This is a genomic window from Corynebacterium sp. ACRPF (genome assembly GCF_022347395.1).
In the GTDB taxonomy this organism is placed as follows: domain Bacteria; phylum Actinomycetota; class Actinomycetes; order Mycobacteriales; family Mycobacteriaceae; genus Corynebacterium; species Corynebacterium tuberculostearicum_D.
The window spans coordinates 1-55,795 of sequence record NZ_JAKRNB010000013.1; the positions used below are offsets into that span (position 1 = coordinate 1).

A 55,795-nucleotide genomic window follows, 5' to 3' on the forward strand; every position below is an offset into this window, starting at 1 on the left:
GTCAATAGCTGCAGGGAAACGCCCGGTCCCATTCCGAACCCGGAAGCTAAGCCTGCACACGCTGATGGTACTGCAACCGGGAGGTTGTGGGAGAGTAAGTCACCGCCGACACCAAACAACACAACAAAATACAGAAACAATGAAGCCGTAGAAGACAACGCATACTATAAAGTGCCAAGGTCTTCTACGGCTTCATTCGTCGTTTTGCCGCGATTTCCTGTGAAGCCAGGTTGAGGGCTATTCCGAATGATGTCCTGAAGAGCAAACCTTCTCGTTGCATCTGCGATACACTTACTCCCTCGATGGTTTGGGAGGAAGCGCATGTGGTTCGATGGTTATCATCAGCAATTTGGTAAACGCCTGGAAGAGTTTCACGCGGTTGCGATTCCTGCGATGCTCGCGGAACTCTCGCCAGAGCAGGAAGAGCAAGTCACTCAGGGTGCCAAAGAATTTCCGTTCGACGCGGTGCTAGACGTTTTAAACTCCAAGCACAGCTACGAAGACAAGGAATCCCGAATACTGGCTATCAGCGGTACATGGATGAATGCTGCTTCCGGTAGCCAGTGGGCTCTAGGCCCATTGAGCAGCACAGCATACTCGGAACGGGTAGGCATTGGGGTTAGATGGGGTGAGATTGCATTCTCACCACTTTTGAATGTCGCAGAAAACCTTATTGATGCGTATCCGACTTGGCCAGGCGTGCTCAGGGAATTCGCTGAGAATCAAGAAGATGGCCGTGATTATTTCTCGCAACGGCTTAAGGAGATTTAGCGGTGTCTGACTTTTCTTCTGAAAGACCGCTAGATGTTTCTGGAACCAAGGTCTTATTCGGTATCGGCACCGCGCTGCCGGGCTCTGTGCTCTTGTCTATTTGGCGTGAAGGTGGCAGTGAGGGCTGGTGGGACGCTGCGACTGGTGCGGTCTTGATTCTGCTCGCAGTGATTCTTCTCGTTCGGGCTGCATTGAGGAAGGCGGTGCGTCGTCAAGCGCTGTGGGGCCTGCTATTTGTTGTCTACGGTATTCTAGGCGCGCTGCTTGTTCCGAGTGGTCTCAGCCGCTTCTTTACGGTGTGTGTCTGGGTTAATCTGATGAATTTCGTTTGGCTAACGCTGCGGCAGCGCGTCCGGATCTAAATTCCGGCTTTTTGTTTGCGGGTTGTAGAATAGGGCCGGTATTTCTGTGCTAGTTCCAACCAAGAAAGGGTAGGGCTGAATGTCGGAGCGCAATCACAATGGGCGAGGCGGACGTGACCGCAAGCCACGCAATAATAAGGGCCGGGACTTTAAGGGCGATTCCCGTAAGAAGAAGTCTTTTTCGCCGCAGCGCTCCGGTTACCGTGAGGAACGCATTAACCGTCGCATGAGTGACCCAGACATCCCGGCAGAGGTAGATGTCAACGACCTGGACCCGATGGTGCTGCAGGACCTGAAGTCGCTATCGAAAGAGAACTCCGAGGCCGTCGCTAAGCATATGATCATGGCTGCGACCTGGATGGAAGATGATCCTAAGCTCGCATTGCGGCATGCGCGTGCCGCTAAAGACCGCGCTGGTCGCGTCGCAATTGCCCGTGAAGTCAACGGAATCGCTGCGTATCGTGCGGGCGAGTGGAAGGAAGCGCTTGCTGAGCTGCGTGCCGCGCGCCGCATTTCCGGTGGCCCCGGAATGCTTGCAGTAATGGCGGATTGCGAGCGAGGCCTCGGTCGTCCGGAAAAAGCCCTGGAGCTAGGCCGTGCGGATGAAGCATCGGAACTTGATGAAGAGTCCAAGATTGAGCTGGCAATTGTTGTGGCCGGCGCTCGCCTAGACATGGGGCAAGCTGAGTCCGCGGTTGTCACTATTCAGCGCGCACATCCTGACCGCGATGCCCGGGGTGTAAGCGCGTGCCGTCTTGCTTATGCCTACGGTAATGCTTTGCTCGAAGCAGGCCGGAAGGAAGAGGCACGGGACTGGTTTGAGCACGCAGTTTCTATTGATGAAGGCGACTGGACCGATGCTGCCGAGCGCCTTGAGGAGTGCAAGTAGTGACGGTTCTCAGCAAGCACGACGCTCTGCTTCTTGATCTCGATGGCACCGTGTGGGAAGGCGGCCGCCCGCTTTCTAACGTGGTGGACGTCATCAACACCTGCGGAGTGCCGGCAGTGTATGTGACCAACAATGCTTCGCGCAGCCCACAGGCAGTGGCGGAGATGCTGGCGGACATCGGGCTTACCGCGGGTACGGAACAGATCGTTACCTCCGCGCAAGCGGTCCTCCAACTAGCGGCGGAGGAGGTCCCAGCTGGGGCGAAGCTCCTTATCATCGGTGCCGATTCCCTCCGTGACTTGGCCCGCGACATGGGCTTCAAGGTAGTCTCCAGCGCCGATGACAAGCCTGCTGCCGTAGTGCAAGGCTTTGACCGCTCGGTTGGCTGGGAACACTTGACTGAAGGTGCCTTGGCCATTCGCCAGGGGGCCAAGTTCTTTGCTTCGAATCTCGATACCTCCCTGCCAATTGAGAGAGGTCTTGCTGTGGGTAATGGTTCTCTGGTTGCCGCCATCCAGTCAGCCACTGGTGTAGAGCCGGTATCTGCTGGCAAGCCCGAGCCGGCCATGTTTACTTTTGCGGCAAAGCAAATCGGCGCGAAGAAGCCACTTGCTGTGGGCGACCGTCTGGATACCGATATTGCAGGTGGTAACTCTGCTGCAATGGATACCTTCCATGTGCTCACCGGCGTTTCTGGTGAGTTGGAGCTGATTGAAGCACCCGTGGAGGCACGCCCTAACTTCATTGGCGCAGGAATGCACGAGCTGGCCCTTCCTGTCTCCGTGGCTCGTCCCGGAGCACAGGGTGGATTTACGGCGCGGTGCGATGGGCATGACCTTCTGCTCGAGGGCGGCGACGAAAAGGCTACCTCCGTGCAGGCATTGCGCACCGTGTTGGAAGTTGCATGGGCCATGCCGTCCCCGCCGCGCTATATTCAGCCGCGGAGCGAGCGTGCGGAAAAGGTTGTTGCGCAATGGCGGTAAAGCCGCACGACTTTCGAGCCGTCAAGGAGCCGGCAGAGATCGATGCGGAAGTAGCAGAGATCCTTGGAGAAGACGCAGCGGATTTGTCCGCTGAAGTAGATCAGCTTGATCGCGCTCACAATGTGTTGCGCGATGCATTGCAGGAGAATTAATGCCCCCTCAACGTCGTAGGTTAGATGCGGAGCTGGTGCGCCGAAAGATTGCGCGGTCACGTGAGCAGGCACGGGAGATGATTAAGTCCGGCCGTGTCACGGTTGGTGGCTTCAAGGCGCACAAGCCGGCGTCGATTGTAGAGCCCGAGGTTTCCATCAAGGTAGAGGAAGCCGAAGAAGACAAGTGGGCTTCACGTGGCGCTCACAAGCTTTTGGGCGCCTTGGCGGCGTTCGACGTCGACATGAACGGCCGCATCCTCGATGCCGGCGCTTCTACCGGTGGCTTTACGGACGTGTGCCTTGTACACGGTGCGCAGGAAGTGCTGTCTGTCGACGTGGGCTATGGGCAGCTGCTATGGCGCCTGCAAAACGATGATCGCGTAACCGTTTTAGACCGTACGAATATCCGGAATTTAACGCTGGAGCTTACCGACGGCCCCTGCGACGGCATGGTAGGCGACTTGTCTTTCATTTCCCTCCGCTTAGTATTGCCGGCCATTGTGGATTGTCTGAAGGACGGCGCTTGGTTGTTGCCTATGGTGAAGCCGCAATTTGAAGTGGGCAAAGAGCGCCTTGGAAGCGGTGGAGTGGTTCGTTCGCCGGAGTTGCGTAAAGAAGTTACTAGGGAAGTAGCTGAATTTGCGCTGTCCCTGGGGCTTAGCATGCATGGGGCTGTTGCATCCCCGCTGCCTGGGCCAAGCGGCAATGTGGAGTACTTCCTGTGGCTGAAAAAGGACGGTCAGCCAACAGATCTGGCTAGAGTGGAAGAAATGATTGACCGCGCAGTCGAGGAAGGCCCACAATGACACGTGAGATCCTGTTGGTGCCTCATGCCAACCGGCAACAGAACTTGGAGGCCACGTCGCGTGCAGCAGAACTCCTACAAAGTGCAGGAATTACTGTTCGAGTGTGCGCGGACGAAAAGGTACTGCCGGGATTAAAGCACGTACCTCACACTGAAGATGCGGCCGCAGGGTGCGAATTGGTGTTGGTTTTAGGCGGCGATGGAACCTTCCTCCGTGCGGCCGACATGGCGCGTGCCGTAGATATTCCGGTACTGGGCATTAACCTAGGCCACGTGGGGTTTCTGGCCGAGTGGGAGGTCGAATCCCTCGATCAGGCCTTGGTGCGAGTCATTGAAAAGCGCTACCGTGTTGAAGACCGCCTCACCATTGATGTGTCCATCTTTGATGAGGAGGGAACCCTTCTTAACCGCAGCTGGGCTTTGAACGAGGCTTCGGTAGAAAACCAAAACCGATCTGGAGTGCTAGATGCGATCTTGGAAGTGGATCGCCGGCCGGTGTCGTCCTTTGGCTGCGATGGGGTGCTGATCTCCACCCCCACCGGATCCACCGCCTATGCGTTTTCCGCAGGTGGTCCGGTGTTGTGGCCCTCTCTGGATGCAATTTTGGTAGTGCCGAATAATGCGCATGCGCTGTTTACCAAGCCATTGGTTGTATCTCCCAATTCTTTAGTGGCCGTCGAATCGACGATGCGCACGACTCCAGCCACCGTGATATTAGATGGCTTCCGCGAATTTGCGATGCCTCCAGGGGCACGTGTGGAAGTAGTGCGAGGCGAGCGTCCGGTGCGGTGGGTACGCTTGGATGACCAACCTTTTACTGACCGTTTAGTCTCGAAGCTGCGCCTGCCCGTAGAAGGGTGGCGCGGGCCGAAGGAGAAGTAATGCTCGTCGATATTTCCATCAATGATCTGGGTGTTATTAGCCAGAGCTCTGCGGAACTATCCGCGGGCCTTACCGTGCTTACCGGTGAAACCGGTGCGGGTAAGACCATGGTGGTTACTGGTTTAAGGCTCTTAGCCGGTGGTCGCGCGGACGCCTCCCGGGTGCGCGATGGCGCGAAAAAGGCCGCAGTAGAGGGGCATTTTTCTTCCGCAAAGGACTCGATCCGTGAGTTGGTGGATTCGGTAGGCGGAGAGCCCGACGAAAATGGCGAGTATATCGTTTCACGCACGGTCTCTGCAGCGGGAAGATCGCGGGCCTATTTAGGCGGCCGTGCAGTACCGGCTGCAACCCTGGGCGAGTTCGCGCGCGAGCTTATAACGGTCCACGGACAAAATGACCAGCTGCGTTTACTTGCGCCCGAGGAACAACTGGGTGCGGTAGACCGTGCGGATCCGAAATTGGCGCGTGTGCGGGAGCGCTATACCGAAGCCTTCAAAGAGTGGCGCAGCCTTGCCAAGGACTATAAGCGGCGTACGGAGCAGCGCCGCGAGTTGGCGCAGGAGGTTGACCGCCTGCAATTCGCCGTCGATGAGATCGATGGTATTGCCCCAGAACCCGGCGAGGATGAGGAACTGGTGCAGCTGGTTCGCAAGCTGCAGGACGTCGATGGGCTGCGCGAGTCCGCGGAAATCGCATTGGCTTCCATCGATGGTACCGAGGAACTGGAAGAGGCCGCCTCGGCATTGCTAGGCCGAGCGGTTTCTGCCTTGGCGGGATCCACCGATAAGGAACTAGCGGCCTTGGGCGAACGGCTCAGCGAGATCTCGACGCAGTTGGGCGATATCTCCGGCGAGCTCGGTGGGTATCTAGCCGGACTTCCGGCGGATCCGCACCTGTTGGAAAAGTCCCTCCAGCGGCAGCAGGAATTGCGCACGTTGACTAGGAAGTACGCGGGGGATATTGATGGCGTGCTCGCCTGGCGCAATGAGGCAGCGGCAAAACTGGAGTCCATGGATACCTCCACAGAAGCCCTGGAGGAGCTGAAAAAGCAGGTCAAAGACGCCGAATCGGTGATGATTGAGCGGGCAGGGGAGCTGACAAGGGGGCGTCGGAAAGCGGCGAAGGCTCTGGGCGAGCAGGTAACGCAGGAGCTCCACGGCTTAGCCATGCCGAATTCGACTCTGACGGTCGAGCTCACGCAGGCGAAATATTCAAAGTCCGGCGCAGACGCGGCTGAGCTGCAATTGAATGGTAAGCCGATCGCCTCTGCTGCCTCGGGCGGCGAACTCTCCCGTGTCATGCTGGCCTTGGAGGTCGTGCTGGCAGACGAGGACGGTGCCACCTTAGTCTTCGATGAGGTCGATGCCGGCGTGGGCGGGCGCGCAGCGGTAGAGATCGGCCGCCGCCTGGCGCGCTTGGCGGTGCATAACCAAGTGATTGTGGTAACGCACCTGCCACAGGTCGCAGCGTACGCGGATGCGCACCTGCATGTATCGAAGGAGAAATTTACCTCTGGCGTGGCCGAGCTTTCGCAGGAGGAGCGCGTGGAGGAATTAGCCCGCATGCTGGCAGGGTTGGACGATACCGAGACCGGCCGCGCGCACGCGCAGGAGCTTTTTGAGCGCGCGCAGGAAGAAGCTTCCGCGCGCCTCACCCACTCGAAACCATAATCACGCCACAATAAGGCCCATGGCTCTGTTTTCCCGTAACCCCGAGCAGTCTGGTGCACTGCGCGATTGCACTCCAGGCGCTAAGGGGATGAAAAAATTTAGTGAAGGCGACGTCGCCGTAATTGATGCGGCTAATATCTCTCGCCACGAGGCTCAAACTCTCGTAGACCTTAAGCCCTCCGCCGTCATTAACGTGGCGGAATTTTCTACCGGCACGGTCCCTAATTATGGCCCGCACATGTTGCTTGACGCCGACATTACCCTCCTTGAACGCGTTGGCCAGTCCTTTGTCTCCGAGTTCAAAGAAGGCAAGAAGGCGCGTATCGGGGAGGACGGCACCGTCTTTAGCGGCGATAAGGCGCTCGGCACCGGCCGCGTGGTAACTCGTGAGCGAGCAGAAAAGAACTTCACCACGGCCCAGGGCGCGCTGATTGACCACATGGAATCCTTCTTTGGCAATTCCATTGACTTTATTAACTCGGAAGGCCCGCTGCTTATCGACGGCCTCGGCGTCCCCGCCTCCGGCTCCGAAATCGCCGGCCGCAAGGTTGTCCTCTTTTCGCCTACCGATAGGCACCGCGAACAGCTCAAGCAGCTACGCAACTTTATTCGCGAGTATGAGCCGCTGCTGATTGCTGTGGGAGCAGCGGCAGATTCGTTGCTGGCCCAAGGGTATAAGCCAGATTTCATTATTGGGGATCCCAATAGCGTGAGCGATGAAGCTCTGCGTTGCGGCGCCCGCGTAATCGTTCCTGCGGACCCAGAAGGGGAGGTAGAAGGCCTCGACCGCATCCAGGACCTTGGCATTGGTGCGATGACCTTCCCCGCGGCAACGCATTCAGGTACCGACCTGGGCCTGCTCTTTGCGGACTACCACGGCGCCGATCTTATTGTGCAGGCCGGCGGCGGGGTAGACCTCGATGATATCTTTGCGGACCGCACCAACCCCTCGGCCGTGCTGTCCCGCCTTAAGGCCGGTACCAAGGTGGTTGACGCCGATGCGGTAATCAATCTCTACAGTGCGCCTTCCTCCAACCTCGGCTGGCTGTGGGCAGTGCTGGGCATCTTGGTTGCCATTGCGGCGGTCATCCTCATCGTCGGCTTCGGCGGCAGCCAGGACTTTGCTAGCAACCTTAGCGAAACCTGGTCCAGCCTCTTTGGGGGCGCATAGGGCATGGCAAAGACTGAGCTTGTAGCAGGCTTGGGCTTCGGCGCCGCGGTTGGCGTAGCCTTAGGCGCTCTAGTGATTGCGCCGAACTTGACCACCAGCATGGCAGACGACGATCCGATCCGCGAGGAGCACCGCAAGGTGGTCCAAGACAATAAGATTCTGCAGACCCAAAATGACGCCAGCGACAAGATCGTGGCCGATTCTGGAGCGGAAATGGTTGATGGAGCCTTGTCGCAGCGCCCAGTGCTCATTGTGACCACCGATGACGCCAATGGCGGCGACGTGGACGCTATCCGGAAGCTCTTGAAGTCTTCCGATGCCACCGAGGCCGGCGAGATTAAGCTGACCAAAGATTTCTTGCGCCCCGAAACTAAGGACAAGCTGCTTCCCATCTTGAAAGATACTGCGCCCAAGAAGGCAGATATCAAGGACTTGGATTCGGCCGGAGCCCTTGGTGGTGAGGTGCTAGGCACTGCGCTGTCTATGGATCCTGAGAGCACGAAGCCTTTGGCTTCAGTGGAAGAGCGTGCAGACGTGCTCCATAAGCTGCGCGACGAGGGTTTCATTGATTACGAAGATGGGACCATCGTTCCTGCCCAGGCCATTATCGTGGTCTCTGGCAATGGCCTGCGTGGTTACCCGTCCAGCGCGCTGGCAGAATTTGCCACCGGGTTGGATGATGTCAATGGGTCCGTGGTGTTGAGCGGGCGCACCAAGCAGACCCAGGATGATAAGGCGCTAGCCCAGGTGCGGGATCAGGACGCGGAGCTGTCTACGGTCGATAGCACCGAACGGGCAGTGGAGCGCATTGCGGTCATTCTGGCCACCCAGGAACAACTTGATGGTGGCCAGGGCGACTATGGCGCCACCGAAACTGCTGACTCCGCCTTGCCGGGAAAGGAATAGCCCATGGCGCATGATTTCAAGGTGCTTGATTCGCAGCTGCTTGTCGAAGCTCCCATTCTTGCCCTCCGCCGCGACGAGGTAGTCATGCCCGGCGGCGTTTCTGCCTCCCGGGAAGTAGTCGAGCACTTAGGTGCTGTGGCCGTCGTGGCAGTGGACTCAGACGAGCGTATTGCGATGGTGTATCAGTACCGCCACAGCGTGGGAAAGCGCCTGTGGGAACTGCCGGCGGGATTGCTCGACGTACGCGGTGAGGATGAGCTGACCGGCGCCCAGCGTGAACTGCAGGAGGAGGCCGGCCTGAGCGCGCAGACGTGGTCCGTGCTGACGGACCTTGTCACCTCTCCGGGTTTCTGCGAAGAGGCGGTTCGCGTATTCCTTGCCTCGGAGCTTTCCGACGTCCCCCGGATGGAGGCTACCGGTGACGAAGAAGCCGATATGGAAGTCGCCTGGGTGGGCCTCGACGAGGCCGTCGACAAGGTGCTGCGCGGTGACATCGTCAATTCCATTGCCTGCAGCGGTATCTTGGCCGCCTACGCTGTGCTGCGCGGCGGCAAGCAGACCCGCAGCGTGGAGGAGCCGTTCGACCTTCGACCTACCTCAATGAGCTCCCGCCGCACGGGTGCGGACCTAAAGCAGCTGTGAGTGCGCTCGAAAACATAGCGCAGACGTGGCTTAATCATCTAGCAGTCGAGCGCGGCGTGTCCGCCAATACCTTGAGCAACTATCGCCGCGATGTCCGCCGCTACCTTGCGTGGCTGGGGGATAACGGGGTAGAGGATCTGCGGTCGGTGACGCGACCGATGGTGGAGGCTTATCTTAAAGACCTGCGCTCACACATGGCTGTGTCCTCAGCCAACCGAGCGCTCATCGTTGCTCGCGGGCTGCATAAATTTGCCGTGTCAGAAGGCGTAGTGGACGTCGATGTTGCGGTTGGGGTAACCCCTCCGCCAACCGGGCAGCATTTGCCGGAGACATTATCGGTAGACGAGGTCACCGCCCTCATTGAAGCGACTCCTACTGAGACCCCAGTAGATGTGCGCGACCGTGCCCTGCTGGAGATGCTCTATGGCACCGGTGCGCGAATCTCAGAAACTATCTCCCTAAACGTTGATGACGTGTCCTCCGCGCAGGAGGTAATACGCCTGCGGGGCAAGGGAGACAAAGAACGGATTGTGCCAGTGGGCTCGCATGCCCGCCAGGCTCTCGATGCCTACTTGGTGCGGGCGCGACCGGCGCTGAGCAAAGGTAAGACGCCGGCGCTGTTTCTCAATACCCGCGGTGGGGCTCTATCGCGTCAAAGTGCGTGGACTGTGTTGAAGACTGCAGCGCAGCGGGCCCAATTGGGAAAGTCCATTTCTCCGCACACCTTGCGGCATTCTTTTGCGACGCACCTGCTTGAAGGCGGCGCAGATGTGCGCACCGTGCAAGAATTACTGGGACATTCTTCGGTGACGACAACGCAAATATATACTCACGTCACTGCCGATTCCTTGCGCGAGGTCTGGCGCACTGCGCACCCCCGTGCCTAAGAAAGGACCTATATGTTTTCAACTCGTGTAGCTGGTGCGGTGCTATCTACCGCATTGATTTTCCCAGCGGTGGCACACGCCCAGCTGCCTCCGGAAGTAGAGGCTGCCATTGCCGCTCCCATTTCGGTTCCTGCCGGCCAGACCACGACTGTAAGCCTGCCCGTGCCGGCCGAAGCCAACTACTCCGGCGATGGGTGGAACGTGTCTGCCTCAGGTACCTCCGCTACCATCACCGCCCCGGCAGATGGCGGCCAAATCTCGGTTCCTGTCTCCGCCCAAGGCATGAATGCAACCCTGACGCTGGTAGCCGATGGGTCGGTCGCACAGGAGGACATTCAGGAAGAAATTGACGGCGCGGAAGGCGGCCCGAACCCAGCGCCAGCGCCGGATCCGGGCTCTGATAAGCCGGCTCAAGGCGACAAGGCGCCAGCCGGAAACGATGCCGAGGGCGGAGATGACAGGCCCGTGCCGGCGAAAGAAGATAGCAACTTGCCTGTTGTTCCAGGCAAAAAGCCGGAGCGCAAGCCTGCTGGGGAAGCCAACCTTGACGGTGCGGAATACGTAAACCTCGAATCCAAAATCGAAGGCAATACTATTACCGCAAAGATGGGCCTCAAGCAGGCCTATGACCTCTACCAGCAGTTCAAGGACACGCAAGAAAATGACGTCACGCTGCGCTACCTCGATGGCGAGGGCAATATTATCCAAGGCGTAGAGCGTGACGTGGACGCCTCTTCTCGAACCCTCACGCTGACCTATCCGGAGGGCGAGGCGCCTGATAATCCCTTTATTATGCAGTTGCTACGCAATGACGGTTCTGGGGCCGCACTCATCGTCACGCTGCAGGACCCTAACTATCAATCCGCCGCGGAAAACCTCGATGAGCGCCAGCAAAAGGACCCCGAAGAAGACGGCGGCTCACATTTGGGCTGGATTATTGGAGGGGCAGCCGCGGCGGTACTCATCGCACTCATAGCTTTGGTGGCAATTCTCAAACGCCGTTCTAGTCAACGCTAAACGCTTGATATAGGCTAAGTCTCGGTACTTTTAACCTGTAACGGGTACGCTTTAATGACAACGTTGTAATCAACCCTAAGCCAAGTGTCATGGTCCGGAACTTGGCGTCAAGGAAGCAGGTGTGACTGTGAGCGAAGAGGGTCTATTTTCTGCCTCTGACGTAGAGGTGGGGCTGACCGGTCGTCCTATCCGTGAGCTACCGGAACCCGCACCCTTGGAAAAGCATGGGCCGGCCACCATCATTTCGATGTGTAACCAAAAGGGTGGCGTAGGCAAAACCACCTCAACCATCAATATGGGCGCCTGCTTGGCCGAGTATGGCCGTAAAGTCCTCTTGGTTGACCTTGACCCCCAGGGCGCGCTTTCGGCGGGGCTTGGGCTCACGCATGACGATATCGAGGACACCATCTATGACGTGATGCTCGATAGCCACACCTCTATTCATTCGGCTATCCAGCACACCGGGGTATCGGGCTTGGATCTGGTGCCGGCGAATATCGACCTTTCCGCCGCGGAAATTCAGATGGTCAATGAGGTCGGTCGCGAGCACACCCTTGCCCGCGCCCTGCGTCCGGTGCGCCGCGATTATGATTTCATCATTATTGACTGCCAGCCCTCCTTGGGCCTGCTTACCGTCAATGCCCTTGCTTGCTCACAGGGTGTGATCATCCCTATGGAGTGCGAGTTCTTCTCCCTGCGCGGTTTGGCGCTGTTGACCGATACCGTGGAAAAGGTTTCTGATCGCATTAACTTTGACCTTGAGGTCATGGGAATCCTAGTGACCATGTTTGATCGCCGGACCAAGCACGCCCGGGAAGTTATGTCCCGGGTGGTGGATTACTTTGGCGATAAGGTCTTTGACACAGTCATTACCCGGACCGTTCGGTTCCCAGAGACTTCGGTGGCCGGCGAGCCGATTACTACCTGGGCGCCAAGCTCCCCGGCCACACAGCAGTATCGGGACCTGGCCAAAGAAGTCATTGAGCGCTCGACCGTTTAAGGTATCGTGACCCAGCCGGAGATTACGGGCTTTCGCATTGCACTGCGGAATTTTGAGGGCCCTTTTGACCTGCTTTTGCAGCTTATTCAGTCCAAGAAGATGGACGTGACTGACGTTGCGCTGTCAGAAGTAACGGACGAATTCGTGGCGTATACGCGCCAGCTGGGAGAGTCCGCTGATCTGGATGAGACCACTGATTTTTTATTGGTGGCAGCTACGCTCTTGGATTTGAAGGCGGCGCGGCTTCTGCCGCGCGGTGATGTCGACGATATTGAAGACTTGGAACTGCTGGAGTCGCGCGACCTCCTTTTTGCCCGCCTGTTGCAGTACAAGGCTTATAAGCAAGCAGCGGACCAATTCGCCGTGTGGCAGCGCGAGGCACAGCGCAGCTATCCGCGTGCGGTTTCCATCGAGGAGAAGTTCGCCGAGCTTTTGCCTCCAGTTTCGCTCGGCCATACGCCGGCCAGCTTTGCCGAGCTAGCGGCCGGCGTGTTCCGCCCCAAGCCACCGGAGGAGGTAGCAACCGGTCACGTGCACTCCGTAGCAGTATCTGTACCGGAGCAGGCCGGCAAGATTTTGGAAACACTCAAGCTACTCGGTGCGGGCCAATGGACCAGCTTTGGTGCGCTAACCCGCGACTGTACGGTTTCTATGCAGGTGGTAGGCCGTTTCTTGGCCCTGTTGGAGTTGTACAAAGCCAAGGCGGTTGATGCACAACAAGAAGAAGCGCTGGGTCAGCTGGACCTATCGTGGACAGGCTTGGATGTTGACCCAGCGGTAGTTGCCGCAGCGAACTGGGACTAAGGCCGCTGCTGGATGAAATCCAGTGTATCGGGGGAGAGCTCGCGGTCGGAGTAGACGCGTACGTCTGGTTCCTCGGGGTTGTCCTCGGTGCCTATGCGGCGCCCTTACCATACTTGTTGGAGCCCTTGCTTTTCGATGACCCGGATGGCCGCCGGGTGATTTGTGGTCACGCGGGCGGTAATGGGGGAGTTGGGGTCCACCTGGCGGATGCTCTTCACTGCCTCAGAGGTGATCTCGGTGGCAAAACCTGCACCCCAGTGGGCGGGGCGCAGGCGGTATTTGATGTCCCAGAAGTTTCCTTCTTCGACGAAGATGGCACCGCCGACGCCGACGAATTCCGAAGGATTGTGGCGCATATACGCGGCCCAAGGACCGAAGTGGTGGGCATCCCACGACTGGGAGGATGCTTGTGCGAGTGCGCGCGTGGTGCGGATGTCAGCAAAGCGCCCGTTCGGGCGGTGGCTCCAGATACGTCCGTCGCTGTAGACCTTGTGGGTCTCTTCGGTATTAGCGGCGGATAGCGGGATGAGGATGAGTCTGTCGGTGCGAGTGATAGTTTCCATGACAATATGTTAGCCGAGTCACAGTCGCGAGCGAAAGTGATTTGAAGAATTTTCAGCGATTTTTTCTTCTCCAGTAAACTCGGAGGCTATGGATCTTCCCCTCATCTCGCAGCTGCGTTCCCGTCTTGAGTCCATATTGCTCGTGCTCGACTCCCCAGCCTCTGTGGAGCTATTGGCGCGTGCGCTGGGGGCGGAAAGGGACGTTGTTAGTGATTGCTTACGCAGCATTCAGCGGGAGCTAGATAATCGCGGTTCTGGTATCGACCTGCGCGAGACCCAAGAGGGGTGGCGCTTTTATACGCGCACCGAAAATGCCGGTGCGGTAGAAGAATTTCTCTTGGATGGCGCCCAAACCAAACTCTCCCGTGCTGCCCTGGAGACTTTGGCGGTGGTGGCCTACCGTCAGCCCGTCACTCGCCAGCAGGTGGCGGCGGTTCGCGGCGTCAATGTCGATGGCGTAATGCGGACCCTTAACCTGCGCGGATTGGTCCGGGAGCTGCCGCAGGATGATTTTGAGGGCGCCGCACACCGGTACGAGACAACGGAATTGTTTCTCGAGTTATTGGGGATCGATTCTTTGGAGCGCCTGCCTGACTTGGCACCGCTGTTGCCTGACGTCGAGGCGATCGACGAAGAGTACTAGCGTGGGGTAGGATTGCCCAGGTAATTTCATATCTTCGAGAGAAAAGGACACGTACGTGACTCCTCCCGCTCGCCGTGACGGCACACCGGATAAGAAGCAGCGAGACAGTGACATCATTGTCTCCAATGCCAAGCCGGCCCGTCACCAGCATGTGTCAAAGAAAAAGCAGAAGGCTACCGCAGAATCCGTAGCCCGCGAATTGGGCGCCGATTGGCTGGTCGATGAAGACAAGCCCAAGGGAGAGCGCCTCCAAAAGGTGCTCGCCAAGGCGGGCGTCGCTTCCCGTCGCCACGCAGAAATCCTCATCGATGCCGGCCGAGTTGAGGTCAACGGCAAGATCATTGCCAAGCAAGGCGTCAAGGTAAACCCCTCCGTTGACGTCATCCGAGTAGACGGCGTGCGCGTCAACGTCAATGAGGAGCACGAATATTTCGTGCTCAATAAGCCGCGCGGCATGCAGTCCACCATGTCTGATGATCTGGGGCGCCCGTGCGTGGGTGACGTGGTGTCAGAAAAGGTCGCAGCTGGCCAACGACTCTTCCACGTCGGCCGCCTCGATGCCGACACTGAAGGCCTGCTCATCCTCACCAATGATGGCGAGTTGGCCAACCGCTTGATGCACCCTAAGTACGAGGTGACCAAGACCTACCTCGCCACCGTATTGGGTGAGGCCGATAGGAAGCTCGTGCGCCAGCTCAAGGATGGCATCGAGCTGGAAGACGGACTGGCAAAGGCCGACTTTGCACAGGTAGTTGATACCAACCAGGGTTATTCCTTGGTGCGTCTTGAGCTGCATGAAGGCCGCAAGCATATCGTGCGCCGCATGTTGAAGGAAGCGGGCTTCCCCGTGCAGCGCTTGGTGCGCACCAAGCTGCATACAGTCCAGCTGGGCGATATGAAGCCTGGCGGCCTGCGTGCCCTCAATTCCAGCGAGCTGACTAGCCTGTACAAGGCGGTGGAGATGTAATGATTTCTAATATGCCGAATGAGGGTCTCATCCTAGCCGTGGATGGCCCATCTGGAACTGGAAAGTCGACCACGTGCCGTGCGCTGGCCAAGCAGCTGGATGCAAAGTACGTCGACACTGGTGCTATGTACCGAGTGGCAACGCTTGCTGTGCTGCGTGAAGGCGTCGACCCTGCTGACACCGCCGCGGTTATTGCGGCTACGGCCAATCTGCCCTTGGGAGTATCCGATGACCCAGACTCCACCGAGGTTCTCCTCGGCGGCGAGGACGTCTCGCGCGTTATTCGCGAAGACGAAGTCACCCGTAATGTTTCCGCCGTATCTGCCATTCCGGAGGTGCGCGAGAATCTGGTAGCGCTGCAGCGCAAGCTTGCCCGCGAAGCGCACCGCGCGATTGTAGAAGGGCGCGATATTGGCACTGTGGTGCTTGCCGACGCCCCCGCTAAGGCATTCATGACCGCCTCTGCCGAGGTCCGCGCGCAGCGCCGCCAAGCCCAGAATGAAAAGGCGGGCATCGCTTCGGATTACGAAACGGTACTCGCAGATGTCCAGCGCCGAGACGCGGCGGATTCTTCCCGCAAGACCTCACCACTGCGTCCAGCGGAAGACGCAACCCTAGTCGATACCTCCAATATGAGCCCAGAGGATGTGCTGGAAGCTCTGATTAACGTGGTAAAGGAGTCTGCCAATGACTAATCACGATCCCCAGGAAGAGTCGGAGACTCAGTTCCATTACCCGGCCGGTAAGTTCGATGATGAGGTGGTAGAAGCCTCTCCTGGTTGGGCCGCCGATGATTTCAATACCGAGGAATTCGACTATGACTTCGATGACTCGGAGTTTGGTGAGGCTGATTATGGCGACGATTCGAACGCGGAAGAGCCTCTGAGCGAAGAGGAGTGGGAAGAACTCTCCCGTGCCTTTGGCGTGGAGTCCGATGACCACACGGAAGAAGCCCTGTGCACGGTGGCCGTAGTCGGTCGCCCCAATGTGGGTAAGTCCTCCTTGGTTAACCGTTTCCTTGGCCGCCGTGAAGCGGTGGTAGAGGACCACCCAGGCGTTACCCGTGATCGTATTTCCTACGTTGCGGACTGGAACGGTCAGCGCTTTTTGGTACAGGACACCGGCGGCTGGGATCCCAACGTGAAGGGTATCCATGCGGCGATTGCCCGCCAGGCAGAAGTAGCCATGGAAACCGCCGATGTCATCGTTATGGTGGTGGACACCAAGGTGGGCATCACGGAGACGGATGAGGTCATGGCTCGCCGCCTGCAGAAATCGCCTGTGCCGGTGATCTTGGTATCGAATAAGTTCGATTCCGATAATCAGTACGCGGATATGGCGGAATTTTATGCCTTGGGCTTGGGCGATCCATGGCCCGTATCCGCCCAGCATGGCCGCGGCGGTGCGGACGTGCTCGATGAGATTTTGCGGGTCTTCCCTGAAGAGCCCCGACAGACCGCGATTACCTCTGGACCTCGCCGCGTCGCATTGGTGGGCAAGCCTAACGTGGGCAAGTCCTCGCTGCTGAATAAGCTCACCAGCGAGGAGCGCTCCGTGGTCGACAACGTCGCGGGAACCACTGTGGATCCGGTTGACTCTCTAGTGCAGCTGGATGAGCAGCTGTGGAAGTTCATTGATACCGCGGGCCTGCGCAAGAAGGTAAAGAACGCGCAGGGGCATGAGTACTATGCGTCCTTGCGTACCCGCGGCGTTATTGATGCTGCCGAGGTCTGCATCATGCTTATCGACGCCTCTGAGGAAATCTCCGAGCAAGACCAGCGCGTGCTCAATATGGTGCTCGAGGCGGGCAAGGCTCTAGTGATTGCGTTCAATAAGTGGGACCTCATGGAGGAGGATCGCCGTTACTACCTGGACCGCGAGATTGATCAGCAGCTGAGCCACTTGCCGTGGGTCACGCGCGTGAATATCTCTGCGGAAACGGGCCGCGCGCTGCAGAAGCTGGAGCCGGCCATGATTGAGGCACTGGAGAGCTGGGATCAGCGTGTGTCCACGGGCCAGCTGAATAACTGGTTGCGGGAGGCTATCGCGGCTAATCCGCCGCCGATGAAGAATAACCGCCTGCCGCGCGTATTGTTCGCCACGCAGGCCTCGACGCAGCCGCCGACCATCGTCTTGTTTACGACGGGCTTCTTGGACGCGGCGTATCGCCGCTACCTCGAGCGCAAGTTCCGCGAGCGGTTCGGTTTCCACGGAACGCCTATCCGCATCGCAGTGCGAGTGAGGGAAAAGCGCGGCAAGAAGCGCTAGCAGTATGCCCGTTACGCTGGGATTATAGCATTCAGGCGAGCGATTATTGCACCGAGACACGGTGTGAGAATTCGCTCGCCTTTCCGTTTATGTCCGTTCATGTGGGTCTGGATAGGATATAACCAGTTAATAATTCTCTCGTGATGGAAGGCTCAGCATGCTAGCCAGCGTAATTGCGCCAGATTCAATTCTGGCCATCGTGCTTCAGGTCATCATCATCCTCAGTGCCCTGCTTCTGGGCACTCGTTATGGTGGCATCGGACTTGGTCTTATTTCCGGCATCGGATTGATGCTCATGGTCTTTGTCTTCGGCCTCGCCCCGGGTGAGCCGCCGGTGTCCGTGATGCTGACCATCATTGCGGTCATCGGCTGCGCCGCCACCTTGCAGCAGGCGCGCGGCCTCGAAGTGATGATGCAATTTGCCGAGAAGTTTCTCCGCGCCCACCCAGAGCGCATTACCATCCTCGCGCCGCTGACTACTTGGTTCCTGACGGTTCTTTGCGGTACGGGTCACGTCGTGTACACGATGTTTCCGATCATCGAGGATATTGCCCTGAAGAAGGGCATCCGCCCAGAGCGCCCCATGGCCGTGGCATCGACGTCGGCTCAGATGGGTATTACGGCCTCGCCAGTATCTGTGGCCACCGTATCCCTAGCGTCCATCATCGCGGAAAATGCCGGTGCTATCGACCACGCCTATTCCATTCCGCAGATCCTCATGGTGGCTATGCCCGCCTCGCTTGCCGGTGTCATTCTTGCCTCGCTGTGGTCGCTGCGCCGCGGCAAGGACTTGGACGAGGACCCGGCATTCCAGGAGCGAATGAAGGATCCGGAGTTTGCAGAAAGCATTCACCAATCCACCGGATCGCTGATGGATGAAGAATTTTCGCCAGAAGCAAAGCGTGCGGTGGTTATCTTCCTCGTGGCTATCGCCAGCGTGGTGGCGCTAGGTGCGTTCGAATTCCTGCGCCCCCTCGTCCCGGGTGAGGATGGCGAGTTGAGCCCGCTTTCGATGAACCTGGTTATCCAAATGGTCATGCTTGTTGCCGGCGCAATCATCCTGCTCACCTGCAAGCCAGACCCGAAGAAGATCGCGGCCACGCCAGTCTTTAAGGCCGGTATGACCGCAGTATTCTCCGTCTTTGGTGTGGCATGGATGGCAGATACCTTCTTCGAAGCCCATATCGATGCCCTGGAGTCCAACCTCGGGTCCGTGGTGGAGGCCGCCCCGTGGGCCTACGCCGTGGTGCTGGTCATCGTGTCCAAGCTGGTTAACTCCCAGGCCGCCGCCCTGGTTGCCATCGCTCCGATCGGCCTGCAGCTCGGCATCGATCCCGCCATTATCGTTGGTTTCTACGGCGCAGCGTACGGCTACTTCATTTTGCCAACCTACCCTTCGGACCTAGCCTGCATCGGCTTCGACCGCACGGGCACTACCCACATTGGCAAGTTCGTCATCAACCACTCCTTCCTTGTCCCTGGCGCCATCTCGGTGTTCACCTCCTGCGTGGTGGGCTCGCTACTGGCGCAGGTCCTGCTCTAATCCGAATCCCGTACCAGCACGAAGGCATCCGTGCGGTACGGGATGCGTAGTTTTTGCCCCGGCTTAAATCCCATGTGCTCGTAGAGGTACCAATCCAGGTTGTGGGTCATACGTTCATGGATGTCTTCGCCATTGCGCAGCCAATAGGATCGGGTGTGCATCAGCTGGTGAAGCTGTTCGGGAGTTAATTCGTTCTCCCAGGTCAAGCGCAGCTCGCGGTCCAAAGACCACGGCGCCGTATAGTCCGGGTAAAAGCCTGGCTTATGTACATCGCCGGAGTGCATGATGCGAGACAGCCGCAGGATCCAGGGGTCCGCGTTGACGTCGAGCGTATTCCACACCAAGAGAATCTTCCCGCCCGGCGCGAGGACGCGGTCAAGCTCTGCACAGGCGGCTGGCACGTCGACCCAGTGCCAGGTTTGGGCGAGGCAGGCGGCGTCTAAGGAGGCGTCGGCAAGCGCGGTGTTTTCGGCCGTAGCACGAAGGACTGGCAGGCGGAGGTGGGAAGCGAGAATTCCAGCCATATCGGCGGAGGGGTCGAGCGCAAAAACCCGAGCATTGGGTAGGGACTCGGTGAGTTTTCCAGTACCGGCGCCGATATCGGCAACGGTATGGGCGTCAGCAATAAGGGCAGAAACCTCGTCCGGATAGCCGGGGCGCACATCGTGATAGGTGCTCGCGCCGCGGCGGAAGGCCTGGGCGGAAGCGGTGCGTTGCGCGGCATTGCGGAAGCCGGGGCCTTGTCTGGTGGAGGCCCTGCGGTAGCTAGGGAAGTGGCTGGGATCGGGGCGGCGAGTCGACATAGCCCATCTAACCTACCGCGAATTAGAATGGCTTCCTATGAGGACACTTCCTGCACCATCAGATCCCAGGTGGCTGCTAAAGACTGTCTTTTCTCGTCCATCCCTCACTGTGCCGGCCGCACTCTGCATGGCTGTCTCTTTTCTGCTTAACGGATCGACTCCAGTGATAGTGGGACATGCCATTGATGAAGCTGTCTCGAAAGGATCCGTTGACCGACTAGGCTTGTGGCTGGCCGTTTTAGTGGTCGCATTTTGCCTTAATGCTTTGGCCGCATGGTTTGGACGCGGCCTCAACGCGCGAGCCATGCTAGTAATTGGGCACGATGTTCGCATGGCCATCACGGATAGGATTCAGGACCCGCGGGGCCTTGCAGGCAGGCCTCGCACCGCCGGCGAGCTACTAGCCATCGCCTCCACAGACGCACGGCGCGTGCAGAATGCCGTCATGATGACGGTCTTTCCCGTCGCTGAGATCACCGCCATTGTGTATGTGGCGATCATGGCTAGCCGTATTAACCTGCCTTTAGGCATCGCCATTTTGTGCGGCGGTCCGCTCATGGTGTGGGGCTCAGTGCGCGCGGCAAAGCCTCTGCGTACGCGTTCCGGAATCCGCCAAGCGGCGTTGGCGAAGGCCAGCTCCATGGCCACCGATGTGGTCCAAGGCCTGCGGATCCTTAAGGGCCTGGGCGCTGTAGCCACAGTGAGTAGGCGTTATTCCGCGGTGTCTGGTGCCGCCTATGTGCAGACGGTAGAAGCCAATGGTGCCCAAGCGCGCCTTAATGCGACTACGGAGATTTTGGGCTCGGTTTACGTCATTGCAGTGGGCATTGGCGCAGGGGCGATGGCCATGCGTTCCATGATTAGCGTAGGTGAACTCATTACGGTCATCGGCCTTACGCAGTTCATTATCACCCCGATGACGATGCTGGGCCGAAATATCGCCTCGCGGTGGGCGGCCGCACAGGCAAGCGCTGAGCGCATTACCGCCCTCCTTGCCGCCCCCGGGGTGGAAAAGAGCGAACCGCAGGTTCCAGCCCTCGCTCCTGGGGTCAACGTGGTACCCGAACCTGTTCCAGAGGATCTCGTCTTCTTGCCGCGCGAGCGATTCTTGGTTGTTCCACACGAAACTATGCTTTTCGAGGGAACCGTGCGGGACAATATTCATCCGGATAGCGCGAGTGCACAACGAGCCCTCTACGTGGCTGCAGGGGAAGATATCCCGGGCGGGTTGGATCGCGAGGTGGGAGAGGGCGGCCGAAACCTTTCTGGTGGACAGCAACAGCGCGTGGCGCTGGCACGAGCCCTTGCTGCCGACGCAGAGATCTTAATTTTGGCCGATCCAACTACCGCGGTGGATTCGGTGACCGAGCAGGAAATTGCCCAGCGGGTGGCGTATCACCGCGGGCCTAAGCCCACGCTTGTCTTCACCACCTCGCCGGCGTGGGCAGCAGTGGGGGCGGAGCTATGATGCGGTTTCCTACGGCCTCCTGGCCCCAAGTGCGTAAGGAAGTGGGCCGCCAGCTTTCCGACGTCCCCGGTGCCCGCCCCCAAGCCGCAGCGGCCTTAGCCTTGCTTACCGCAGGCGCCGGTAGCAATGTAGCGATCCCCATCTTATTGGGAAAGATCGTTGATGCTGTCATTACTCAGGGCGCCATTGTGCCCATCGGCATCTCGCTGGTGCTGGTGGCCGCGGTCTCCGCACTGTTTTCTGCAGCGGGGTTCTATGTCCTTTCACGCCTGAGCGAAAGAGTGATCTCCGCTTTGCGGGAAGATATGGTCTCTACCGCTCTTCGCCTGCCTACCCACCGGGTGGAGGAAGCCGGCACTGGGGATTTGGTCTCTCGCTCTACCGATGATGTAGCAGAACTATCGGCTGCCGTAACCGAGACCGTCCCCGTGCTGGCGAAATCTGCCTTCGCCATCGCAACCACCGGGGTGGCACTAGTCAGCCTCAACTGGCAATACCTACTGGTAGTAGGCGCAGTTACGCCGTTATATTTCATTGCTGCGCGCCAGTACCTGCAGCGCGCTCCACAGCGCTATACCGACGAACGCGCTGCCATGGCGGAACGGGCACGCAGGCTCCTGGAGGCAATTCGAGGGCGAGAGACCGTGCGCGCCTTTGGCATGGAAGACCAGATGCATGCCGGTATTGAACGTGCCTCCGCACAGGTGGTGGACAAGGGCTACGCTGCGCGAAGGACAATGATGGTCCTGCAGCTATGGATGACGGTCATTGAGCTAGTCATGCTGGTCTGCGGTCTGGTCGTTAGCTTTTGGGTGGTGCAGGCTGGGGCGCTCACCGTTGGCGCCGTTACCGCGGCCATGCTCCTTCTTATTCGCTTGCGCGGGCCGCTCATGGGATTGATGCGAGTCATCGATACCGTTCAATCCGGCTATGCCTCCCTGTCGCGGATAGTTGGGGTGGTTATGGACCCGCCACGGGCGGTGCCAGACTTCGGCGCCCCGACCCCAGGTGGAGTTGCCGAATTAAAAGAAGTGAGCTTTCGCTACGATGACGGAGGCTGGGCTGTGCAAGACGTAAACCTTAAGCTTCCCGCTGGACATACCGTAGCTTTAGTGGGAGCCTCTGGTGCGGGAAAGACCACGGTCGCTGCTCTTCTAGCCGGACTGCGAGTCCCGGCTACCGGAACAGTCGTGGTGGATGGAGTAGAGGTATCGGCCCTTTCTGATTCCGAACGGGTGGCGCGTTTAGCGATGATTTCCCAAGAGGTCCACGTATTTTCAGGAACCCTGCGCGAAGATTTGTCCTTGGCCGCCCCGCAAGCCTCGGATGCGCAAATGGAAGATGCACTGCAGCGCGTCGGCGCACAGTGGTATGCGCAGTTAGAGGAGGGCCTAGATACGGTCATTGGCGCTCAGGGAATCCACCTTGACCCAGTAGCAGCGCAGCAGCTTGCGCTGGCGCGAATATTGCTTTTAGATCCCAAGATCGTCCTCATGGATGAGGCCACCGCAGAGGCCGGATCGGTGGGGGCAGGAGCTCTGGAAGAAGCCGCATCAGAGGTCACCCGTGGGCGAACATCACTGGTAGTGGCGCACCGATTAGACCAGGCCGCACGAGCCGATAGCATCGCCGTGATGGATAACGGACGGGTGGTGGAGCAAGGCAGTCACCACGAACTGTTAGATTATGGTGGCCGCTATAAGCAACTATGGACCGCATGGCAGAAGGGACGACAAAGATGAACGCGAGGTCGCTACGGGCCCTGGTTGGTGCGGTAGCAGTGAGTTTCCTTGCGGTTGCCGGCGCATCATGTTCGGCCGATTCGCCCGACTCCGCGCCCCAAGCAGTCCCAACTGAGACGAAAAACCTAGGGATTCCAACCTCTGCACCGCTGAGCGGACCCGAGCCAGGAAGCTATACCACCGTTAATCTGCCATCGGGTCGTTCCTTCATCCTCAGCGTGCCCAAGGACTACACGGGGGATAAAAAGTGGCCCATCGTCCTGGCCTTTCCAGGCTGGGGACAATCTGCCGAAAATCTCCGCGGCTATTCCCGCCTCGATGCCGCTGATGCCATCACCGTTTTCGCGGAAGGCAAAAAGAAGGCATGGAGCCCTGCTCCCTATGCCAAGACGTCAACAGCAGAAGACAAAAAATTTGTTCGCGACATCATTGATGCCGTTCGAGCAACGTACCGGGTAGATGACTCCCGAATCTTTGCCACCGGCATGTCAAACGGCGGCGGGTTTGCCGCCTACCTGGCCTGTCAGATGCCCGATGTTTTTAAGTCTGTGGCTACAGTTTCCGCCGCCTACTACAAAGATATTCTTAAAGACTGTGCTCATTCGCCCGTGGGGCGATTGGATATTCACGGCACCGTGGACCCCGTGGTGGGTTACTACGGTGGAACGCGCCATAAGACCAAGTACTACTCCGTGGAATCCGTGCTGGAACAAGACCGTAAACGAAATGGTTGCTCTACCAAGGTCGATACGACCCGTTTAGTCAACAATGCACTCGATATGAAGTGGAGCGGCTGTACCGCACCGCTTGAACATATCCGTATCGCCGGAGGCTCACACGTATGGCCTGGTGGTACAGCAGATGCGCACAATGAAGTAGGTAAATTCTTCGCTACCGATCGCGTCCTAGACTTCTTCGGCATTCCCGGTCGCCCGTCTGGTACCGCACAGACTTAGTCTTGTCTATAGACCTGAAAGGATGCGCCTGGAACCTTGCGCACCCTTTCAATGCAAATATCTGCAATGGTAGAAAAGCCCGCGCGATGAGCGGCGCTACGCGGGGAGGTTGGCTCTGGAATTTGCACAAGGTGAAAAGACCGAGCGCCCCCATCGTCGTTATTGAGTTCCACTACCGCCTGTGCAGTGGTGCCGGAGCCCGCAAAAAAGTCAAGGACGCGCGCATCCTTTCCACCCGCAATGGAAATGAGGTGCTTAATTAAGCGCACCGGTTTGGGAAACTCGAAAACGCCCTCTAGCCCCATGACGTCTTCAGCATCGCGCCGGCCAGTGCGGGTCACCCCAAAGCGCTCCCCGTCCAAGATAGAGCGTGGGCGCGCTCCCACCTTTTGATAGTTCTTGGTATAGACAAAACCTCGCCGGAAGACGAGCTCATCGAAGCGCTGTTCAACCTTTTCCCGGCCCCAGCGCCAACGGGCGACTTTTTCTTTTCCCACCGGCTGGTCCGGCCAATATTCCTTTCCGTCGGGCCCAGAGATAGGGAAGTCGAGGGAGGGAAGGTACCCAAGGGTCTTAGAGTCCAAGCGCACCAAGGAGTACTTCCCTTTGTCGTCCTCATGGTTGTATTTGGTGGAAGTATGGCCTTGGAGATCGACATTGAATCCAGGATTATCGGGAGTACGGGCATAGCACAGAATATATTCGTGCTCTACCACTGCGTACTTAGAATCATTCTTGCCGGTTCCTGCCTTCTTCCAAATCAATTGGCCGCCAAAGCACTCCTCTCCAAAAACTTCATCGAGTACCTTGCGCGTATTGGCCACTTCGTCTTCTCCAATGGAGACAAAAATGAAACCTTGTGCGGAAAGTACGTCTCGGGCCAAGATGAGTCGGGGAAGCATCATCGACAGCCATTGCGAGTGCCATTCTGCATAGCTTCCAGAACGCATCTGGCGGCGCAAACGATAGTTATCGCGGTAGACGAAGTCTTTGCCGGTATTATAAGGCGGGTCGATATAGATGACGTCAAAGAGTTCCCCGCGGTTGGCGAGCCCTTGCAGAACCGGAAGATTATCTGCCGCAATAATCGCGTTGTCCGTGTCGCAGGCTGTGCTGAGCGCAATATCACGCGTGAAACGTTGCGTCAGCGGCGCGCTGGCGGCTGCTCGGGCAGCCTCTTTGCCCGGCCATACTAAGCCAAAGAATTCCGTGGCCGTTTCCGAAGTGGACGGTGGCGCTGGGGTAGTTGAAGCCATGGTGCGAAGCCTTTGTTGGTAAATCGTCGATACCGTCTAACGCTATCATTTGCAAGACTGAGGAAAATTGGCCTGCAGCAAAAATGTACACCCTGATTTTGCTTATACTTCGCTAGGGTAGGGCTAAAGCAGCAGCCCTTATTGGGCGCTCGATAGGTTGTGGGGGTGTCTGGATGTCCCCTGAGAACAATCGCGCTGCGGGGTGGCAAAACTAATTTGGTCTAGTGGCCAAAGAGACTTTTCGGTGGCATGTTGGCCCAAGTGTCGGTACGTTGGGGTGTGTTGCCGGACACGGCAGCTTTTAGATAAAGCTAGAACTAGAAGAAAGGAAAACCACATGGGTATCTTCGATAAGGCAAAGGACGCACTGAACTCCGACAAGGGCGAAGAGCTCAGCGACAAGGGCTTGGACAAGGCAGCTGACGCAGCTAAGGGCAAGCTGGGCGAGGACAAGGCAGATCAGATCGACAAGGCTCGTGACACAGCTGACGACAAGCTCGGTAACGAGTAAATAGCTTCCGCCCGCTTAAAGGGCGAATGCCTACTTTCTATTTTGGCCCCCAGCCCGCAAGGGTAGGGGGCCAAAGCTATATAAAGACCAGCGGCATAAAGCTGGCAAAGGTCTATATTGGCGCTCCCACCTTTTCGTGGGTGACTCAACTTATAAAGTGAACGTATCCCAAGCAATTTTGCATGAAATCGCTAGGATTATATTTGTGAACAATCTTGAAGGCACCGTTTCCCATGCGGGCTCAACTAAGCAGCGGTTGCTGGAGCAGGGTGCCCGGATCCTAGCTAAGGGTGGGCGCGACGCCTTAAAGGTTTGTGCTGTGGCGGAGAAGATCGCGGTTCCAGTCGATGAAGCTAAGTCTTTCTTTGAAGATGACCACGACCTTTACATTCAGACCAGCCGGTTCTTGGATGAGCGTCTCCGAGTAGCGTCTTTCGAAACACTCGATAAATTGCCGGGTGACGCGACCGCGATTCAGAAACTTCGCGAGTCTGCCAAGGTCTACTTCAACTGGGCTGTTGAAAACCCCACTTACTTCGCCGCCTATAACAACTGCGAGACGGCAACGAGCTTTCCCAACTTTGAGGAAGGCATCGAGGAGGGGAAAAGCTTTGATGCCTTCCCGCCCACCTTCCGCTGGATGCTTGAGCACATGCGGGAAGCCGCCATTGCAGCACGCGGCGATTTTGATCACCGCTTGGTAGTGATCCAAGCCCTTACTTTCCTGTCTGAGCTGCAGGGTATTACCCACTTGGCCACGTTCGGCATTATGCGTCACCTCTCGCCCACGGCGAAGAAGCAGACCTTCAATGCTTGCATTGAGACTTTATTCTCTGGGCTGGAAGATAGCCTGCGTGACGGGAAGATTGCGCCCTTTGAACCGCTAGCACTCGTTGGAGAGCCAGCGGAACCGCTTACTACAGCAGCCAAGGACATGCCAAAGACTACGGCTGAGGAAAAGCGTGCAGCCATCTTCCGTGGCGCGGCCGAAGAGATTGCCTATAATGGTCTTCCTAGCTTGCATCTCGGCTCTGCTGCTGCACGAGCAGGCGTAGATTTGGCAGATGCGGAGCATCTTTTCGATGGTAATTCTCACCTGCTGCGTTCTTTGGAAGAGTCTTTGGATGAAGCTAATACGCTAGCGATCATGCGCCAGAACCAGGCCGTGCCGGAAGGATCCCACGGGTTGGCTTATATTAAGGCAACCGGCTTCGGATATTTGGAGTTTGCGCTGGAAGACCCCGTCGGCTTTGTCGCCCTCATTGAGGTATCAAGCCGCTCGATTGTCCCCGTCTCTTTCGATGAGTCCGGCGATACTGAGCAGCCATTCGATATGGGTAAGGCCTTTACCTTCATCATGAATCTGGTGCGCGATGCTATTTCTGAGTCGAATGGGCCACGATCGCCATGGATTCTCTTTACCCAGATTGCGGCGCTGTGGGCTTCCATCCACGGTCTCTCGCAGTTGAGTACCGTAGGAGCCCTGCGCTATCACTCGGCTGATTTCTACTTCAACCTAGCTTCCAAGGTGATGGACGTGGTTCTTCAGGGCATGGTCAATGTCCTTGAGCTAAAAAGGCCAGAATAGGAAACCAAGCAATAGAGGGGCCGCAGCGGGATCCCCTTTCTATATCCATCCCCGGGCATGTGCCGTAGTTGCTGCCTCAAAGCGGTTCCCAGTTCCTGTCTTGGCGATAAGGGAAGAGACAATATTGCGCACTGTGCCAGTGCTCAGGTGAAGTTGCCCGGCAATCTGGCGGGTGTCGCTGCCCTCCAAGACATGACGTGTGACCTCCTTTTCGCGTGCGGTTAGTGGATTGTCGGGCGTGAAAATTGTCTCTTGGGCCAGTGCAGGGTCAATGACCTTTAGACCGGCGTGCACTCGCCTAATGGCTTCGGCAAGTTGTTCGGGTGGGGTGTCCTTGACTACGAAGCCAGCTACGCCCGTTTCCAAAGCACGTTTGACGTAGCCACTGCGCCCAAAGGTCGTGACAATCAGGCTGCGGCAACCCGTGCCCTCAAGCTCAGCGGCCGCATCAAGACCGCTTTTACCGGGCATTTCGATATCAAGTAGCGCAACGTCGACGCCATGCTTGGCGACGAGCCCCGCAACCTCCACGCCCGTTGCGCACTCAGCCACAACGCTGATATCTGGCTCTGCGTCCAAGAGGGCAATTAGCGCCCCACGCACCAATGATTGGTCCTCAGCAATGAGAACTCGGATGGGATTAGTCATTGCCCGAGCCTCCGGCGGTAGTAAGAGGAAGAAAAACCGTGTCGCCATTCATAGTAACCAAGGCCAAAGTGCAGCCATTGCGGCGCGCAAAGAGCATCTGTCCGCCAGCATCTGTTATGCGCTTGCGCAAACCGGCAATCCCACCGTGGGCACGAGAAAGACTTTCGTCAGCGTCAAACCCGCAGCCATCGTCCACCACTTGGAGTTGGTGGCCTGTCACCTGGACCCAACAGTGCGCTGCACCCGAGTGGCGGACCACGTTTGTGATCAGCTCTCGCAGCGCCCAGGAAAATTCGGCGTCGTAAAGCCCAGCGCTATTGGCAGCAGAGGGCAAGTACGACACAATGCCGGCAGTGTCGAGAGCCCTGTGAGCCGCGTGGATTTCCCCTTCAAAAGTGGGCCTGCGCATCCGGGTTACTGTGGAGCGGACTTCCCCCAAGCCTCTCCGAGAAAGCGTGCTCACCTCCTGGAGCTCCTGCTGCGCCCGTTGCGGATCCGAATCTATTAGCCGGCGGGCAAGCTCTGATTTGAGGTTGATAACGGTTAAAGAGTGGCCCAAGAGATCGTGAACATCGGTAGCGATGTCCTCGCGTTGGCGTGCCAAGTCCAATTCATGTTCCAATTCAGCGCGGCTATCTTCGCGCTGGGAAAATGTACCTAACAGCACTAGTAGTATCGGCCAGGCGAAGAGGATTATCAGGGCCCAGCCGGTGCTTTCAGGAGCGAAGAACCACGTGGTGGTGGCGAGCACGGTCCCCATTAGCAGGGTAAGCGCAAATGCTCGTCGTAGCGGAAGGTTAAAGCCGAGCAGCGCCGCAAGGTAAGGCACATACGTGACGGCTATTATCCCGAAGAAACCAATTGATGCCGCTGCGATGACCGCGAGTGACACCCAGTAAAGCCCGATCCGCTGTCCTAACCGCCATCCGCGTGGGTAGTAGCCCACTGCGCCAAAAGAAAAGAAGTAGACAGCACTAAACGCTAAAACGCACGCAGAAGCCCCAATTCGTTCAGTGAGCGTCGTGCCCGGCGCGGCAAAGGTCATCACCAACCCGGGAATGAGGAAGACCAACCATACGCTGGCAAAAAGAGCGCTGTTGAGTCTAAAACCACGCCACGGCTTGCGAAAGGGGCCCATTAGCGGCGCGCCTTGTCGCGAGAGCGCAGGACCTGGCAAGCTGTGAGAAAGATGGTCGTCCATACCGCGAAGTTTAACCATGCGGCCCACATGGGGTGCGACACGGTGCCTTCCTCCCCGTTGAGAATCTGCATGCCTTCTGCAAGGGGCCACTGGGCGAGCACGACCGGGCCAAAGAGGGGAGTGAAGCGGCCCAATTCCATCAGCGGCTCGGTAAGTGGAGTGAATACATTGGCGGCAAAGAGGAAGAGGACAACGGAGGTCGAGGCGATTGCGACAGAATTGTCGGTGGGCAAAGCCATGGCCCACACCAAGCCATAAAAGCCAAAGGGAATGGAAACTAGGACGCAGGCGATAAAGGCTAAAACCCATTGGTGTGGTTGCATTGCAGCTTGTGTCATGGCACCGGTGATAAACACCGCGGTTATGGGGAGCAGTGCCTGAAAGCCGATGGATATGAGGTTTGCCCACAGAATCTGCCGTGCGTGTAGGGGAGTAAGTGCTAATTGGCGCGCCCACCCAGTCTTCGCAGCGGTCACGGCGGAGCCAGCGGCAGACACGGAACCTGCCACGCCGCCGTAAAGAGCCATGCTGATCATCTCTAAGGCGGCGAAGTTTCCTCCCTTAAAGGAGGTATCGCCAAAATCCATCATGGTGCCAAAGAGAAGGTAGAAAAATACCGGCAAGATGGTGCTGAAAAACAGCGGAGTAAGGTTGCGACGAAGGCGCAGCAGGTTGTGAGTGGCAAACCGGAGAGTGCGCGCACTGGTCGTTGCAGCTTGTGTGGTCATGGCATGTTCCTTTCACGAAGTGGCCAACGGAGTGACGGGTTAGGACTGGGATGATGTCAAAGCAAGAAATGCGTCCTCTAAGGAGTGTTTGCGAATAGTCAGGTCATGGGCCGAGGTGTGGTTGAGAAGGAATTTCGCAAGTACATCGGAGTCACTAGTGGTCATCCGGGCGTAGCCGCCAGACAAGGAAAACTCGGCGACGGCGGGTAGCTCTTTCGCATTTAAAAGTGTGCCGTCGAACTTCGCCTCGACTATGCGCTTGTCTGAATGTTCGCGCAGGTCTGTGGCCTTTGCATCGGCTCGCAGCTTTCCTTCGTGTAGGAGAATTATCCTTTCTGCAAAATTGTCTGCCTCTTCGAGGTAGTGCGTAGCGAAGACAATGGTGCGTCCCTGGTCTGCTTGTCTGTGCATGGTGGACCAGAACTCGTGGCGCGCTTGAGCATCCATGCCAGCTGTTGGCTCATCGAGCAATAGGATTTGGGGATTGCCCAAAATAGCGAGGGCGAATCGCACACGTTGTTGCTCGCCACCAGAGCATTTTCCTACTGGGCGGTGCAGGATCCGATCTAGGTCTGCTTGTTTGGCAACTTCTCCGATGGGAAGGGGATGGGGAAGAAAGGTAGAGGAAATCATCTTTAGGGTGTCCTGGACTGTGAGCTCGGGTAGCAGGCCGCCGGTTTGCAGCACAGCGCCAATCTGTGCCGCGCGGATCGCAGCGTGCGGTGTGTGTCCGAGCACGGATATGTTGCCGGAGGTGGGTGTGGTGAGCCCGAGGATGAGATCAAATAGGGTGGTTTTACCTGCTCCATTGGTGCCTAGTAGGCCTACGATCTCGCCTTGGGCGATGCTGAAGGAAATATCGCTGAGCGCACGGATAGGTCTGGAGGATTTACTAGCAAAGGATTTGCTTACTCCGGATACGTCGATGGCTGGCGGCTGTGCAGTAGATGGGCTTAAAGTGCTCATACCTGGAAAGTATCCGTAGCCAGCAAGAATGATGTATAGACCCTGTCATTACATTTTCATGACAAGTGTCATGACGCGATAAGGTAGGAGAGTGCTTACTACTCTCGCAGCAGCTGCTGGACTATTCATGGCCACCAACATCGATGACATTGTGGTGTTGTCCCTCTTCTTCGCCCGTGGTGCTGGTCGCAAGGGCACGACGCCCGCGATTCTGCTAGGTCAGTATGTGGGTTTTCTCGGCATACTAGCGGCCTCGGCCATTGTCGGATTGGGCTTCAATGCCGTATTACCTGAGGAATTGATTCGCTACTTTGGCCTCATTCCATTGCTTCTAGGCCTATGGGCAGCGTGGCAAGCATTCCGGGGTGAGGATGACGATGAGGATGTTTCGGGTAAGAGGCTGAGCGCACTTGCGGTAGCCGGGGTGACCTTTGCCAACGGTGGCGACAATATCGGCGTCTATGTACCAGTGTTTACCACCTCTACGCCGGCTGAGGTTGCGACTTATTGCGTGGTCTTCGTAATCCTCGTGGCACCCTTAGTGTGGGCAGCGCGGTTTGTAGCCACGCGGCCGGGCATTGCAGAAGCACTGGAAAAGTGGGAAAGCGTGCTGTTTCCAACGGTGCTCATTCTGCTGGGAATCGCGATCTTGCTTGCGGTGTAAACGCAGCATAGAAAAAGCCGGCACCTTCACGGTGCCGGCTGAACTTTTTGTCGGGCTAACAGGATTTGAACCTGCGACCCCTACACCCCCAGTGTAGTGCGCTACCAAACTGCGCCATAGCCCGCCGTCGAACTGTGCGACCTGTCTAGATTACATCAGTAGGATTCTACTGTGAAATTTGGGGTGTAACCTGCGCTAAAACTCGCCGCTGGAGTACACCCAGGAACCGCCCACGCGGCGAAAGGACGACCGCTCGCGTTGTGAGCCAACGGCCGCGCCTTTATAAAAGGCCTCAAACTCCACTACGCCGGAACTATCGAGCAATCCGCCTGCTTGGGTATCCAGGATATCGAGGCGATAAAACCGGACGGGGGAATCAGCCAAGTCAAGGGTTGCAGGGCGAGTATCGGGATCCCACGTACGGAGCAGATAGTCTTCGTCGCCAGTAACGAACGCGCTAAAACGCGAGCGCATGAGCGCCTCAGCGGTAGGCGCATTGGTGCCGGCATGGTACTTGCCGCAGCACTCTCCGTAGGTCAGGCCGGTGCCGCACGGGCAGCGGCGCGAAAACTCGAAGGCAGCCATTAGTGCGCGTCCACGTCCACGATGGTGACGTTGCCGAGCATGCGCTCCACATCGGTGTCCTTCGCGGCGGATCGCAGCGTGGATTCTTCTGACGCAGACAGTTTTCCGGCAAGCTCGATGCGGCGCTCAAAGCTGGCGGGGCCGGTTTGGGTGATGCTCACGTGGACGTCGTCAAGCGCAAGCTTCTTGCCAGCATCCTTGATTGCTTGGGTCGCGGCGGTAGCCAGTGCGGACATAACAAGGCCCTCTGCGGTAAAGCCCTTACCCTTGCCGCCATTCTTCTTCGTGCGGTCGGCGCTGAGGCTATGGTCATTGTGGCGGACGACCACGCCGAATTTGGTGCCGGTGGCCGGCTGTGCAACGGCGGCGTCGGTGCCTACTTCCTCCGGGCGGTAATCAGGAACGATGAACTGCTCGGCCCATGCACCGATGAGATCCGCAGCGCGGGCGGCCGTGCCCTGCTTGGTGAGAAGGTGATCGGTCTTGTCCAAAGAAACCAAGGACTTGGGGTAGCGCGTGAGCAGGAAGATGTTTTGCGCATTGTCAATACCCACCGTCTGGTCAATGGGCGAGTGCAATACCATCAGCGGCTTGCGGAGCTTGGGCAGGTATTCCTCGGGGTTAGTATCCGCCAAGTCCTCGAGGAACTTGCGGGAAATGGTAAGGCCGCGGCCGCCGAGGATGACTTCCACCTCGCCGTTGGCGTCGACCTCGCCGATCTTGTCCGCATAGTGAAGCACGGAGTGGGCAGGATCAAAGGGGGCGCCAATGGTGGCTACAGCCTTAAGAGATTTCATGGTAGTGGCCGCCTTCAACGCAGCGGCGCCACCCAGCGAGTGGCCCATGAGCAATTGTGGGGCAGAGTAGTTCTCCGTCAGCCAGGCGGCAGCGGCATGGATATCATCAACGTTTTGGCTAAAAGTAGTATCGCCAAATTCTCCGGCGGACTGGCCAAGGCCGGGAAAGTCGAAACGCAAAGTGGCGATGCCAAACTCAGTGAGCTGCTTCGCAGTGCGGGCAGCACCGGGAGTGTGGCGGGAGCCGGCGAAGCAATGGGCAAAGATGGCGTAGGCGATCGGGGGAGAGTCCGGGAAGTCGATGGTTCCGGCCATCTCGGTTCCCCGGCTCGAAGGCAGCTTAACGTTGACGGATTGCATGAGAACTAGAATAACGGGCCTCTTACCCGCAAGCCATACCAGGTTGACTACAGTCGATAGGAGTAATCAAAATAAGGAGGATGAGGTATGGGCGCGTTCGATTGGTTCTGGAAGGCAATGGGCTCGCAAAGCGAGCGTAACGATAAGAAATCCAAGGCCATCGTGGGTTCAGCCGATGAAGCGGCACGGGCATTGGGCCAGCAGGACGACACAGCTGTAGCCCAAGCCGCACGCGATGCCGTGAAAGGCGGCGAGATTGCAGATAAGGCGCAGTTCCTTGCGGCCCTGGCCGTAGCGTGCGAGCGCACCCTGGGCATGAATCCCTTCAACGTGCAATCCCAGGCAGTCCTGCGCCTGCTCACCGGAGACGTCATCCAGATGGCAACCGGCGAAGGCAAGACTTTGGTGGGCGCCATGGCGGCTACAGGTTTCGCGTTGACTGGCAAACGCGTCCACGTTGTCACCGTCAATAACTATCTCGCCGCCCGCGACGCCGAATGGATGCGCCCTGTCGTGGAGTTCTTTGGCTTAAGCGTTGCCTCGGTGACGGAGGGCATGACACCGGACGAGCGCCGCGCTGCCTATGCGCAGGATATTATCTACGCACCAGTCAACGAGCTGGGCTTTGATCTGCTCCGCGATAACCAAATTGCCGACCGCTCCCACACGGTGCAGGCCGCCGGCGACGTTGCCCTCGTGGATGAAGCCGATTCCGTCCTAGTGGATGAGGCCCTTGTGCCCCTAGTGCTGGCCGGTAATCGGCCAGGTGAAGCGCCCACCGGGCACATCACCAATGTGGTATCCCGCCTGCGCGAGAAGCTGGATTACTCCATCTCTGAGGACGGCCGCACCGTTCAGCTGACCGAGAACGGTGCCCGCCGCGTGGAGCAGGAATTGGGCATTGATTCGCTCTATTCGGAGGAGAATATCGGCACCATTTTGGTGAAGGTCAACCTCGCCCTGCACGCCAAGGCCCTGCTTATCCGAGACATCCACTACATCGTGGTGGATGGCAAGCTGCAGCTTATCGACGCCTCCAGGGGCCGCGTTGCCGACCTCCAACGCTGGCCCGACGGACTCCAAGCGGCAGTAGAAGCCAAGGAAGGCCTAGAGGTTTCCGAAGGCGGACGCATCCTCGACACCATCACGCTGCAAGAACTTATGCGGCGTTATCCACTTGTGTGCGGCATGACTGGTACCGCGGTGGAGGCGACCGATCAGCTGCGGCAGTTCTATGATCTTCATGTATCCGTGATCGACCGCAATAAACCCCTGCAGCGCTTTGATGAGCAAGACCGCATCTTTGCGACGGTCGATGACAAATCCGCCGCAATCGTGGAAGAAATTGCCACCATTCACGCCACGGGCCAGCCCATCTTGGTGGGCACGCAGGATGTTGCCGAGTCGGAAGATCTGGCGGATGCGTTGCGCGAGCGCGGCATCGACGTCAATGTGCTCAACGCTAAAAACGATGAGCAGGAAGCACAGATCGTCGCCGAGGCCGGCGATATTGGACGCGTCACCGTCTCTACCCAGATGGCCGGACGCGGCACCGATATTAAGTTGGGCGGTGCTAACGAAGCTGACCATGATGCAGTAGCGGAGTTGGGTGGCTTGGCGGTTATCGGTACCTCCCGCCACCGCACCGCCCGCTTGGATAATCAGTTGCGCGGCCGTGCGGGCCGGCAAGGTGATCCGGGCCTGTCCTTATTCTTCGTCTCCCTCGAAGACGATGTGGTCCAGCAAGGTGGCGACGGCGAAACCGTGCGTGCCCAACCAGCAGAAGATGGGCGCATTGAATCCAAGCGAGTGAGCGACTTTGTAGCACACTGCCAGCGCGTGACCGAGGGTCAACTGCTCGAAATTCATGCCCAGACCTGGAAGTATAATCAGCTCCTAGCCGATCAGCGCATTATTATTGATGAGCGCCGAGCCAAACTACTGGATACTAATCAAGCCTGGCAGGAACTATCCCAACGCGCTCCAGAGCGCGCAGCAGAGCTAGCAGAGGTTGCAGAGGAAGCTCGCATCAAGGCCGCGCGCGAGATCATGCTCTATCATTTGGACTTGGCCTGGGCCGACCACCTGGAGCTCATGGACGATGTGCGCGAGTCGATCCACCTGCGCGCCATCGCACGGGAGACGCCAATCGACGAGTACCACCGCATTGCGGTGAGGGAGTTTAAGGACTTGGCTCAGTGGGCCGTCGACAAGTCTGTGGAGACTTTCCGCACAGTGCTTATCGACGCCACTGGGGCGCACCTCGATGACGCCGGCCTCGCTCGTCCGAGTGCTACATGGACCTACATGGTGTCCGATAACCCCCTTGCGGGCAAGGGAAATTCCGTGCTGAGCGGCATCGGAAATATTTTCCGGTGAAATAATTCCCCGCGAAGGGGTCATGGACTCACATGAGTCGCTAGTATTGTTATAAGTAACTCGTAACTAATCCCCGGAGGTAACAATGAGCGAGAACACCGGAACCCCGGAACCACAGGTAGAGACCACATCTGTATTCCGCGCAGACCTGCTCAAGGAGATGGAAAACGGCGCGAATGGCAATGATGCTACCGCTGCCGGCACCGACAACCTGGCGGAAGGCCAGGCCCTCCTCGTAGTAAAGCGTGGCCCGAACGCGGGTGCCCGCTTCTTGCTGGATCAGGCGACTACCACCGCCGGCCGCCACCCCGAGGCAGACATCTTCCTCGATGACGTTACGGTCTCCCGCCGCCATGCGGAGTTTCGCAAGAATGATGACGGCAAGTTTGAGGTAGTTGATGTGGGATCCCTGAACGGAACCTACGTTAACCGCGAGCCCCGCAACTCTCAGGTGCTCGAGGTGGGAGACGAAATCCAGATTGGCAAGTTCCGCTTGGTTTTCATCGCTAACCAGAGCTAATTTTTTTACGTAGACTAGCCGCACTTCCTTACTAGGAAGGGCGGTGTAGTCTACTTATGTCACGATAAGAACTTTCAGTACCCCTAAGAGATAGACACAGTGAGCGCAGCAGATTCTTCGGCCGCAGCAGTACGCCGCACCAGCCCTAAAGCTAAGAAGCCAAAGACCATGTCCATTGGCGTGGTGTTGGAAACGCTGAATCAGCAATTCCCAGACGTCACAGTGTCCAAGATTCGCTTCCTCGAATCTGAGGGGCTCATCAGTCCACAGCGCACGGCCTCGGGCTACCGCCGCTTCACCCAAGAAGACGTAGATCGACTGCGGTATATTCTCACCACTCAGCGCGATAACTATACGCCGCTGAAGGTTATTCGTGAGCAGCTAGAAGCCATGGATTCCGGCCAGGTGACCGCCATCGTGTCCGCAGGAAATGCGGAAACCCTGCTCTCGCCGCAGCAGTTTAAGGCCCCTGTGGTCACCCGCCTGACCGATGTAGAGGTAGCTACCCAAGCAAGTGCCAGCGAAGATGATGTAGCTTCCTTGGTTAAATATGGCCTCATCCGCCCGGATGCCGCAGGCTTTTTCAATACCGACGACGTAGCCATTGTCTCTGCCGCGGTGGCGCTGAAGGCATTTGGTTTCGGCTCCCGTGAACTCAAGTCCCTGCGCAATAACGCCCGCCGTCAGGCAGACCTGATCTCCCAGGCAGCGGCACCCGTGGCGCACTCAAACTCCGATACCGCGCATCAGAAGGCGGAGGAAATCTCCCAGCAAATGACCGCGCTCGTGGTGTCTTTGCACGCAACTCTGGTGAAGTCGGATCTGCGCGACGAATACCACTCCTAATACACACGTGCTCCCGTCTTTGTGGGAGAGTGGTAGCTATGAGTGATGTATCCCTAGAGTTCCACGGTATCCACCAGGTCGGTCCCGAAGACGATGTGTGCGCTTTGCTGCGCTGGCCCGAAGAAAACCGCTTGATACCCGTGTGGATTTCTCCCATCGAGGGTATGCAACTGGCCGCAGTCTTAGACGGCCACCAGCCAAACCGTCCCACCTCGCACGATCTTATCTGCGAGGTACTAGAGGGCACTGGCGGGGTAGAGGCCATTGAAATTGCCAACTACCACCAAGGAACCTTCATGGTAGATATTAAGGCTCCGAACGGCGAGGTTTATGACTCTCGGTTAAGTGACGCACTTGCTGTATCCGCATATTTCAACGTCCCTATTTCAGCCGAAGCAGATCTCCTTGCCCAGGTATCCGTATATGCCAGCGATGCGGATGCGAAAGAGTACTTCGACCTGGAAATTTCCACCCCCGGCACCGGCGATGATGTGCAGACCAGAGAAAACAATGATTCCTCGACCTCGGCGTCGGGAAATGCCCAGGCAGATGCAGATTTTGAAGCCATGATGAGGTCTTTGGGTATGGAGGAAAAGGACTTCCTATCGGGGGATGACGACGAAAAAAGTTAATGACACGCGTGTGACTAATGGTGACAATGGGGTTTGAGAAGTCTAAAGTTGTACTTGACAGTTGAGCAAGCAGCGCTTGACGGGCGTATGCGCTTGGCTTTTAATTGATCTTTAGAACTTCCAACAAACCCCATTGGAGTAATTACGTGAGCATTAACGAGGACCCCCAGTCCGAATCGACCTACGTACAGGAATCGCTTTTTGACGTCGGACCCGACGAAGAGGTGGGCTACCGAGTTCCCATTGCTTGCCAAGTTGCCGGCATCACCTACCGCCAGCTTGACTATTGGGCACGCACCAACCTGGTCAACCCTTCCATCCGCACGGCACGCGGCTCCGGCTCCCAGCGCCTGTACTCCTTTAAGGATGTACTGGTGCTCAAGATTGTGAAGCGCCTGTTGGATACCGGCATCTCTCTGCAAAATATCCGTTTGGCAGTTGAGTCCCTACGGGATCGGGGTGTGAATGACCTAGCAGAGCTGACCCTCGTATCCGACGGCACTACCGTTTATGAATGCCGTTCAAACGATGAGGTCATTGACTTGCTCGCCGGCGGCCAAGGCGTCTTCGGTATTGCAGTTCCGGGTATCTTGAAGGAACTGTCCGGCACCATTTCTTCCTTCCCTTCGGAGCGCATCGAAGACTTCGCCGAGGACAACGTGGTCGGCCTCGACGAGTTGGCTGCTCGCCGCAAGCGCAAGAGCTCCTAAGCTCGTCCACACAGAATCCACCCTCCTTCCCAGCTCACGGGGAAGAAGGGTGGATTTTTAATCTCTATCGCCACGAGTGCACCATGCAAGACAGTTCCTCTCTGCGCTATGTAGCTGGTGGTATCGAGGTCGAGCCCAGGCGCTTAGTGCCCGAGCCGACTCTCAGCTTATATTTGGGAAAGTGCCCGTAGCTCCGCGGCGTAGGGGAGCAGTAGTCACTACGGCCGACAATAAAGGCACCGAGCGAGGCGTCGTTCGGTGCCCTAGACAAGGAAGAGTTGCGTATTAGACCCCTGCGGCCTTAGTAATCGCCCCAGAGACCGTGGCCTCATCGGCTGAGTCAACGGAGGTGAAGCTATCAGCCGCGGACTTCAGTGCGGCATCGACACTGCCTTCACCGACATGGACGACGCTGAGAGAAACGTCCTTAGAGGTGGCGTCGTCAAGAGCGGACGTGAATTGAGCATCATCCATGTCCTGCTCGGTGCCAGTAGTTACTACGACTACGCGTGCCTTGTCGCCAGTTCCAGCGGCTTGATCGGCGGCATTCGCGACAGCTGCTACAACGGCGCTGCGCGTTTGCGGAACACCGCCAGTTCCAAAGCCACTGAGCGTGCCGGATACAGCGTTGCCATCGCCAAAGCCCAGGTTTTGTCGGAACCCAACCGTGGCGGTCTCGGAGATAGGAGAGGAGTAGTTCCACAAAGAAACTGCTCCGCCGTCAGCGGCTAGGTCAGAAGCAGTGGTGCCCAAGGCTTTGGATACAGGGCCGTACATCGGCGCCATGGCCGTAGAGGTATCCAAGAGCAGGAGCGTATTTGCCGCCATCGTCACATCGGGCTTGGGAGCTGCTGCGGAACTCGTCGTTGGAGCGGAGCTCTTCCGGGAAGAAGAGCTCGTAGGCGCAGCGGATTTGGAAGCACTGGAAGCACTGGAAGCAGCTGCCGTGCTGGTTTCCGGTGCAGCCTCGGTGCTGCCTTCCACTGCGGCGGGTGCGGCGGAGTCTTCGCCGTCGTCGTTGCCCGCGCCGCGTAAAAGGAAGGCCACCAGGGCGATTATGGCCAGCAGCGTGATAATAGCCACCGCAATAACCCATCCCGCTACTGCGAAGCTATTTTTCCCGTTTGAATGCCGTGCCATGTGGTGTCTTCCTCCCAAGCAAACTGCCGTTGTTAATGGCTCATTCTAGCGGGGCAAGTGCCTGATCCATCACAGCGACAAGCCGGTCTCGCAGTGGTTCAGCTTTGTGCGCCAGCGTTCTTTGCCTCGAGACGTATTCGGCCTTGCCCTCAGGTGTTTCGATGGGCACAACGCCAAGTCCCCAATCACGGCAGTCATAAGGGGACGCCTCCATGTCAAGGCTGCGCGCTTCAATCGCCAGATCCAGGCACTCAAGGAAAAGTTCGCCTGGAACCAGTGGTCCCAGCTTCCAGGCCCACTTATATAAATCCATTGTGACGTGTACGCAGCCTGCCTGGTCATTGTCGGGCTGCTCCTCACGATGCAGGACAGTGAGGTTAAGAGGCCGAGCGGGAGGGGTAAAGAACCGAAAGGCATCATAGTGAGAACACTTAATTGAGTGCTCATCGACAACCCGGTTGGTGCCGTCCGCACCGAGCCGCAAGGGCAGCGAATGGCGCGGGGAATCCGTGTGGTAGACCATTGCCCATTCATGCAGACCGAAGCAGTCAAAGTGGGCCGGATTGGTAGCGGAGCGCCGAAGCAGATTAGAAATATACCGAACCGAGTCACCACGACGCTCTAAAAAGCTGCCGAGGTCGACGGTAACGCCGTCTGGGGTGGCGTGGTAATCCCGCCATTCCGCGTGCGGAGGAGTACCTGTTAGCGCAGTTCCTACACCCGGGTGCCAACGCTTTAGGTGAGAAGGCCGTACGGGATAGTACTCAAAGAGAAAATCGAAAACAGGATGGTAGCTGCCAGGATGCCGGAAGCGCTCCAAACGGTCGGTGGCTTGCCTTTCGTGTTCATGCTGTTGAGCACTCCATTCCTCAGGGCTCAAGATGCGCATGAGCGTTTACCTCCTTGATTTAACGGCGTCGGCGGCGGGCGACTTTGCCAGCCGAGCGGTGGCGTTGGGAATTGGACTTCTTGACAGATTTCGCCGGTTTCTTGGGCGAGTCCTGCCCGGGTGGGGGAAGGGCAGGGCCATTGGGTTTGCGAGCGCCCGTAATCTCCTTAAGTATCGGTGCACCCGCAGGATTGTCACGGTGGGAAATATCGTGCTCCGTAGCCGTGACCCCGGCCTTCTTAATGAGAGAGGCTACTTCTTTACGTTGTTCATCCATGACCAAAGTGATCACGGTACCCGCAGCACCGCCGCGTGCCGTGCGGCCGGCGCGATGGAGATAGGCTTTGTGCTCCGCGGGCGGATCGACGTGAACGACGAGTGAAACGTCCGCAATATCGATACCGCGGGCGGCAATATCGGTGGCGACCAAGACTGGAATGCTGCCATCGGCGAATCCTTCGATTGCACGGGTACGCGCGCCTTGGCCTTTATCGCCATGCAATGGATAAGCGTTGATGCCGGAGCGACGCAATTTCTTGACCTGCCTGTCCACGCCGTGCTTGGTGCGCATGAACATGATGGTCTTGCCTTGGCGGGCAGCGATGCGCAGCACCACCTCGTTGCGGGCGGGCCGCTCGCCGACGAAAAAGAGGTGATGGGACATGGAATCCACTGCAGCTTGCACCGGGGCAGTGGAGTGAACCACCGGATCATGGAGGAATTGCTCCACCAGCTTGTTGACGTCGCCGTCGAGCGTTGCCGAAAACAGCAAGCGCTGGCCTTGCGCCGGAGTTAGGCGCAGAAGCTTGCGTACCTGGGGCAAAAAGCCCATATCGGCCATCTGGTCGGCTTCATCCAGCGCAGTGATCTGGACCGCATCCAAATGCAGCTTGCCCTGGTCAATCAAATCCTGGGCACGGCCAGGGGTCGCGACAAGGACATCAACGGGGCGGGCGAGGGAGCGGATATGGTGTTTGATATTTACCCCGCCAACGACAGCGAGCACTCTTAAGCCCAGCGTCGCCGCTGGTACATCAAGACGCTGGTGAATCTGAGTAGCCAACTCGCGGGTCGGGGCGAGGATAAGCGCCCGGGGATGAGCAGGCTTGGAAGCACCAGTTCCGGCAAGGCGGGCGAGCATGGGCAAGCCAAAAGTATAGGTCTTGCCTGACCCGGTAGGGCCGCGGCCGAGTACGTCTTTGCCTGCGAGGGCGTCGGGAATCGCGGCTTTTTGAATAGGAAACGGTTCGGTAATGCCTTCATTGTGCAGAACGTGCACCAGGCGCTGGGGAAGGCCGAGATCGGCAAAGGTAGTCATCGCTTTCCCATCCTATCGGCAGCGTGTCGGATCGCCGCATTCAACAAGAAAGACCTGCTTGGGAAAGTAAAAAGGGGCCCCGAAGGGCCCCTGATCACGTGACTGCGAATCTAGTCGGTCTGGGTCAGGCTGCGGTCACCGGACCACTCAATGTGGAAGGTGCCCGGCTTGTCGGTGCGCTTGAAGGTGTGGGCGCCGAAGAAATCGCGCTGGCCCTGAATGAGAGCGGCCGGCAGGCGCTCGGCACGCAGGCTGTCGTAGTAGGAGAGGGACGACGCAAAGACCGGTGCCGGAAGTCCCAGCTGGGTAGCGGCGACGACCACGCGGCGCCAAGGGTCGATGAGGTCTTCCAGCTCGCCCTTGAAGTAGGGGTCGAGAATGAGGGCGGGCAGGTCCGCATTATTGTCGTAGGCTGCGCGGATGCGATCCAAGAACTTGGCCCGGATGATGCAGCCGCCGCGCCAGATCGTTGCCAGATCGCGCGGGTCAACGTCCCAACCGAATTCGTCGGACCCGGCCTTAATCTCGTCAAAGCCCTGGGAGTAGGCAATGAGCTTGGCGGCATAGAGCGCGCGGCGCACATCCTCGATGAACTCGGCCTTGTCCACGTCCAAGGGCTTGATGGTGCCGGCGGGAAGCTGGCCTTCTTGGGCGGCGCTGCGCTGCGCGGTGGAGGAGGACAGCGCGCGGGCGAAGACGGATTCGGCAATACCGGTAATCGGAACGCCGAGTTCCAATCCATTGATGGCAGTCCAGCGTCCGGTGCCCTTCTGGCCCGCGGCGTCCACGATGATATCGACCAGCGGGGCGCCAGTCTCCGGATCCTTTTGAGCCAGAACCTCGGCGGTGATTTCAATGAGGTAGGAATCAAGGTCGCCGGAGTTCCATTCGCGGAATACCTCTGCGATCTCGGCCGGCTCCATGCCCGCGCCATAGCGCAGCAGCTGATAGGCCTCGCCGATGACCTGCATATCGGCATACTCGATGCCATTGTGGACCATCTTGACAAAGTGGCCGGCGCCGTCTGCACCAATGTGGGTTACACACGGAGTGCCGTCCACGTTGGCAGCGATGGACTCAAGAATCGGGCCGAGGGTCTCCCACGACTCCTTGGGGCCGCCGGGCATGATGGCCGGACCGTTGAGCGCGCCCTCCTCGCCGCCGGAGATTCCGGCGCCGACGAAGTGCTTGCCGCGGGCGGCTACGTCCTTCTCGCGGCGAATGGTGTCAGTGAACAAGGCATTGCCGCCGTCGATGATGATATCGCCATCGTCCATGGCCTCGGCCAGCTGATCGATGACGGCATCGGTGGCCTTGCCAGCCTTGACCATAATGATTGCCTTGCGTGGGCGCTCCAAGGAAGCCACAAAGTCCTCGATGGTTTCCGAAGGTACGAAGTTGCCTTCCTCACCGTGGCCCTCAATGAGTGCATGAGTCTTTTCAGGGCTGCGGTTATACACCGCTACGGTATTGCCGTTGCGGGCAAAGTTACGGGCCAAATTAGAGCCCATGACCGCCAATCCCACGACGCCAATCTGAGCAAGTTCATTCTTATCAGTCATGCTGCCTATCCTACGTCACTAGGACGCGAGGCTGGCATCAATGGCTAGGCTGGTGGACTATGTCGGATACGCAAAAACTCAATGACTTGCTCCACGTCGCGCATACGCGGGTGCTCAATGCAGAAGAACTGGAGTCTCTCAATGCCTTAAACGGCGGCCTTGCGGAATTGCTAGGACTGCAGTTCACCCACGTGGGCCCGCGCGAGGCCCGTGCGAAACTACAGGTGCTGCCGGAGCATCACCAACCTTGGGGAGTAGCCAACGGTGGGTTGTATTGCTCCATCGCAGAAACCGTGGCCTCCATTGCCAGCGTGGCGGCTGCCGACGCCCCCGCAGTCGGCGTCAATAACTCCAGCGACTTCATTCGCTCCACAGGTGAGGGCGAGTTAGAAGCCGTGGCTACGCCAGTTCAGCTAGGCGGCCGCACCCACGTGTGGAGCGTCGAGGTGCGGCAAGGCCGCGAGCTTATCGCCCGCACCACCTTGCGCACTATGATTCTGCGCTAGTTCACCCGAGCGGCGGTAAAAGACATGCCGTGGGCGGAAAGCCGCTCAAGATAGGGCTTTCCAAGTGCGGTGGCCGGGGTGAGTACGCCGCCTGCACGGCCGGCATTAGAGCGCGAATCGAGCAAGCAGAGCGCCGCCTGGCTCAGCATCATTGCGGTGACTTCGTAGCCCGGGTCGCCTTGTGCCGACACAGTTGCTCGCCAGCGTTCGCCGTCTTCGGTAATGCCGTGGTGGCTGACCTGGAAATGCGCGCCCTGCGGCCCGGGTTTGGGCAGGACCTTTTCCACCAGTGGGCGCAGGCGCGACTGAGTGCCATCGAAAAGTAACTTGGTGGCGAGCGCCAGCCCATAGGCGCGGGCGCGACCGGGAAGACCGGTGCCGGCCCACCATGCTTCTTTGTAAAACAGGCGTGTTCCCCACGCGCGCCCCAGCAGAGCGTTAGAGCGGCGCACCACGCGGGTATTGAACATGGACATGAAAAATGGTCCTACCCAGCCCACGCCGTCGACTTCTTTGATTTCGAAGTCATTCTGAAGGCCGTCTAAGCGTGGCCCGGCCTTGGGATCCGGGTCCAGCGAGTAAGGATTGTGCAGGTTGCGGGCTACCTCTTTATCCGCGTGCGCGGCATGCGAGACCTGCAGGGAAGACTCGATGGTGCCTGGCGAGATTCCGCCTTTGAGCTTGTCGACGACCATCTGTACTCGTGCAAACGGCTTTCCTGCTGCCTGGTAGAGATTGAGTATGCCAATATCCGAGGGCACGGAATCAAAGCCACAGGAGTGAACGATGCGCGCACCCGTGGATTGGGCGGTGGCGTGGTGAGAATCGATGCTCCGGCGAATAAAGGGAACCTCACCGCAGAGGTCAACATAATCTACGCCATGGCGCGCACAGGCGGCAACGACGTGGCCGCCATACAGGCTGTAGGGACCCACCACGGTGATTAGTACCTTGGTATTTTCCACCATGTGCTCTACAGCGTCGGCATCATCGGCGGCGGCGATGGCGATGTCCCAGTGCTGATTGAGTTCATCGCGCAGCGCGGCTAGCACCGGTCGGTTCCGGCCGGCCAGAGTCACAGAGGGCGCGTTAATCGAGGCAAGGTAGCGCGCCACCAATTGGCCGACCAGCCCGGTAGCGCCGTAAACAGTGATATCGCTCATAGTGTACGAGCGTACCGGAGGGATTAGAGCCAGTGGTTCTTTCGGAACCAAGCCCACAGGCCCACAACGACCAAGATCATAATGATAATCGCCATGGGGTACCCCAGCGCCCAGTGCAGCTCCGGCATGATGTCGAAGTTCATCCCGTAGATACCCGCCACCAGGGTGGGTGCGGCCCACATGCCAACGACCGCGGAAATGGTGCGCATGTCGGAGTTCTGTTGCATCGTTACCTTGGCCACGGAGGCGTCGATAAGCGAGGTAAGACGCTCATCGAAGCTGGAGACCTGGTCCTTGACCACTAGCTCATGGTCGTTGACGTCGCGCAGGTAGGAGCGCAATTGTTTGGAAATTAAATCCTTGTGGTCAGAAACCATGGACTTCAGCGCCACTGAGAGCGGGTCAATGGCATGCTTCATCTCTAGCACCTCGCGCTTGAACATGTAGATGCGGTCCACATCAAACTTGAGGCTCGGGGTGAAGATTTCTTCTTCCAGCTCATCGACTTCGATGCTGATAAGGCGGGAAATCTCCGAGTAGCGGTCCACCATCATATCCAGGATCTTCCAGGCCATGGCCACCGGTCCAAGCTCCACCAAGTCCTGTTCATCTTCTACCGTATAAGCCAGGTTGGGCAGCTTTGCGCCGTGGCGCACGGTGATGATGAAGTTGGAGCCCATGATCATCTGGATCTCACCGGTGGAAATGATCTGGCGCTTATCCGTGACCTCATCGTGATCGCGGTAGTTCACGGAACGCGCGACCACGAAGAGCTGATCATCGTAACGCTCGAGCTTGGGGCGCTGGTGGGCCATAACGACGTCTTCCACGATAAGTTCATGGATGCCAAACTGGGAAGCCACTTTGGTCATTTGGGACTCGTAGGGCTCATGGAGGCCCACCCAAATAAATCCGCGGCCGTATTCCTCTATGGCTTCCAGCGCGGAGCTGGTGGAATACTCCCCGGGAAGCGCCTCGCCATCCACAAAGACGCGGCAATGTTCGATGGCGCGCTCCGGTGGTACCGGCAGGGAAGTAGGCTTACTAGGAGGCTCGGATTTCTTGCGGCCCCTAAAGGGTGAAGGTACGGATGGCATCTTTTCAGCCTCCTTTGCGCGGTAGTGCGGGTATTTTCCCAATGGGCAGGCAGCGATTTTACGCAGCGGGTAAATCTTACACCGAAGCCGGGTAATATAATCGAATCTATGCCTACGTGGAAAGAAGTAACCGAAGCTAATCCCGAGCACTCCCATAACTTTGCCCGCAAATGGAAGGTGCTTGCCGCACAGGGCAAAGACATCAATGGCGAGGCCCGGCTTATCGACGCCATGGTGGAGCGCAACTCCACCATCCTCGATGCCGGCTGTGGCACCGGCCGCGTCGGCGGCGAGCTGCTTCGCCGTGGCCACAGCGTTGTGGGCGTCGATGTAGACCCCATTCTCATCGAGCACGCTGAGCACGACTTCCCAGAGGGGCAATGGTTCGTGGGAGATCTGTGCGAGGAAGAGGTGCCAGAAGGCCCCTTTGATATCGCCGTGTCCGCAGGCAATGTCATGGGCTTTCTAGCCAAGGACGGCCGCGAGCACGCGCTGCGCAATATCTATAATTCTCTCAAACCCGGTGGTCGCCTCGTCACCGGCTTTGGCGAAGGCCGTGGGTGGGAATTTGCGGATTTCCTCGACATGGCGCAGAAGGTGGGCTACCGAGTCGACTTCACTTTCTCCTCGTGGGACATGAAGCTCTTCTCGGAGCATTCCACCTTCCTCGTCGCCGTTCTTTCGCGCCCTGGCTCCGACCTGCTGGCCTAAAAACGCCTATCGGCTTGGTCGAAGAAGTCGACCTCATGGTGGCTAGCGGTGATATAGGCGCGCTCGGCCCGCAGGCGGGTGCGCTCATCCGCCCCGGCGAGGGCTTGTTCGACGATGTCGAGGCTAGCGCGAACCCCGTTGAGGAAGTCCTCGCCGCCGTACATGGAAAGCCATGAGTGATAGGGGTGTTTGGGGGAATCAAATTCTGCAAGGTGGAGGCCTACCTCTGCATACAGCCAGTAGCAGGGCAGTACCGCCGCAGCACCTACCACGTAGTCATCCGTATGCGTCGAGCGGATAAGGAAATCCGTATAGGCGCTAGTTACCCGGGAGGCTGCGGTCGTGATATTGCTTTCGAGCCAGCCGCGGTGCAGCTCGGCCTCCACCGCCAAGCAATCATGCGCTCCCTCAGCCCAGTGCAGCTGCTGTGCCGCTTCTGGGGCTTGGCTGGCGAGGCGAGCTAACGCCTTGGAATAAGCGTTCAGGTACTGGGCATCTTGGTCGAGGTAGAAGCCAAAGGCATCCTTTTCCAACGCTCCCGTGCCCAAGGCCCGAATAAAGGGCAGATCCTTGATGGCCTCCCAGTATTCCCCGGCTAGGTTCCACAGGCGTTGCGTGTGTGGGCCGGCCGCGGAAACGCGGGGCTGGTCGACGTTTTCCGGTTCTACCAGGTTGCCGGATAAGTACGGCTGGGGCAGGGTAGAGGCAGCCTGCATGAGACGCTGCGAGCGATGCAGGTGGTCCACGGGCCCGTGTCCCTTGCCCACGTGAAGCGCATCCGCATGGGCAATGGCCTCGTGCAGCCATTGGGTGGACCACGTTAGAGCTGCCGCGGGACTATCGCCGGCTCCCAGGCGAGTGGCTAGGGCAGAGGAAAGGGAACAGCCAGTACCATGCGTATTCTTCGTGTCCACACGGCTGGAAGCAACGCGGTGCACGGACCCATCCGTATTGACCACTGCATTGTCGGCAATGTCGGCATCGAGGTGCCCGCCCTTGACGACGACCGCGGTACCAGCACCCTTCGCCCATTCCTTCGCCGTGGCAATGGCCTGCTCAAGATCGCCCGCCTCGTCCGTCTGGGTAAGTACTGCCAATTCCTTCAAGTTGGGAGTGATGAGGTCCACCTGTGAGCAGAGATCGCGCACGGCCTGTTCTGCTTCCTCCTCCAGCAGGCGATCTCCACTGGTAGCCACCATGACCGGATCCAGTACCACGGGAACATCGTCCGGCAGGCGACGCAGGAAGTCTGCGACCTTGGCGGTAATGGCGGCGTCGGCAAGCATGCCAATCTTTACCGCATCAACCTCCACATCGTCGATGACGGAGTCTAGCTGCTCCTGCAGAAAGTCCACCGGTGGTACGTGGACGCTGCGAACGCCCTGGGTGTTTTGAGCCACCAACGCCGTCACCACGCTCATTCCGTAGCCGCCTGCGGCAGAGATGGATTTCAGATCGGCCTGAATTCCTGCTCCGCCAGTGGGATCGGTACCGGCAATGGACAGTACTCGAGGATAGATGCCTTTAGCCATGGAAAGCCTCCTTAAGGTGGGCGGCAGCTGCTGCGGGGTCCTCGGCCGCCATGATGTCGCTGACTACGCAAATTCCGGCAAACTCGCTGCCCGCCAGCTCGTGCGCATTATGGGTCTTGATTCCGCCGATGGCGACGGACTCGATGCCACGCTCACGTGCGGCGTGGGCGAGTGATGCGGCCGCAGCCGTACCCATGCCGGCCGGGGCGTTTTTCTTCGTTGCGGTCGAATGCACGGGCCCGATGCCGATGACATCCGGCAGTGCATCGTCCGCAATAGCAGCAAGCTCGTCGCTACTGCCGATGGATAAGCCAATAAGCTGGCCCTCACCCAGCTTCTCCCGGGCCTCGCGAAAGGCCATGTCATCCTGCCCAATGTGTAGGTGGCAGCCGAGTTTTGCGGCCACTTCTACGCGGTCATTGATAAATAGCGGGACATCGCCCAGTACGCCAAGCAGCTCGCGGGCCGTGCGCTCAATCTGTTCGTCGCTAGCTTCCTTGTCCCGGAGCTGAACAACGGTAACGCCGCCGCGTACAGCCTCCTGCACGATGGAGACCACGTTGTCTCGCCCGCCAGCCAGATCTGGATCGGTGACCAGGTAGAGAGTCCAGTCAATAGACACTTAAACCTCCTCGACGTCAGTGAGCTTGACCAGGCCCTCAATATCCGCCGTTGGGACATCGTAGAGCGCATCCAGCCAAGCAACAGCAAAGGAGCCGGGGGCGTGGTGTTTTTCGGCGGCCACGCTACCTGCCGCGCCAACGTGTGCGTGGGCGGCGATGATCGCTTCGAAAGGATCCTCCCACGCTGCCAGATATGCGGCACAGATAGCACCAAGCGAACAGCCTGTACCGATGACGTTTTGGAGCATCGGGTGCCCCGATTCGAGGTAGACGGCACGAGTTATATCGCCGACATGGACGATAAGGTCCCGCGGGCCGGAAATGGCCACGACGGCGCCGGTATCCCGGGAAAGTGCTACTGCCGAATCTAGGGCGGCTTCCACGCCATCGGTAGATTCGACGCCACGGCCGCCCTGCCCAGTACCTGCGAGGGCGATGATTTCTGAGGCGTTGCCACGAATTGCGCCCGGGCCGAGTGGCAGCACCTCGTGCATGAATTCGGTGCGGTGGTTCAGTCCGCCGGCGCCTACCGGATCGAGTACCCAGGGGGTGTGGGCGGAGTTCGCCCCAGCGATAGCCTCGCGCATGCCGCCGTATTGCTCTGAGCTGGGCGTGCCGCAATTGATGAGTACGCCGCTGGCTACCTGGGCGAATTCGCGCGATTCCTCCGGCGTATCGACCATCGCCGGGCTAGCCCCGATGGCCAGCAGGGCATTGGCGGTGACGTTGCTGACGACCTTATTGGTCAAACATTGAATAAGTGGCGTGGACTCGCGCACAGCGTCGTGTGCGCGCAGAAAAGCATACTCCACAACTATCCCTTCGCTAGTTTTAACTGAGTGCAGGTTCGATGGGTATTTCTCAGCCGCACCGTGTGCGGCACCCCATGTTGCGTGTCTCAGCCTAACAAAGGTCACGGAAACTATGTGCGAAAATCGGCGTCCGGGCTCCCCAGTAGTGGAATCGCCGGCGCTAGCAGCAGATAGCCCGGGAAAATAAAAATCGCCGCCCAGGACCTGCTTTTGCAGCAGGTGGGGCGACGATGTGCGAGCGAGGAGGTATTACTTCTCGTTCTTGTTAATGATATTGCGTGCGATGCGCTGCTGGGTGGTGATCTCCAGGTTGCCGCGATCGCGGGAGAGGATATTGGTTGCCCAGTTAACCAGCACGGCCAAGCGGCTGCGCAGACCAATAACGTAGGTCAGGTGCAGGCCGAGCCATGCTACCCAACCGGCAAAGCCACCGAACTCGGTCTTGCCCAGCTTAACGACGGCGTTGAAGCGCTTGACGATGGCCATGGAGCCCTTGTCAAAGTAGTCGAAGGCTTCCTTCTCGTTTGCGGTAGATTCCTCGTCCACCTTGGCCTGGATGAGCTTAGCGACGTGCGCGCCGCCCTGGATAGCAACCTGTGCCAGGCCAGGCAGGCGGTTGAGGGAGATCATGTCACCGACCATGTAGACGTTGTTGTGCTCGCCCACGGTCAGGTCCTCGTTGACGGAGACGCGACCTGCGCGGTCGGCCTCGACGCCAGCCTGCTCTGCAACCATCTTGCCCAGTGGGGAAGCGGCCACACCAGCGGACCAGATCTTTGTAGCACCCGTCAGGGTGGTCTCTTCCTCGGTCTTCATGTCCTTGTAGGTGACGGTGTCCGCGGTTACATCAGTCACCATCGCGTTCAGGTGAACCTGTACGCCTTCCTTCTCCAAGGTGCGCTGAGCCTTGCGGCCCAGGCGCTTGCCAAATGGCGGTAGTACCTGTGGGGCGCCATCGAGCAGGTAAATCTTGGCCGAGGTGGTGCCGTAGTTGGAATAGACATCGTTGAGGGTACGGTTTGCCAATTCGGCAATCTGGCCGGTGAGCTCTACGCCGGTTGGGCCAGCGCCAACGATGATGAAGGTGAGCAGGCGCTCGCGCTCCGCAGGGTCGTCGGTAAGCTCTGCCTTCTCAAACGCCGAGATGATGCGAGAGCGCAGCTCCAGGGCATCGTCCAAGGTCTTCATGCCTGGGGCGAATTCAGCGAAGTGGTCGTTGCCAAAGTAGGACTGACCGGAACCCGCGGCGACAACCAGGGAGTCATAAGCATAGGTGCGAGAGAACTCGTCTTGCTCGGCGGTCACCGTCTGATCCGCCAGGTTGATATCAGTAACCTCAGCGTTGACGAAGTGGACGTTGTCCTGATCGCGCAGCAGCTGGCGGGTGGAAGGGGCAACCTCACCGGCGGAAATCATGCCGGTTGCTACCTGGTACAGCATCGGCTGGAACAGGTGGTGGTTCTTCTTATCGATGAGGGTGATTTCCACATCGGCGTTCTTCAGCTTCTGAACGGTGTTGAGACCACCGAAGCCGGCGCCAACCACGACGACGTGGTGGCGGCCACCGTTGGGGCGATAAGGGGTATCAGTCATGGATTTAATGCGACCTTCCTTAAGAAAGCTAATGTTTAGTACCCGTACAGTCTAAACACTTCAAACAGAACGCGCATACTTAATGACTGATAAACTTCCGCCGCTGCGTTGCGGTTTCCGTGGGAAGAACCGGCGCGGCTGTCCGGAGCGCCTCAACCGGGGTGCGCACAAAGCTGACTAAGGTTGTTCCGGATAGTGACTTCCTCCGCCCACCAAGGAGCGCACCTGGCATTATGACTTTTAGCCGCCCTGAGCATTTGAGCTCTATCGATGCAGAATCCTGGCCCAATGTGGCTACGGTTCCCGCACCTCGTTGGCCTGGAATGAAAACCCGCCGGGCAGAGGCAGAATTTGCCAAGGCCTGCGATGATGCCGGACTAGAACTAGACCTAGAAGCCGAAGGCGGACCAGATCTCAAGGTGGGGCATGATGCCTTGTTTGAGCGCATTGCCGCTAGCGGTTGGCTGGGATTTGCGGAAAGTTATATGGCAGGAGAGTGGACCGTCGCCTCTTCCTCGCAGCTGGTAAAGGTACTCGGCCGCCTATTGGGAGCAGGCTATCTCCCCAAGGCCAAAATGCTTGGTGCTGGTAAGTCAGAGCCAGGGGAGCTGCCGCTGGAATTGGTTCGACTCTATGCCGGCGATGGATTAAGCCATGTCGGTGGAATTTTCTCCAGTGGTGTACCGACCACCATAAGGGAAACGGTGGAAAGCTATAGCCCCAAGGCTGGCCGCAAGGAGCCGAAGAGCCACTTCGTCGATGTCACGACGCTGAGTGAGCCCACAAGTGTGGACAGAGATGACCTGGGAGATGCGCAGCGCCGCGCGGCGGATTGGCTGCTTGACGTCACCCGTACCGGCGCCGGAACCCACCTGTTGGTGTACCCGGCTGCCGGAATGCAGCCGGCAATGCGGGCGACTAAGCGGCGCGCTACGGTAGACGTTTTGACCAGTGATGTGGACCAAATGAGCCACATGCGCGAGGCCCTCGTACTCGAGGGGGCAGACGACTCCATCCATGTCGAGCGCATTCCCGGCGTCGTCCCGAACCCTAAGCAGTGGCACGGGCACTATGACGCCATCGTCACCGTAGAAAAGGTAGAGCAACTAAGTGCTAGTGAGCGCAAAGAGTATATCCGCGCAGTCGACCGGTTCTTGACGCCTAATGGGCGGGCAGGAATCCAATCCATCGTGGCGACCGAGTCAATGACGGAGGCCGGTAAGGCCTCGCTTCAGGCCTTACGAGCCTATGTGTGGCCGGGGTTGGACTATCCGCGCACCACGGAAATGCACCAGCTAGTAGATAAGTACTCCAACCTGCGCATCGTGTCCGAAACACACGTGGGCACCCATTACTTGGAGTCCTTGCGTCAGCAGCGATCCTTTTTTGACGGGCACCTGCGGGAAGCAGCGGCCGCTGGTTTCGACCCAGTCTTCCGCCGCTTGTGGACCTTCCAATTTGCCCTCCGCGAGGCCCTTATGACGCTCGGGATGATTGACTCGGTGCAATTTGGGTTGGCCCACCGCAACCGCGGGGGCCGGCGTTAGACAGGTGGCCCTTAGGCCGGCGGCAGCTCGTCGAAGTTCTTCATCAGATCCGCGCTGGGCACAAAGAAATTGGTGCCCGTAAGCGCAGTGGAGAAGTCCAAGATGCGGTCGTAGTTTCCCTCCGGCTTGCCAATGAACATATTGCGCAGGCGTTCCATGACGTTTTCTGGGTCCTTGGCATAGCCGATGAAGTAAGTACCCATCTCACCCGCGGCGAAAGAGCCGAAGACCATGTTCTCGCGGTAAATATCTTCCTCAAGGTCATTGAGGGCTACGTGAGAATTAGTGGGCTTGGTATCGTCATCCAACTCGATATCGTCGGCCTTGGTGCGGCCGATGACCTTTTCTTGCTCCTCGGTGCTCAGCTCGTTCCACTTGGCCAGGTCGTGGATATATTTTTGAACGGTGACGTAGGAGCCACGGGGGTAGTCGGCGTCGTCGCCAAGCAGCACGGTATCCAAAGCCTCCTCGGCGAGGGGATTGGCGGTGCCGTCCACAAAACCCAGCAAGTCGCGCTGGTCAAGGTACTTAAAGCCGTGGGTCTCATCGATAACCCTGGCGGCATCGCCCAGCTGATCCAGTACCTGGCGGGCCATCTCGTGGCACAGGTCATAGGTATTCGCACGGAAGTGGAGAAGAATATCGCCTGGCGTGGCCGGGGCCTTATGTGCGGCATCGATTGCCTCAAATTCCTTCAGGCGTTCCGGCATCGGTGCGCTGGTCAAACGTGGCCACATGGAGGCACCAATGCCGACTACGGTATAAAGTTCGCCTTCGTTATAGCGAAAGTTGACGGACTTAAACAGTCCGGCAAACCCCGTGAGCATATCGCGGGTGGCTTGCTCGCCGCCGTCCTTGATTTCAAGGACTAGGAAGAGAGCTGCGCGGGAAGGCTTATCTACTACGTGCTGAATCGTCATGATGTCGATTTTACGCACCCTGTGGAGATCATGTCCGTTCGCCGGCTTGGAATCGCCCCTGATAGAGACCGGCTTGGCCGTTATATGCGCTAGTGTGCATTTTGGTTGAAAACTAACCGATAGCCGGGTGAGAAGATGTGGACATGGATACGAAGAAGCAGAAGAAAAGGAACCGCGCGGATCTTCGTATTATTTGCGCGGAACGACGATTCATATGATGAGTCCTTTGCAGGCGTTGCACTGACGCGCGCCCAAGAAAAAGCCATGGGGCAATGCGTAGACCGCTCGGGGATAACCTGTTGGACTGAAGAAGCACGCCTGCGTGGGTGGAAAGGTTCACTGGATGCAGAACACCATCCGGAAGTGGTTTACCTGGTTTTTAGCGGTGGACACGCGCAGGGATCGGATCCGTCGAGCGCAGAATTCGATCCAGAGCTTAAGGCCGCATGTGCTACGAGAGACCAAGCCGAAAAAGAAGTCGCCCGCGGTATGAGAAATGACGAGAGCTCAATTGTCGTGAAGGAATGGCACATCTGGGAAGCTCCATTCGGGCGCGTGTTGGCAGGAGCAAACGGCAGATGCGAGGTGCAGGTATCAATGTATGGAGTCAGGAACTAAAAGGGGGAATGCCACCCCAAGTTACAATGACATAATGTACATTATCGGACAATTACAGATATCCGGAGGCTATCGTGCGTCGTCTCCATAAGCGCCCGAGTGCTAACACATCTTCCCGGCCCATCTATTGGTTTTCGGTTCAGCTCCCTTAACCCTCCACGCAGCACTACGACGCTTTGCTTGGCGACGCCCCGCGGTCTCTGTCGCGCCATCCGCCAGCCGTCAGGCTCAGGCGCAGGTATCGATTCCGGCTGTAGCTTATTGGAGCCCGGATTTGCGGCGGCCGGGCCCATCAATCTTTCGGGACTTCTTCATTCCGGTGCCAACCTTTGGCGGCGGTGTTTCGCTCGGCGACCGAAAACCTAATATGGGGCGAAAATACGCCCTACTGGCGGGACCAAGTACACCACTATATAACGTCACACTGACGTTATTTGAGGAAGTTCCCCCAACACCGTGAAGGACTAATTATCGGTTCCGGTAAGCGCTCCACAGCTGCCAGATAGTCAACAGTGCCAAAAGAACCGAGATGGCCACAATGACCCACATCTGTTGAACGGCCACGAAAATGGTAAAGCCGATGACGACGATGAGTCGCAGCCACATGAACGGGATAATCTGACGGGAATTCACAGGCTTGGCCTTCGCTAGTTCTTCTCGAAGGAAATGCGGAGATTTACCTCGCCGTTTTCCTCGACCTTCGCGGCGAGCATCTCTGGGGTCTCCACGCCATAATCAAGTCGATCGACTGGCACGGTGCCGCCAATGACGATCTGATCGCCATCGCGAAGAACGTCGAAGTCTTGGGAAATCTCGTGCGTTTCATCCTTGATAGTCAGATCTCCGGTGAGCTTGACTGTGCCAATGGTGCCGTCATCCGGGACGTCGGCAAGCGAGGCTGGCTCGGTGAGCTCAAAGGATGCCACTGGGAACAGCTGGGTCTCAAAGAGCTTGGACTTCATGTTCTGATCGCGGACCTTCTTATCCGTGGTCAGCTCGTCCATATCAACAGTGACCGTGGCGGTTTTCAGAGTGGAATCAGAAATATCCGCCTGGCCGGTTACCTCCGTGGTTGAACCCGATGTGGTGGTCTTTTCCGCAGGTAGAACCTCATTAAAGGTAAAACCAACCGAGGTATGGTTATTAGCACGGCCCTTGGCTACCTCCCAGGTGCCATCGAGCTCCGTTGATGCGGCCTTTGCGCCGTCGGCGGAAACGGGTTCGGTCTTTACTCCGGCGCCCTTGAGGAGCGAATACACCATCGGGCCAATGGCCACGGCGGTGAGCAACACAATCAGCACCACAAAGATGGTGATGACGAGCTTGCGATTATAAAAAAGCTTTTTCATCTTCTATCGAAGTCCTTCTAGGCGTCGCGCCAGGGCAACAAGCTCTTCGCACAAACCGGCAAGCTCCTGCGCACTAGCGCCTTCCTCCGCGGCGGTATTGATATCTTCTGCGGAACAACGTAGTTCAAAA

At 58.1% G+C, this 55,795-nt stretch carries 56 protein-coding genes, 1 tRNA gene, 1 rRNA gene, 1 pseudogene and 1 riboswitch (1 of these 60 cut by a window edge); of the genes and pseudogenes, 35 read left to right on the top strand and 24 right to left on the bottom strand.

The genetic code is table 11. From position 1 onward, the window contains the following. The 16 genes from rrf to MHX61_RS07435 all read left to right on the top strand — a co-directional run. A 5S ribosomal RNA gene (gene rrf, locus MHX61_RS07360) occupies window positions 1–111 on the top strand; the annotation flags it as partial. 210 nt (window positions 112–321) lie between these two features. Further along, window positions 322–771 (top strand): hypothetical protein, encoded by a 450-nt coding sequence (locus tag MHX61_RS07365; protein WP_239193851.1) that lies wholly within the window; start codon window positions 322–324, stop codon window positions 769–771. 2 nt (window positions 772–773) lie between these two features. After that, the gene (locus tag MHX61_RS07370) at window positions 774–1,133 is read left to right on the top strand and encodes a hypothetical protein (RefSeq protein WP_239193853.1); all 360 of its coding nucleotides are present in this window, start codon (window positions 774–776) and stop codon (window positions 1,131–1,133) included. A 79-nt stretch (window positions 1,134–1,212) separates the two neighbouring features. After that, window positions 1,213–2,022 (top strand): tetratricopeptide repeat protein, encoded by an 810-nt coding sequence (locus tag MHX61_RS07375; protein WP_239193855.1) that lies wholly within the window; start codon window positions 1,213–1,215, stop codon window positions 2,020–2,022. Then, entirely contained in the window at window positions 2,022–3,005 is a 984-nt protein-coding gene (locus MHX61_RS07380; RefSeq protein WP_239193857.1) for an HAD-IIA family hydrolase, read from the top strand. Before MHX61_RS07375 ends, MHX61_RS07380 begins: the two co-directional genes overlap by 1 nt. Then, window positions 2,996–3,157 carry a hypothetical protein gene (locus MHX61_RS07385; RefSeq protein ID WP_162837280.1) on the top strand — a complete coding sequence of 54 codons (162 nt, stop codon included), beginning with the start codon at window positions 2,996–2,998 and terminating at the stop codon, window positions 3,155–3,157. Before MHX61_RS07380 ends, MHX61_RS07385 begins: the two co-directional genes overlap by 10 nt. Next, window positions 3,157–3,963 (top strand): TlyA family RNA methyltransferase, encoded by an 807-nt coding sequence (locus tag MHX61_RS07390; protein ID WP_239193859.1) that lies wholly within the window; start codon window positions 3,157–3,159, stop codon window positions 3,961–3,963. The genes MHX61_RS07385 and MHX61_RS07390 overlap by 1 nt, the downstream gene beginning before the upstream one ends. After that, window positions 3,960–4,844 carry an NAD kinase gene (locus tag MHX61_RS07395; RefSeq protein WP_239193861.1) on the top strand — a complete coding sequence of 295 codons (885 nt, stop codon included), beginning with the start codon at window positions 3,960–3,962 and terminating at the stop codon, window positions 4,842–4,844. Before MHX61_RS07390 ends, MHX61_RS07395 begins: the two co-directional genes overlap by 4 nt. Then, complete coding sequence (gene recN, locus MHX61_RS07400; RefSeq protein WP_239193863.1) at window positions 4,844–6,514, top strand: DNA repair protein RecN; 1,671 nt, start codon at window positions 4,844–4,846, stop codon at window positions 6,512–6,514. The genes MHX61_RS07395 and recN overlap by 1 nt, the downstream gene beginning before the upstream one ends. A 10-nt stretch (window positions 6,515–6,524) precedes the next feature. Continuing rightward, window positions 6,525–7,685 (top strand): putative cytokinetic ring protein SteA, encoded by a 1,161-nt coding sequence (gene steA, locus MHX61_RS07405; RefSeq protein WP_239193950.1) that lies wholly within the window; start codon window positions 6,525–6,527, stop codon window positions 7,683–7,685. A gap of 3 nt (window positions 7,686–7,688) precedes the next feature. Beyond that, complete coding sequence (locus MHX61_RS07410) at window positions 7,689–8,591, top strand: copper transporter (protein ID WP_005324664.1); 903 nt, start codon at window positions 7,689–7,691, stop codon at window positions 8,589–8,591. Window positions 8,592–8,594: 3 nt separating this feature from the next. After that, window positions 8,595–9,233 (top strand): NUDIX hydrolase, encoded by a 639-nt coding sequence (locus MHX61_RS07415; protein ID WP_005324666.1) that lies wholly within the window; start codon window positions 8,595–8,597, stop codon window positions 9,231–9,233. After that, entirely contained in the window at window positions 9,230–10,120 is an 891-nt protein-coding gene (gene xerD, locus MHX61_RS07420) for a site-specific tyrosine recombinase XerD (RefSeq protein ID WP_239193865.1), read from the top strand. Before MHX61_RS07415 ends, xerD begins: the two co-directional genes overlap by 4 nt. A gap of 12 nt (window positions 10,121–10,132) precedes the next feature. Further along, window positions 10,133–11,137: a hypothetical protein gene (locus tag MHX61_RS07425; protein WP_239193867.1), complete on the top strand. Its 1,005-nt coding sequence runs from the start codon at window positions 10,133–10,135 to the stop codon at window positions 11,135–11,137. Between the two features lie 127 nt (window positions 11,138–11,264). After that, window positions 11,265–12,137, top strand: a complete 873-nt coding sequence (locus tag MHX61_RS07430; protein ID WP_204611443.1) for a ParA family protein — start codon at window positions 11,265–11,267, stop codon at window positions 12,135–12,137. 6 nt (window positions 12,138–12,143) lie between these two features. Further along, window positions 12,144–12,941 carry a ScpA family protein gene (locus tag MHX61_RS07435; RefSeq protein ID WP_204609166.1) on the top strand — a complete coding sequence of 266 codons (798 nt, stop codon included), beginning with the start codon at window positions 12,144–12,146 and terminating at the stop codon, window positions 12,939–12,941. Here the strand turns inward: MHX61_RS07435 and MHX61_RS07440 are convergent. After that, window positions 12,938–13,504: pseudogene (locus MHX61_RS07440) on the bottom strand (GNAT family N-acetyltransferase). The gene MHX61_RS07435 and the pseudogene MHX61_RS07440 sit on opposite strands and share 4 nt — an antisense overlap. An 88-nt stretch (window positions 13,505–13,592) precedes the next feature. Between MHX61_RS07440 and scpB the strand changes: the two are divergent. The 5 genes from scpB (at window position 13,593) to MHX61_RS07465 (ending at window position 18,925) form a co-directional block, all read left to right on the top strand. Next, a complete protein-coding gene (scpB, locus tag MHX61_RS07445) occupies window positions 13,593–14,147 on the top strand; it encodes an SMC-Scp complex subunit ScpB (RefSeq protein WP_239193869.1) in 555 nt (184 codons plus the stop codon). Window positions 14,148–14,202: 55 nt separating this feature from the next. Next, entirely contained in the window at window positions 14,203–15,114 is a 912-nt protein-coding gene (locus tag MHX61_RS07450; protein WP_204609158.1) for a pseudouridine synthase, read from the top strand. Beyond that, the gene (cmk, locus tag MHX61_RS07455) at window positions 15,114–15,809 is read left to right on the top strand and encodes a (d)CMP kinase (RefSeq protein ID WP_049378104.1); all 696 of its coding nucleotides are present in this window, start codon (window positions 15,114–15,116) and stop codon (window positions 15,807–15,809) included. The genes MHX61_RS07450 and cmk overlap by 1 nt, the downstream gene beginning before the upstream one ends. Continuing rightward, window positions 15,802–17,382, top strand: a complete 1,581-nt coding sequence (gene der / locus MHX61_RS07460) for a ribosome biogenesis GTPase Der (protein WP_204609156.1) — start codon at window positions 15,802–15,804, stop codon at window positions 17,380–17,382. Before cmk ends, der begins: the two co-directional genes overlap by 8 nt. Window positions 17,383–17,539: 157 nt before the next feature. Beyond that, window positions 17,540–18,925: an anaerobic C4-dicarboxylate transporter gene (locus tag MHX61_RS07465; protein ID WP_239193871.1), complete on the top strand. Its 1,386-nt coding sequence runs from the start codon at window positions 17,540–17,542 to the stop codon at window positions 18,923–18,925. Here the strand turns inward: MHX61_RS07465 and MHX61_RS07470 are convergent. Continuing rightward, window positions 18,922–19,728, bottom strand: coding sequence for a class I SAM-dependent methyltransferase (locus MHX61_RS07470; RefSeq protein ID WP_239193873.1), 807 nt, complete (start codon window positions 19,726–19,728; stop codon window positions 18,922–18,924). The two genes, MHX61_RS07465 and MHX61_RS07470, sit on opposite strands and share 4 nt — an antisense overlap. Before the next feature lie 127 nt (window positions 19,729–19,855). On the opposite strand from MHX61_RS07470, the gene MHX61_RS07475 reads away from it, so the two are divergent. The 3 genes from MHX61_RS07475 to MHX61_RS07485 are packed head-to-tail and all read left to right on the top strand — an operon-like array spanning window position 19,856 to window position 23,894. Then, on the top strand, window positions 19,856–21,196 hold the full coding sequence (locus MHX61_RS07475; RefSeq protein ID WP_370658412.1) for an ABC transporter transmembrane domain-containing protein: 1,341 nt from the start codon (window positions 19,856–19,858) through the stop codon (window positions 21,194–21,196). Beyond that, window positions 21,196–22,938: an ABC transporter ATP-binding protein gene (locus tag MHX61_RS07480; protein WP_239193952.1), complete on the top strand. Its 1,743-nt coding sequence runs from the start codon at window positions 21,196–21,198 to the stop codon at window positions 22,936–22,938. Before MHX61_RS07475 ends, MHX61_RS07480 begins: the two co-directional genes overlap by 1 nt. A 38-nt stretch (window positions 22,939–22,976) precedes the next feature. Beyond that, window positions 22,977–23,894 carry a PHB depolymerase family esterase gene (locus tag MHX61_RS07485; protein ID WP_239193876.1) on the top strand — a complete coding sequence of 306 codons (918 nt, stop codon included), beginning with the start codon at window positions 22,977–22,979 and terminating at the stop codon, window positions 23,892–23,894. Here the strand turns inward: MHX61_RS07485 and MHX61_RS07490 are convergent. Continuing rightward, entirely contained in the window at window positions 23,891–25,150 is a 1,260-nt protein-coding gene (locus tag MHX61_RS07490; RefSeq protein ID WP_239193877.1) for a site-specific DNA-methyltransferase, read from the bottom strand. The two genes, MHX61_RS07485 and MHX61_RS07490, sit on opposite strands and share 4 nt — an antisense overlap. A gap of 337 nt (window positions 25,151–25,487) precedes the next feature. Here MHX61_RS07490 and MHX61_RS07495 point away from each other — a divergent pair, with 337 nt between their 5' ends. Both MHX61_RS07495 and MHX61_RS07500 read left to right on the top strand, forming a co-directional pair. Further along, window positions 25,488–25,661 (top strand): antitoxin, encoded by a 174-nt coding sequence (locus MHX61_RS07495; RefSeq protein ID WP_239193878.1) that lies wholly within the window; start codon window positions 25,488–25,490, stop codon window positions 25,659–25,661. A gap of 205 nt (window positions 25,662–25,866) precedes the next feature. Beyond that, window positions 25,867–27,249 (top strand): hypothetical protein, encoded by a 1,383-nt coding sequence (locus MHX61_RS07500; RefSeq protein WP_239193879.1) that lies wholly within the window; start codon window positions 25,867–25,869, stop codon window positions 27,247–27,249. A gap of 39 nt (window positions 27,250–27,288) precedes the next feature. On the opposite strand, the gene MHX61_RS07505 is transcribed toward MHX61_RS07500, so the two are convergent. The 4 genes from MHX61_RS07505 to MHX61_RS07520 are packed head-to-tail and all read right to left on the bottom strand — an operon-like array spanning window position 27,289 to window position 30,792. Continuing rightward, window positions 27,289–27,897 (bottom strand): response regulator transcription factor, encoded by a 609-nt coding sequence (locus MHX61_RS07505; protein WP_239193880.1) that lies wholly within the window; start codon window positions 27,895–27,897, stop codon window positions 27,289–27,291. Further along, window positions 27,890–29,098, bottom strand: a complete 1,209-nt coding sequence (locus MHX61_RS07510; protein WP_370658413.1) for a sensor histidine kinase — start codon at window positions 29,096–29,098, stop codon at window positions 27,890–27,892. Before MHX61_RS07510 ends, MHX61_RS07505 begins: the two co-directional genes overlap by 8 nt. Beyond that, window positions 29,035–29,826: an ABC transporter permease gene (locus MHX61_RS07515; RefSeq protein ID WP_239193881.1), complete on the bottom strand. Its 792-nt coding sequence runs from the start codon at window positions 29,824–29,826 to the stop codon at window positions 29,035–29,037. Before MHX61_RS07515 ends, MHX61_RS07510 begins: the two co-directional genes overlap by 64 nt. Window positions 29,827–29,865: 39 nt before the next feature. Then, entirely contained in the window at window positions 29,866–30,792 is a 927-nt protein-coding gene (locus MHX61_RS07520; RefSeq protein WP_239193882.1) for an ABC transporter ATP-binding protein, read from the bottom strand. 127 nt (window positions 30,793–30,919) lie between these two features. Here MHX61_RS07520 and MHX61_RS07525 point away from each other — a divergent pair, with 127 nt between their 5' ends. After that, complete coding sequence (locus MHX61_RS07525; protein ID WP_255717633.1) at window positions 30,920–31,456, top strand: cadmium resistance transporter; 537 nt, start codon at window positions 30,920–30,922, stop codon at window positions 31,454–31,456. 50 nt (window positions 31,457–31,506) lie between these two features. Here MHX61_RS07525 and MHX61_RS07530 read toward each other — a convergent pair. The 3 genes from MHX61_RS07530 to MHX61_RS07540 form a co-directional block, all read right to left on the bottom strand. Beyond that, a tRNA-Pro gene (locus tag MHX61_RS07530) sits at window positions 31,507–31,580 on the bottom strand. Between the two features lie 71 nt (window positions 31,581–31,651). After that, window positions 31,652–32,041, bottom strand: coding sequence for a YchJ family protein (locus tag MHX61_RS07535; protein ID WP_239193884.1), 390 nt, complete (start codon window positions 32,039–32,041; stop codon window positions 31,652–31,654). Further along, a complete protein-coding gene (locus MHX61_RS07540) occupies window positions 32,041–33,198 on the bottom strand; it encodes a S9 family peptidase (RefSeq protein ID WP_239193886.1) in 1,158 nt (385 codons plus the stop codon). Before MHX61_RS07540 ends, MHX61_RS07535 begins: the two co-directional genes overlap by 1 nt. An 87-nt stretch (window positions 33,199–33,285) precedes the next feature. On the opposite strand from MHX61_RS07540, the gene secA2 reads away from it, so the two are divergent. The 5 genes from secA2 (at window position 33,286) to MHX61_RS07565 (ending at window position 38,285) form a co-directional block, all read left to right on the top strand. Then, complete coding sequence (gene secA2 / locus MHX61_RS07545; RefSeq protein ID WP_239193888.1) at window positions 33,286–35,577, top strand: accessory Sec system translocase SecA2; 2,292 nt, start codon at window positions 33,286–33,288, stop codon at window positions 35,575–35,577. An 85-nt stretch (window positions 35,578–35,662) separates the two neighbouring features. Then, window positions 35,663–36,097, top strand: coding sequence for an oxoglutarate dehydrogenase inhibitor Odhl (gene odhI / locus MHX61_RS07550; protein WP_005324732.1), 435 nt, complete (start codon window positions 35,663–35,665; stop codon window positions 36,095–36,097). Window positions 36,098–36,196: 99 nt separating this feature from the next. Further along, a complete protein-coding gene (locus MHX61_RS07555) occupies window positions 36,197–36,943 on the top strand; it encodes a MerR family transcriptional regulator (protein ID WP_005324733.1) in 747 nt (248 codons plus the stop codon). A 38-nt stretch (window positions 36,944–36,981) separates the two neighbouring features. Next, entirely contained in the window at window positions 36,982–37,575 is a 594-nt protein-coding gene (locus tag MHX61_RS07560) for a bifunctional nuclease family protein (RefSeq protein ID WP_239193890.1), read from the top strand. A 146-nt stretch (window positions 37,576–37,721) separates the two neighbouring features. Next, complete coding sequence (locus tag MHX61_RS07565; protein ID WP_284596884.1) at window positions 37,722–38,285, top strand: MerR family transcriptional regulator; 564 nt, start codon at window positions 37,722–37,724, stop codon at window positions 38,283–38,285. 285 nt (window positions 38,286–38,570) lie between these two features. Here the strand turns inward: MHX61_RS07565 and MHX61_RS07570 are convergent, their stop codons facing one another. The 4 genes from MHX61_RS07570 to gndA all read right to left on the bottom strand — a co-directional run bounded on the left by MHX61_RS07570 (window position 38,571) and on the right by gndA (window position 43,194). Beyond that, the gene (locus MHX61_RS07570) at window positions 38,571–39,425 is read right to left on the bottom strand and encodes a hypothetical protein (RefSeq protein WP_239193891.1); all 855 of its coding nucleotides are present in this window, start codon (window positions 39,423–39,425) and stop codon (window positions 38,571–38,573) included. A 40-nt stretch (window positions 39,426–39,465) separates the two neighbouring features. Next, complete coding sequence (locus tag MHX61_RS07575; RefSeq protein ID WP_239193893.1) at window positions 39,466–40,314, bottom strand: 3-methyladenine DNA glycosylase; 849 nt, start codon at window positions 40,312–40,314, stop codon at window positions 39,466–39,468. 19 nt (window positions 40,315–40,333) lie between these two features. Beyond that, on the bottom strand, window positions 40,334–41,632 hold the full coding sequence (locus MHX61_RS07580) for a DEAD/DEAH box helicase (RefSeq protein WP_239193895.1): 1,299 nt from the start codon (window positions 41,630–41,632) through the stop codon (window positions 40,334–40,336). Between the two features lie 110 nt (window positions 41,633–41,742). After that, entirely contained in the window at window positions 41,743–43,194 is a 1,452-nt protein-coding gene (gene gndA, locus MHX61_RS07585) for an NADP-dependent phosphogluconate dehydrogenase (RefSeq protein WP_239193897.1), read from the bottom strand. 59 nt (window positions 43,195–43,253) lie between these two features. Between gndA and MHX61_RS07590 the strand changes: the two genes are divergently transcribed. Further along, the gene (locus tag MHX61_RS07590; protein WP_239193899.1) at window positions 43,254–43,700 is read left to right on the top strand and encodes a PaaI family thioesterase; all 447 of its coding nucleotides are present in this window, start codon (window positions 43,254–43,256) and stop codon (window positions 43,698–43,700) included. Here MHX61_RS07590 and MHX61_RS07595 read toward each other — a convergent pair. Both MHX61_RS07595 and MHX61_RS07600 read right to left on the bottom strand, forming a co-directional pair. Then, window positions 43,697–44,863 (bottom strand): trans-acting enoyl reductase family protein, encoded by a 1,167-nt coding sequence (locus MHX61_RS07595; protein WP_239193901.1) that lies wholly within the window; start codon window positions 44,861–44,863, stop codon window positions 43,697–43,699. The genes MHX61_RS07590 and MHX61_RS07595 overlap by 4 nt on opposite strands. Before the next feature lie 23 nt (window positions 44,864–44,886). After that, the gene (locus tag MHX61_RS07600; protein WP_204609105.1) at window positions 44,887–45,960 is read right to left on the bottom strand and encodes a magnesium and cobalt transport protein CorA; all 1,074 of its coding nucleotides are present in this window, start codon (window positions 45,958–45,960) and stop codon (window positions 44,887–44,889) included. Between the two features lie 108 nt (window positions 45,961–46,068). On the opposite strand from MHX61_RS07600, the gene MHX61_RS07605 reads away from it, so the two are divergent. Then, complete coding sequence (locus MHX61_RS07605) at window positions 46,069–46,671, top strand: bifunctional 2-polyprenyl-6-hydroxyphenol methylase/3-demethylubiquinol 3-O-methyltransferase UbiG (RefSeq protein ID WP_239193903.1); 603 nt, start codon at window positions 46,069–46,071, stop codon at window positions 46,669–46,671. Here MHX61_RS07605 and MHX61_RS07610 read toward each other — a convergent pair. The 4 genes from MHX61_RS07610 to MHX61_RS07625 form a co-directional block, all read right to left on the bottom strand. Next, entirely contained in the window at window positions 46,668–48,203 is a 1,536-nt protein-coding gene (locus tag MHX61_RS07610; RefSeq protein WP_239193905.1) for a bifunctional hydroxymethylpyrimidine kinase/phosphomethylpyrimidine kinase, read from the bottom strand. The two genes, MHX61_RS07605 and MHX61_RS07610, sit on opposite strands and share 4 nt — an antisense overlap. Beyond that, complete coding sequence (gene thiE / locus MHX61_RS07615; protein WP_239193907.1) at window positions 48,196–48,825, bottom strand: thiamine phosphate synthase; 630 nt, start codon at window positions 48,823–48,825, stop codon at window positions 48,196–48,198. Before thiE ends, MHX61_RS07610 begins: the two co-directional genes overlap by 8 nt. Further along, window positions 48,826–49,638, bottom strand: a complete 813-nt coding sequence (gene thiM, locus MHX61_RS07620) for a hydroxyethylthiazole kinase (protein WP_239193909.1) — start codon at window positions 49,636–49,638, stop codon at window positions 48,826–48,828. It abuts the gene before it with no gap. Next, window positions 49,626–49,723, bottom strand: a riboswitch (TPP riboswitch). Its footprint overlaps the gene before it by 13 nt. Before the next feature lie 164 nt (window positions 49,724–49,887). Beyond that, window positions 49,888–51,231, bottom strand: coding sequence for an NAD(P)/FAD-dependent oxidoreductase (locus tag MHX61_RS07625; RefSeq protein ID WP_005324756.1), 1,344 nt, complete (start codon window positions 51,229–51,231; stop codon window positions 49,888–49,890). A gap of 233 nt (window positions 51,232–51,464) precedes the next feature. Between MHX61_RS07625 and MHX61_RS07630 the strand changes: the two genes are divergently transcribed. Beyond that, on the top strand, window positions 51,465–52,778 hold the full coding sequence (locus MHX61_RS07630; protein WP_239193911.1) for a class I SAM-dependent methyltransferase: 1,314 nt from the start codon (window positions 51,465–51,467) through the stop codon (window positions 52,776–52,778). A gap of 11 nt (window positions 52,779–52,789) precedes the next feature. On the opposite strand, the gene MHX61_RS07635 is transcribed toward MHX61_RS07630, so the two are convergent. The 4 genes from MHX61_RS07635 to MHX61_RS07650 form a co-directional block, all read right to left on the bottom strand. Next, complete coding sequence (locus MHX61_RS07635) at window positions 52,790–53,698, bottom strand: Dyp-type peroxidase (RefSeq protein WP_239193913.1); 909 nt, start codon at window positions 53,696–53,698, stop codon at window positions 52,790–52,792. Between the two features lie 1,086 nt (window positions 53,699–54,784). Beyond that, window positions 54,785–54,949 (bottom strand): hypothetical protein, encoded by a 165-nt coding sequence (locus tag MHX61_RS07640; protein ID WP_204611469.1) that lies wholly within the window; start codon window positions 54,947–54,949, stop codon window positions 54,785–54,787. Between the two features lie 14 nt (window positions 54,950–54,963). After that, complete coding sequence (locus MHX61_RS07645; protein ID WP_239193915.1) at window positions 54,964–55,665, bottom strand: YceI family protein; 702 nt, start codon at window positions 55,663–55,665, stop codon at window positions 54,964–54,966. 3 nt (window positions 55,666–55,668) lie between these two features. After that, a protein-coding gene (locus MHX61_RS07650) for a hypothetical protein (protein WP_034655353.1) crosses the window boundary here: on the bottom strand, window positions 55,669–55,795 show its end. Its footprint extends 215 nt past the window's final position; 127 of the gene's 342 nt are visible here — the last part of the coding sequence; its start codon lies beyond the right edge, outside the window — the gene reads right to left on this strand; the stop codon is at window positions 55,669–55,671.

What these genes read in the sequence shown, in the direction of transcription:
- MHX61_RS07525 (WP_255717633.1), top strand. Translation starts at nt 30,920, where the DNA reads ATGGCCACCAACATCGATGACATTGTGGTGTTGTCCCTCTTCTTCGCC.
- MHX61_RS07410 (WP_005324664.1), top strand. Translation starts at nt 7,689, where the DNA reads ATGGCAAAGACTGAGCTTGTAGCAGGCTTGGGCTTCGGCGCCGCGGTT.
- MHX61_RS07610 (WP_239193905.1), bottom strand. Translation starts at nt 48,203, where the DNA reads ATGGCTAAAGGCATCTATCCTCGAGTACTGTCCATTGCCGGTACCGAT.
- secA2 (WP_239193888.1), top strand. Translation starts at nt 33,286, where the DNA reads ATGGGCGCGTTCGATTGGTTCTGGAAGGCAATGGGCTCGCAAAGCGAG.
- MHX61_RS07470 (WP_239193873.1), bottom strand. Translation starts at nt 19,728, where the DNA reads ATGTCGACTCGCCGCCCCGATCCCAGCCACTTCCCTAGCTACCGCAGG.
- MHX61_RS07415 (WP_005324666.1), top strand. Translation starts at nt 8,595, where the DNA reads ATGGCGCATGATTTCAAGGTGCTTGATTCGCAGCTGCTTGTCGAAGCT.
- MHX61_RS07480 (WP_239193952.1), top strand. Translation starts at nt 21,196, where the DNA reads ATGCGGTTTCCTACGGCCTCCTGGCCCCAAGTGCGTAAGGAAGTGGGC.
- MHX61_RS07535 (WP_239193884.1), bottom strand. Translation starts at nt 32,041, where the DNA reads ATGGCTGCCTTCGAGTTTTCGCGCCGCTGCCCGTGCGGCACCGGCCTG.
- scpB (WP_239193869.1), top strand. Translation starts at nt 13,593, where the DNA reads ATGGATCTTCCCCTCATCTCGCAGCTGCGTTCCCGTCTTGAGTCCATA.
- MHX61_RS07510 (WP_370658413.1), bottom strand. Translation starts at nt 29,098, where the DNA reads ATGGACGACCATCTTTCTCACAGCTTGCCAGGTCCTGCGCTCTCGCGA.
- MHX61_RS07540 (WP_239193886.1), bottom strand. Translation starts at nt 33,198, where the DNA reads ATGCAATCCGTCAACGTTAAGCTGCCTTCGAGCCGGGGAACCGAGATG.
- MHX61_RS07580 (WP_239193895.1), bottom strand. Translation starts at nt 41,632, where the DNA reads ATGACTACCTTTGCCGATCTCGGCCTTCCCCAGCGCCTGGTGCACGTT.
- MHX61_RS07505 (WP_239193880.1), bottom strand. Translation starts at nt 27,897, where the DNA reads ATGACTAATCCCATCCGAGTTCTCATTGCTGAGGACCAATCATTGGTG.
- cmk (WP_049378104.1), top strand. Translation starts at nt 15,114, where the DNA reads ATGATTTCTAATATGCCGAATGAGGGTCTCATCCTAGCCGTGGATGGC.
- MHX61_RS07570 (WP_239193891.1), bottom strand. Translation starts at nt 39,425, where the DNA reads ATGGCACGGCATTCAAACGGGAAAAATAGCTTCGCAGTAGCGGGATGG.
- MHX61_RS07375 (WP_239193855.1), top strand. Translation starts at nt 1,213, where the DNA reads ATGTCGGAGCGCAATCACAATGGGCGAGGCGGACGTGACCGCAAGCCA.
- MHX61_RS07645 (WP_239193915.1), bottom strand. Translation starts at nt 55,665, where the DNA reads ATGAAAAAGCTTTTTTATAATCGCAAGCTCGTCATCACCATCTTTGTG.
- MHX61_RS07390 (WP_239193859.1), top strand. Translation starts at nt 3,157, where the DNA reads ATGCCCCCTCAACGTCGTAGGTTAGATGCGGAGCTGGTGCGCCGAAAG.
- gndA (WP_239193897.1), bottom strand. Translation starts at nt 43,194, where the DNA reads ATGACTGATAAGAATGAACTTGCTCAGATTGGCGTCGTGGGATTGGCG.
- MHX61_RS07515 (WP_239193881.1), bottom strand. Translation starts at nt 29,826, where the DNA reads ATGACCACACAAGCTGCAACGACCAGTGCGCGCACTCTCCGGTTTGCC.
- MHX61_RS07625 (WP_005324756.1), bottom strand. Translation starts at nt 51,231, where the DNA reads ATGACTGATACCCCTTATCGCCCCAACGGTGGCCGCCACCACGTCGTC.
- MHX61_RS07630 (WP_239193911.1), top strand. Translation starts at nt 51,465, where the DNA reads ATGACTTTTAGCCGCCCTGAGCATTTGAGCTCTATCGATGCAGAATCC.
- MHX61_RS07605 (WP_239193903.1), top strand. Translation starts at nt 46,069, where the DNA reads ATGCCTACGTGGAAAGAAGTAACCGAAGCTAATCCCGAGCACTCCCAT.
- MHX61_RS07560 (WP_239193890.1), top strand. Translation starts at nt 36,982, where the DNA reads ATGAGTGATGTATCCCTAGAGTTCCACGGTATCCACCAGGTCGGTCCC.
- recN (WP_239193863.1), top strand. Translation starts at nt 4,844, where the DNA reads ATGCTCGTCGATATTTCCATCAATGATCTGGGTGTTATTAGCCAGAGC.
- MHX61_RS07365 (WP_239193851.1), top strand. Translation starts at nt 322, where the DNA reads ATGTGGTTCGATGGTTATCATCAGCAATTTGGTAAACGCCTGGAAGAG.
- MHX61_RS07395 (WP_239193861.1), top strand. Translation starts at nt 3,960, where the DNA reads ATGACACGTGAGATCCTGTTGGTGCCTCATGCCAACCGGCAACAGAAC.
- MHX61_RS07635 (WP_239193913.1), bottom strand. Translation starts at nt 53,698, where the DNA reads ATGACGATTCAGCACGTAGTAGATAAGCCTTCCCGCGCAGCTCTCTTC.
- MHX61_RS07590 (WP_239193899.1), top strand. Translation starts at nt 43,254, where the DNA reads ATGTCGGATACGCAAAAACTCAATGACTTGCTCCACGTCGCGCATACG.
- MHX61_RS07490 (WP_239193877.1), bottom strand. Translation starts at nt 25,150, where the DNA reads ATGGCTTCAACTACCCCAGCGCCACCGTCCACTTCGGAAACGGCCACG.
- MHX61_RS07600 (WP_204609105.1), bottom strand. Translation starts at nt 45,960, where the DNA reads ATGCCATCCGTACCTTCACCCTTTAGGGGCCGCAAGAAATCCGAGCCT.
- MHX61_RS07385 (WP_162837280.1), top strand. Translation starts at nt 2,996, where the DNA reads ATGGCGGTAAAGCCGCACGACTTTCGAGCCGTCAAGGAGCCGGCAGAG.
- odhI (WP_005324732.1), top strand. Translation starts at nt 35,663, where the DNA reads ATGAGCGAGAACACCGGAACCCCGGAACCACAGGTAGAGACCACATCT.
- MHX61_RS07520 (WP_239193882.1), bottom strand. Translation starts at nt 30,792, where the DNA reads ATGAGCACTTTAAGCCCATCTACTGCACAGCCGCCAGCCATCGACGTA.
- MHX61_RS07495 (WP_239193878.1), top strand. Translation starts at nt 25,488, where the DNA reads ATGGGTATCTTCGATAAGGCAAAGGACGCACTGAACTCCGACAAGGGC.
- der (WP_204609156.1), top strand. Translation starts at nt 15,802, where the DNA reads ATGACTAATCACGATCCCCAGGAAGAGTCGGAGACTCAGTTCCATTAC.
- MHX61_RS07425 (WP_239193867.1), top strand. Translation starts at nt 10,133, where the DNA reads ATGTTTTCAACTCGTGTAGCTGGTGCGGTGCTATCTACCGCATTGATT.
- MHX61_RS07465 (WP_239193871.1), top strand. Translation starts at nt 17,540, where the DNA reads ATGCTAGCCAGCGTAATTGCGCCAGATTCAATTCTGGCCATCGTGCTT.
- MHX61_RS07575 (WP_239193893.1), bottom strand. Translation starts at nt 40,314, where the DNA reads ATGCGCATCTTGAGCCCTGAGGAATGGAGTGCTCAACAGCATGAACAC.
- MHX61_RS07475 (WP_370658412.1), top strand. Translation starts at nt 19,856, where the DNA reads ATGGCTGTCTCTTTTCTGCTTAACGGATCGACTCCAGTGATAGTGGGA.
- MHX61_RS07595 (WP_239193901.1), bottom strand. Translation starts at nt 44,863, where the DNA reads ATGAGCGATATCACTGTTTACGGCGCTACCGGGCTGGTCGGCCAATTG.